Below are 57,671 nucleotides of genomic sequence, written 5' to 3'. Positions count from 1 at the left end.
TTAAACGCGTGCTACACTTGGGAAACTAATAAGAAATCTGATATGAAGTTATCTTTTACAAATCATTTCGCATCGACGCCGCGCAAAATTTGGCATAAAATATTTTATCCTTCTTCGTCATACTCAAGTATGACTCAGTCGTCTGCAATATTTTCTACTCAAATTTTGCGCGGCTTAGGATTGCGACATATTTCTAATTAGTTTCCATCTATGAAACCAAAACCCGGACACCAACACCCGATTACTCAAATGATCACAGAGATCAATGCGATCTTTGCGGAGATCGGGTTTGTGTTTGCGGAAGGTCCGGAGGCTGAGACCGAGCACTACAACTTTGACCAGCTCAATGTCCCGAAGGACCACCCGTCACGCGATATGCAGGATACGTTTTGGTTTAAGGCTAAGGACGTATCTGAACCGACGGTGCTTCGTACCCACACCAGTCCAGTGCAGGCGCGCTACATGGAAAGTCATGAGCCGCCGATCCGCATCATTGTGCCGGGCAAGGTATTCCGCAACGAAACCACCGACGCGACGCACGAAGCGCAGTTTTATCAGCTGGAAGGACTTTATGTCGACAAGGGTGTGCATCTCGGACATCTCAAAGGCACGCTTGAACATTTTTTCTCAAAGCTCTTTAGCGGTAAGACCGAAGTGCGGTTTCGTCCGAGCTTCTTTCCGTTTGTGGAACCAGGCTTTGAGGTTGATATGAAGATCGAAGGTGAAGGCAAGCTCTGTGGCAAATGGATCGAAGTGATGGGGGCAGGGATGGTGCATCCGAATGTGCTTCGTGCCAGCGGGATTGATCCAGACGTCTACTCAGGTTTTGCGTTTGGTATGGGTATCGATCGACTCGGCGTGATGAAGTATGGAGTCGAGGACGTTCGTGATTTTTATACGGGAGACCTTCGGTTCGTTAATCAATTCTAAAGTATGGAAGTAGTACACAGTTGGCTCAAAGATTATCTTGGTGATGCATTGCCTGACCCTAAGCAGGTAGAAGATTTGTTGACCTTCCATGCGTTTGAGATTGAGGGAGTCGAGGAGCGAGCAGGCGAAACGGTGATCGATGTCGACGTGTTGCCCAATCGTTCGAGCGATTGTCTTTCGCATCGGGGTATTGCGCGTGAGCTTGCGACGCTACTTGATGTATCGCTCGCACACGATCCGCTGGCAGAGAAGTCAGAACTTGTCTCGACCGATAAGATCAAGATCAATATTGCTGACAGCGCTGCGTGTCCACGCTTTTCGCTTGCGCTGATGACCGGTATCAAGGTGAAGGCGTCGCCCAAGTGGCTGGTGCAGCGTCTTGAGGCGCTTGGCCAACGCTCTATCAATAACATTGTGGACGCAACTAACTACGTGATGTTTGCGCTTGGGCAGCCAATGCACGCGTATGATGCGGATAAGTTCCCGAAGCAAGACGGCGAGTGGCAGTTTGATGTGCGCTTCGCCAAAGAAGGTGAGTCGGTGAGTCTTTTAGGCGAAAGTGGATCATCTGAGGATCGTATCGTCGAGTTGCGTGGAGACGAACTTTTGATCGTTGACGGATCGACTGATACACCGGTGGGGCTCGCTGGTATCAAAGGCGGGCGGTTTGCGGAACTGACCGCGGACTCGAAGAATATTATCCTGGAAGCAGCACACTTCAACCCAACGACTATCCGCAAAACCGCCCGCCGTCTCGGCATCCTCACAGATGCCTCAAAGCGTTTTGAAAATGAGCCAGCACGCGAGCTGCCAATGTACGCGCAGGCTGAGATCATCAAGCTTATTACTGATATTGCCGGTGGTGCTTGTGAGGGGGTGGTGGATGAGTATCTTGAAAAGTACGAACCGGTCTCGACTGAGGTGCGGGTAGAGAAGGTGAATGCATTGCTTGGACTTACACTTTCGGCAGACGAGGTGAAGAATATCATTGCGCGCACAGGGGCTGCGGTAGAAGAAAAGGAAGCTGGGGTGCTCGTGGCGACCGCACCGTGGGAGCGGACTGATCTTGCGATTGAGGCTGATTACATCGAAGAAGTCGGACGGATTCATGGACTCACCAAAGTGGAGTCGATAGTGCCAGAGGCAGTACCGCTCGCAGAAGTGAATCAGAAGCAGTACTTTAGTGATGTGCTTCGCATGCGACTGACTGAGTCTGGGTACTCAGAAGTGATCACTTCATCGTTTCTCAAGAAAGCGAAGATCCAGCTGCAGAATGCGCTGGCGAGCGATAAGAGTTATGTCCGCAATACACTGAAGAAAAACATCACGGCGGTGCTTGATGCGAATCATACGCACTGTGACTTGCTCGGTGTCGACGCGGTGCGCGTGTTTGAGATCGGTACGGTGTTTGATAAGACAGAAACGGGAGTGGGGGAGCATGTGGCCTTAACCCTTGGTGTGCGTACGAAGGGGAATGGTTACAGTCCAAATGACGATAAGGTGTTGGAGGAAGGCATGGCAGTAGTGTCGACCGTGCTCGGCAATGAGCTGGAGTGGGATATTGAAAAAGGGGTAGCTGAGCTCGACCTCAGTGCTGTACTTGAGAAGCTTACGACGCCAGATGCGTATGACGAGTTTGTAAAAAAGCCTGATGCACAGTATAAGCGAGTGTCGCCGTACCCGGCGATGTCACGCGATATCGCGTTGTGGGTGGCCGGCGGCGACCAACACGAAATGGTCGAAGCCGAGCTCACTGCCGCCGCCGGCCCACTCTTGGTCCGCTCTGATCTCTTCGACACTTTCGAAAAAGACGGCCGCACGAGTTACGCCTTTCGTCTCGTTTTCCAGTCAACCGAAAAAACCCTCACCGACGAAGAGGTGAATGGATACATGGATGTGGTGTACAAGGTGGCAGCAGAGAAGGGATGGGAAGTGAGATAACTATATTAGATAAGAAAGACCGGCCTAGAGCCGGTCTTTTGTGATTGATCACTTCTTGTTTTTGCATTCTTCGTGCATCCGTATACCCGCTTCTCGTAGGCGATACAGTCTTTGTTCAAAGTCTAGTTGGCGTCTGGATCTCTCCAGATTTGACCGTAGGTATGCTGCAATTCCAGTCAGGACACTGAAAAAAGCGAATAGGATACCGACAATGGTCCAGAGGTCCGCATATCGAGATGTTGACATAACGGTGTGTGCCAGCAGTTCCACAAACATGGCAGCAAGCAGCAAGAATATAGAGGCGGCGCCGTGCATTGGTCTACTCCCATTCAATTTACATAAGTACAGTTTCTATAATAAATAACATATATTATTAAAATATCAATACAAAATTACTCAACAAACCGCTCTAAAGGGAAGGGATTTTAGGTGGTGAAAATGATATAATTACGGCCAATTTAACCGTTTTATTTAGTACTACAGACACACATTATGGCTGCCAAAAAACCAGCGAAGAAAGAAAAAGGCTATGATGCCTCATCCATCTCTGTTCTTGAAGGACTTGAGCCAGTGCGAAAGCGCCCGGGTATGTACATCGGTACGACTGGTCCGGAAGGTCTTCATCACATGATCTGGGAGATCTTTGACAACTCTCGCGATGAGGCGATGGGTGGCTTTGCTGATCGAGTAGAAGTGGCGCTCCTCCCGGACAACTACATCCGCGTGGTGGACAACGGTCGTGGTATTCCAGTCGATATTCACAAGCAGACGAAAGTATCTGCACTCGAGACGATCATGTGTACACTTCACGCTGGTGGTAAGTTTGGTGGTGATGAATCAGGCTACAAAGTTTCTGGTGGTCTTCATGGCGTGGGTGTGTCGGTGGTGAACGCGCTGTCTACTCATACACGTGTGGATGTTCACAAAGAGGGTGGTCACTACATGCAGGAGTACAACATTGGTGTGGCGAAAGCGAAAGTAAAGAAACTCGGTAGCACTAAACACAATGGTACGATCGTGATCTTCCAAGCTGACCCGACGATCTTCCCGGAGATCAAGTTTGATTGGAAAAAGGTAGTGTCACACCTTCGTCAGCAGGCGTACTTGGTGAAAGGTATGAAGATGTCAGTGGTAGATGCTCGTGAGAGTGGTGCAAAGCTCGATCCGAAGTCGCTTCAAGATACTATCTATTTGTCTGACGAACATTTGCCGGTACCACACGAACATTTCTACTTCGAAGGAGGACTTAAGTCACTTGTAGCATTCAACAATCACTACCAAAAGCCGATCAACAAGAATATTTTCTATGTTGAAAAGACTGACGTAAGTAAGGAAGTGCTGGCGGTAGAAGTGGCGCTCCAGTATGTTGATGATATTTCACCGCGCATCACTGCGTTTGCAAACAACATCTACAACCCAGAACAAGGTACGCATGTGACTGGTTTTAAGACTGCACTCACTCGTACGCTCAACAACTACGCCAAGAAAGGAAACTTTTTCTCAGCAAAAGACAAGGACGCTGGTTTTACTGGAGATGACGTTCTTGAAGGTATCACTGCAGTGATATCGGTGAAGATGCCGGAAATTCAGTTTGAAGGACAGACCAAAGCGAAGCTTGGTTCGGTAGAAGCACGTGGTGCGACTGAGCAGGTATTTGCAGATGCGTTTGGCACCTTCCTTGAAGAAAACCCAGATGACGCTAAAGCGATCATCAATAAGGTGATCCTTGCGGTAAAGGCACGCAAAGCAGCAAAAGCAGCAAAGGACTCGGTGCTTCGAAAGGGTGCGCTTGAGGGGATGTCGCTCCCAGGAAAGTTGGCTGATTGTCAGAGTAAAAAGGCCGAAGACTCAGAACTCTTCATTGTGGAGGGAGACTCTGCTGGTGGTAGTGCCAAGATGGGACGCGACCGCAAGACGCAGGCAGTGTTGCCGCTACGCGGTAAGATCCTCAACGTGGAACGAGCACGTATCGACAAGATGCTTGCTTCAGAGCAGATCAAGAATCTCGTGATCGCGCTTGGTACTGCAATTGGTGATGTGTTTGATGTAAACAAGCTTCGCTATCACAAGATCATCATTGCGACTGACGCTGACGTTGATGGAGCGCACATTCGTACGCTCTTGCTCACACTGTTCTTCCGGTATTTCCGCACACTGATCGATGAGGGGTATATCTACATTGCGCAACCACCACTGTATAAGATCCAGAAAGGGAAGGAGACACACTATGCTTTCACCGATGAAGAGAAGTTCGAAATTCTCAAGGGAATGGGCGAGGATGTAGACATGGATACAGTTGAGGAGGAGGTAGAAGAAGGAGAGGAAGCTGAGGTGGAGACAACTGCTAAAAAAGGCAAGGCTCGCATTCAGCGCTACAAGGGTCTTGGTGAGATGAATGCTGAAGAACTCGCGGAGACCACGATGAACATTGATAACCGAATTCTCAAGCGCGTTGATATCGAAGATGCACAGCAGGCAGACAAGATCTTCGATATTCTCATGGGTACTGACGTAACGAGTCGAAAGTCATTCATCCAGAGTAATGCGAAGATGGCGAACTTGGATATTTAGCAAAAGCACGAGGAGATAAAACGGCCGGCCCCAAAGGGGCCGGCCGTTTTTACTGTAGTTAGTTTATGAATGTGACAGGTTGTGCGAATCGGTCGTTGATGGTGTTCCGGTCAGTTGATTCGTCGATAGTAACAACAAAGGTGTGACTAGAGCCGAATGCTTCAGGGAAACCGATGGTCAGTGTTGCTTCTTCATTTGGCTTCAGTGGCTGTTGCTCAGCTGAGTTGTAGGTGCCACCACCTGGAAGTGTGACTGAGAAAGTCCACTTAGCTGAGGTTTTGGTACCGTAGTTCTTTACAGCGAACTGGATTGCGCCATCGTCACCGCGCTTAATTGCTTCGGAGAAGAAAGTATTTCCGACGATCGATCCAGCTGCGATGAAGCGTGTACCAAGATCAGTGCGACCATTCGGGTCAGAAGTCGGAATGGTGTATACGTACTCTTGTTCGTAGGTTGGGGTTGTTGGTACGCTTGGTGTTGGTTGAGTTTCAACGATAGGTGCTTCAATCTCAGGTTCCGGAGTCGCCACGACTACCTGGTCTTGTGCCGGCAGTTCCGTATCGATAGTTGCAACAGTTGTTGGTACGTAAGAGCTGATATTACTATTCACGACAGTCAGTGATGAAGTTCCGCTTGCCCGTGGAGTGGTGTCGTTCGTGCCAAGGAACGAGACAGTGTAGTCAACATCAGTGTATCGATTCTTTTCTGAATCGATCGTAAGCAAAAGAGAAGTGGTTTTGCCAAGATTATAGTTTGTGCCACAGCTAATACTTTGTACGCCGTCTTCATTAACGAGGTCGATCGCTACCCCTTCAACACAATCGTAAAAGAATGCATATGATCCGGGTGTTTCGGTGTCTTCCCAAGAAAGCCCCACCGAAGTACCAGCTGCAACAAGGGTTGCGTCACTGGTTACTGTAAATGTTTGCTTTGCTCCAGTCTCCTGGATCGCTGATTCTCGTTCGTTGAGTGTACCGGCAAGGGAAGCGAGTGATGAAAACGCTCCTGGTGCGACGGCTACAAATTTTACAGACAACCACGCGATCAAAATAATTACACCAATAAAACCTACGATCGCGAGCGTCTTGAGGACTGAGTCCTTTTGTTTTTCTGACACATTGTTCATAATGCGCGAAAGCTACCACAAGGTATATGACTTGTCAATATACAATCTATCATTATTTTCGTACTGTGGCGAAGTACAACAAAGAGCCAGCAAATATATTGACATATCTTAATATAATGCTATAGTTTATACACTAAATTCAGCTATTCTAAATGAACGCACTGTTTGATCAAATCTGGGCAAAGAAGTCCGTGTTTCTTGGCACGTTCTTTTTGGTGTTCACGCTCACGTACATTTTGTTGGTGGCGGTCGACTTTATTCCTGAGCCGCCGGCCGAAACCACAATGGAAACAGAAGAAGCTACTGAGGTGGTTTCGGTTACGCCGCGTGCGCAGGCTGAAGAAACAGCAGAAGCAGAAGTCGAGGAAGTGGTAGAAGAAATAGATGAGCCTGAAGTGGCTCCAGCAGTGTCGTCTGAGTCAATCTCAGTTGAAGGTGTGTTGCCAATGCGATTGGTGATCGATCGTCTTGAGAAAGACGTGACAGTGCTTAATCCGACCTCACGTACGATCGCTGATCTTGACGCGTCTTTGCTCGAGGGTGTCGTTCGGCATCCTGATTCTGCAACGTTGGCGCAGGAAGGGACCGTCTTCATCTTGGGTCACTCGAGTTATTTGCCGCAAGTCTTCAATAAAAACTTCCAGGCTTTCAATGGTATTCAGAATCTAGAGTGGGGCGATAAGATCAAGCTCTATTCTGAAGATGGTATGTATGAGTATCGAGTTGAAAAAGTGTATCGAGCTCGAGCCCAGGATGTGACAGTGCCAATTGCAGGCACCAGTAAAACGCTGACGTTGGCCACTTGTAACAGCTTTGGAAGTGTTGACGATCGCTACATCGTAGAGGCCAAGCTCGTTGACGTACAAGCACTCTAGATTCCTTGACAAAAGGTGCTTTTTGAACTATGATTTTCCATCATTTGTTCTCCGTGAGCTAGTCGCTCAACGTTCTTAGATAGCCTTATTGTAGGCGCTGTTTCGTAACCTTCATTACTCTTGTGTCGCACAGGTGTAGACAGGAGTATAGATGTTATGAATCAAACTAAGCGTAATGTTATGAACAAGAAATTCAAGACCATCGCAAGTGTGATGGTGGTCTTTGCGTTTGTGGTGACCACGGTCTTGCCTCCAGCAAGTACTGCGATCGCGCTCACGCAGCTCGACTCAGGGATCGATTTTAGCCCTGGGACCAATTTAGATACAAATCTCGACCTGAACTCAGGTCTAAATCTTGATACAAATCTCGATCTAGGTTCGAATTTGGACCTTGGTGGAGATTTTGATCTCAATTACACGACGGACACTTCAGGTGGTGCTTACAGTAGTGATTTTATCGAGTGTGTACTTGATGCTAGCAAAACACTTGTAACTACTGGTGAGAGCTTTACCCTCAATTGGTCAACGAGTGGTTTCGACACCATTACGATCAACGGCAATACTGTCTCAGCGGATTCAGGCTCGATGGTGATCAATAACCTTCAGGAAAGTACCATCTTTACCTTGCAAGCTTTGTCAAACGGCGGATCGTCGTGTGTGCAGCAAGTACAAGTCACCTGTCTGCCCCCAGAAACTCCAAAGTACTGTGAGCTTGATGTTCAGAAATCAGTCAATAAGACCGTCGGTCTACCTGGTGACGAGCTCATCTACACTATCACCGTGAAGAACGTTGGTGATGCTGACTGTACTGGTGGAGGAGTGAAGATCGTCGATGTGGTCGACACTGATCTGAACTACGCTTGGTATCAAGTGTCATCGAATCTCAGTGCTGGATACGGCACTAGTCCTGTCTACACCGCCAGCGACCGAACTCTTCGTTTTAATGGACACGTACTCGAACCAGGTGAAGTAGGAACTATCACGTGGGGAGGTACCGTAAAGACTCCTGCACAGTGTGGTGATTTTGAAGTGACCAACCAAGCTAAGGCATCAGCCAAGGAACTCAATAACTTCCAGACCTGGGAGTACAGCCAAACTGTTCGAACTCTCATTGATACCGACTGTTATACTCCAGTCCCACGTTGCGATTCATTCACCGCGACACCAGCAGTGATCACTGTTGGTGAGACGACACTTTTGAGTTGGGAAACAACCAACGCAACTGCAGTAAGTATTAACAACGGTATCGGTGCAGTGTCTGTAGACGGTACGCGCGTTGTGTCACCGACAGTCAATACTACATACGTACTCACAGCATATGGCACTGGACAAACAGTGACCTGTTCTGTGCCAGTGACCGTAACTACTATCCCGGCACCGAGCTGTGATATGTTCACTGCTACTCCGTCTACGATCACTACCGGTGGCACAGTGACTCTGACATGGGAAACAACCAACGCAGAATCAGTAACCATCAACAACGGTGTTGGTGTTGTTGCTGCAGACGGTTCGGTGTCAGTGTCACCAACAACCAACACGACCTACGTCATGACGGTTGCAGGTCTTGCTGGTCAGTCGGTTACTTGTTCAGTACCGGTGACTGTCACACAGCCACCAGCTCCAAGTTGTGATTACTTCTCTGCTAATCCAACTGCGATCATGGTCGGCGACAGCGCAACCTTGACCTGGAATACTTCAAACGCAACTGATGTTGTTATGAACAACGGTATCGGTGCAGTTTCTGCAGATGGTTCGATCGTTGTATCGCCTACAGTAGATACAACGTACACACTTACTGTATACGGAGCGACTGGTCAGTCGGTTACTTGTTCAGTACCGGTTGACGTGTCGATCGTACCAGTGCCAAGCTGTGATCTGTTCACTGCAACTCCAAGCACCATATTGCTAGGTGAAAGCGCAACCCTTACGTGGGAGAGTTCAAACGCTGATCAGGTGTTTATCAACAACGGTATCGGTGCAGTTTCTGCAGATGGTTCGATCAGCGTGACACCGCTTGCTACTATCACATACACTCTGACCGTGATCGGTCAGAAGGACCAGGTGACAGAATGTCAGGTACCGGTAACTGTTGAAGTGCCTAAGCTCCCAAGCTGTGATCTGTTCGTGGCTAATCCATCAGGTATTACCGTTGGAGACAGCACAACTTTGACTTGGGAAACCACCAACGCGACTGAGGTCAGTCTTGATAATGGGATCGGTATTGTTGCTGTAGATGGTACACATACTGTTTCTCCAACAACTAACACTACCTACATCCTCACGGTCAAAGGTGAGAACGATCAGACTGTGAACTGTACGGCACCAGTAACTGTCTCAGAAGATCCGGTGCCAGTATGTGAATTCTTCACTGCAACACCAAACCAGCTTCCATATGGCGGTGGTCCAGTATCACTTAACTGGGAAGTAACTGGCGCAAATACAGTATCGATCACACCAACGATAGGAACTGTCGGACTTACTGGTTCACAGTCACTTAACGTAACTGAATCAACCACGTTCACTCTCACTGCGATCGACGGGAACAATGATCAGGTGAGTTGTGTGGCGCCAGTTGCGGTAGCAGATCCAGAGCCGGTATTCACGTGTGCTGATAACGTTACCTTCACTGCGGATGACTACTCGATCACGCGTGGTAGCGAAAGTACACTTAACTGGAGTACAACCAACGTTGATACGGTATCGATCAGTAACATCAATGCGACTTCACTTTCTGGAAGCCAGTCAGTAACTCCATCTGATGACACTACGTACACTCTTACTGCTACGCAGGGTGATAAGACCATTACCTGTCCACTTACTATTGATGTATCAAGCGGCGGTGGCGGTGGCGGAAGCTCATCACCACGTTGTGAACTCGATATTTCAGACACTCGTATCTCACGTGGCGATGAAGTGACTCTTACGTGGGACACTTCACGCGCAACTGAGGTAACGATCAAGGACGATCGTGGTGAGATCCTCTTCACGACTGATGATTACCTTGCAAGTGACAAGGAGGATTACTACGATGGTGAGCTTACCTTGCGTCCAACTCGTGACACGAAGTTCACATTGCTTGCTGAGCGAGGTTCACGTGAAGATGAGTGTACTGTTGCTGTTGCGATCGATGATGATGTAGTTGTGCTACAGACTCGCGATCAGCAGCCACTCGTTGCTGGTATCTCACTCTCACAGGTGCCATACACCGGTTTTGAAGCTGGTCCGATCATGACTTTCCTCTTCTATGGATTGCTTGTGGCATGGGCATTCTTCATTACCTACCTTTTGGTGATCCGAAAGCGAACCGTAACTGATTCGCCGGTAAATTTTACTAAGGCCACACCATCACCATCTTTCGATGGTGTGGCGGCAATGCAGAAGGCGGAAGGAGTGAAGCCTGACCTCTTTGTGAAGTCGGTGACCACTACTCCAGCGCCAGCTGACTTTGCAACTCCGAGTAATTTGCCAACTGGTACGCCAGCGATCGGTTATGAAAACCACAAAGAAAACGAGGTCGAAGTTCCTGCGGTAAATCCACATCAGGTGGACGATGCAGTAGTAACTGATCTTGAGAACCGTGCGCACGCCCAAAAGGCATTACTTTCAAGTGATGCGGTGCGTCACTTTGTAGGCACGACCACAGGTGAAGTTGAGCGTAACGAAGCGCTTGATACAGTGATCGCAGAAGCAAAGAAAACGTACCCGCTTGAAGACGGCTGGATCGTTATCAACGAAGCACGCATGCGTAATCTGTGTGACGTGTGTCAGGTCGGTCAAGTGTCTTCAAGTCAGGAGCCGTTCATTCCAGCGACAGTACCTGAAGGTACCGGTTCACTTGCTGAAGCGATCGTGACTGGCAACATCGTTGCTGCGTACGAGATGATCGGAAAGCGACCAATGTTTGCACTAGCTGACGCTTCTGCCGACCTTGATGCGGTCTATCGCAATCGTAAGGGTGGTTCTGAAAAGGTTTCAGACATGCTTACGCGAGAAACTACTCGGTTGTCTGATGGGCAGCTCAAAAATGCGATCTCTGCACTTACGAGTGCACTCGATGGTACATACACCTCTGAACAAGAAGCCGTGAAGATGGCTATCATGAAAGCAGTGAAGGCTGTTTCATAAGTAAAAACAAAAGGCCGCGCCCACGAATGTGGGCGCGGCCTTTGTTTTTTGGATAAGTAGCAGACTGCAATGGAGTCGGCCACTTCGTGCTATCTGTAATCTTATACGCTTGCCTCGGTAGATAATTTCGCCAGCAATGCCTCAATGTTGAGCGATTCTGAACCCTCGGCGTCACGACTTTCAAGGGTGATGGTTTTCCCTTCAACTTCTTTGTCACCAATGACGATGAAGTAGGGGAGTTTGGCTTGTTTGGCAGCGCGGATCTTCTTGCCCATACCTTCTTTTGAGTCGTCGAGCTCGACGCGGAAATTTTGCTGGCGCAAAATTTCCGCCACCTCTCGTGCATATTCATTGTGCGCATCAGCGACCGGAATCACGGCGAGCTGTACCGGCGAGAGCCAGAGTGGGAAGTTGCCGGCGAAGTGCTCGATCATCACAGCCATAAAGCGCTCGAGTGATCCTGCAATGGCACGATGGATCATTACTGGAATCTGCTTGTTGCCTTCGTTGTCAGTGTAGGTGAGGCCAAAGCGACTTGGCATCACGAAGTCGAGCTGGGCGGTGCCAAGCTGCCTCTCGCGCCCGATCGCATCATAGAACATGAAGTCGATCTTTGGTCCATAAAAGGCTGCTTCACCCTCAACTCGCTTGTACGGGAGGTTGAGTCGCTTCGCTACTTCTTCGAGGGTGCTTTCTGCTTTGTCCCACACAGCGTCATCTCCTAGCCGGCCGTCGGGATCATTTGGATCACTGACTGAGAGCGAAACCCAGAACTTACCTTCTTCGTACATACCAAGCGCAGTGTAGAACTCCTTGATCACGTTAAGAATATTTTCGACTTCCTGCTCGATCTGATCAACGGTACAGAACACGTGTCCATCGTCTTGCGTAATACTGCGCACTCGACTAAGACCAATCAGCTCGCCGGCCTGCTCGTCGCGATAGACCATCGTGGTCTCGGCGTAACGGATCGGTAGCTCTTTGTATGAACGTGGCCGGCTGTCGAATATCTGTGTGTGGTGCGGACAGTTCATTGGTTTCATCACAAACTCAGCGTCAGACTGACCTTTAACATGGAAGAGCTCATCCTTAAACTTGTCCCAGTGACCGGAGGTCTTGTAGAGATCGCTTTTGGTGATGTGCGGAATGGTTACTTTGGTGTAGCCGAACTTCGCCTGAATCTTCATGATCTTTTCTACGATGAGGTCACGCATAAGGGTGCCTTTAGGGGTGAAAAGAGGGAGGCCTGGACCAATCAGTTCAGAGAAGGTGAAGAGGTCGAGTTCTTTGCCGAGCTTGCGGTGGTCACGCGCTTTGGCTTCCTCCTGCTGCTTCTCATAGGCTTCGAGCTCTTCTTTGGTCTCAAATGCGAGACCGTAGATGCGAGTGAGCATCGGGTTCTTCTCATCACCACGCCAGTAGGCACCAGCGATCTTATCGAGCTTGAACGCGTCAGCGTTGATGTCTTTGTTTGGGTGTTCACAGTGGCCACCACGACAGAGATCGGTAAAGCCGCCACATGTGTAGAGCGTAATTGTCTCACTCTTGCCTTCGATCTCGTCGATGAGCTCGAGTTTGAACTTGTTGCCGGCAAAAGCTTCGCGTGCCTGCTCCGCCGAGACTTCCTCGTGGGTAAAGTCAGTCCACTTATTGAGGAGCTTCTTCATGTCTTTCTGGAGACCCTTGAGATCGCTATCGCCCGGTGTTTCGCCAGCTGAGAAGTCGATATCGTAGTAAAAGCCGTTGTCGATCGCTGGGCCGAGGGTGAGCTTGGCGTGCGGGTATCGCTGCAACACCGCTGCCGCGAGCAGGTGAGCAAGGGTGTGTCGTTTGTGTTCGAGTGATTGGTCCATAATTGTGAATTTTTCTTAGAGCCAGAGAATTATTACTATCAGACGAAACGGCTTCGCTCCGGGTATTGTCGCTGCAGATGTTTCGCTAGACAGCAATAATTCTCTGGCTCTCGGATGTGGTGATTGTTCCTTTCAGACTTTTGACAGACATTGCGCAGCTCGATTTGCTCGGTCGCACGAAAGTGCGAAACTCAGCGAGCATAGCGCCGAGCCCGCTGGAGGCGAGGATGCGTGTCTGGAAAAGGTCTGAAAGGAACAATCTGGTTAATAAATTGGTGCAGCTCGCTATTAGCATATTCTCCCTTGGTAGGTCGAATCTGCTGAAGCGCCTGCATAAATTCGAAATAGTCGCCGTAGGCTCCTTTTCTCATTTAAAAAACGTCCGAGTAGATACACGAAATTCGTGTGCCTACTCGGACGATCTTGATCGCGGTTCCACCGAGTTTCCGAGCTGGTATGCCGCTCGGCGCTTCATTGGTACAGGTTAGAAGGGAAGTGATTCCTCATGGGCGCTCACTTCGTTCGCGCCCCAGCGGTTGGTAGCCGCTGCAATCTCTGTACGTACAATCCTAACGCGACTAGAAATATTGTCAATTTTTCCAGAAAAGAAGTCGCCTATGCTATTATGTGAATAATAAAATTTAAGAATGTAATGCTATGAATATATTGCAAAAAGAAATTATCGCATCAGATTCTAAGGTGATTTACTTGCTAAAATTCATACTCTTGACGGTCGGTATTGCTTTCGTATTGAATTTGGTTTGGATGATGGTGTTTGGTATGTACTGGATGATCGGTGTGAGCGAAGCTTATCTTGCTCTATTTCTCTTCTGCATCGTGTTTATTTCTGGTTTGGTTTCATACATTTTGCTCAAGAAGCAAAGTTCGCCTAACTAGTTCAAGTTACAATCTCTGTTTCTACAATCCTAGCGCTAAAAAATATTGTCAAACAAAAAACCGCGGCCGAGGACGCGGTGTGCAACGAATCCCTCTCTACTCAGCCGGGTAGGTGTTGATCCAGGTTGCCAGCGATAGAGACAAGTTAAAATTTTGTTCGTAGTTACTATTGTTGTGACAGGCATTCTTCGACGCTGCAGCGACAATCCCCCAATCCGTAGTCGTTTTGTCTCGTCAAGCGAGGCGAAACGGTTTGTGTCAACCATGCTATAGAGAAGGTGCACCACGGCTGTCGTTCTAAGTTCGTTAAACTGTTGAGGTTGAGATGTCGAGGGTGAAAACCCAAATTTCTTTGCAAAAGACAAGAATTCGCGATTGAGATACTCTTCAGGATTAACTTCCATGATGTTCTCCAGTAAGACCTAGGACTAAAATACTATACATATTGTTTGTCATTTGTCAATTACTAGAAATCGGCTCTCCCACCATCTCATCACTCCCAAGTCGCTTCACTTTATCGATCAAAATCGATGGCTCGTCATTGCGGACATTGAACTTACCTTTGATGGCCACGCAGGTGCCTGGCACGAAGAGCTCACGATTGTCTTTGTAGGTTTCGGGGAAGGCGACGGTTTCGATACTGTCGGTTTGGTTGGCGATCTTGATGAAGGCCATTTTGTCACCCTTTTTGGTGAGGAGTTCTTTGACGATCTCGATGAGGCCGGTGGTCACAACGGTCGTGCCCTGGTGGCCCTTCTTTACTTGCTCAATACTTGGTCGTTTGTCGACCTCGTCCTTCACTGCGTCGAGTGGGTGGCCGGACACGTACACGCCAAGCAGTTCCTTTTCCCAAAGGAGTTTCTGGGCCATTGGTGCGTCTTCGGCCGGTTCGAGAGTGAGGCCAGAGACTTCGTCCATGCCGCCGAAGAGCGAGTCCTGACCAGTTTCCTTGCCACTAACTTGCTCGCGGTTGTAGGCGAGGAGATTGTCTAGGTTGGCAATAAGTTCGCCACGTTCACCGAACTTATCAAAGGCACCGGTCATGATAAGCGCTTCGAGGGATTTCTTGTTGAGTCCTCGGTCATGGATGCGGGTGAGGAAGTCTTGCATGGATGCAAACGGACCGTTCTTCTTTCGTTCTTCGATGATCACATCAGCGATGCCTTCACCGAAGTTTTTGATGGTGGTGAGTCCAAAGCGGATGGTATTTTTCCCCGGCACCACGGAGAAGTCGGAAAAGGATTCATTGATGTCTGGTGGAAGTACTGGTACGCCCATACGTTCACATTCGTGAATGATCTCAGAGATCTTTTCGGTGTCGCCCGAGTCAGCGGTGAGCACGGCCGACATGTACTCCACGGGGAAGTTGGCTTTCATGTAGGCGGTTTGGTAGGCGACGCGACCGTACGACGCAGCGTGCGCTTTGTTGAATCCATATGCCGCAAATGGTTCAATGAGCTGCCAGAGCTTATCTGCCTTATCCTGCGAGAGGCCGTGTTCGAGGAAGCCAGCAAACAGCTTTTTCTTTTGCTCTTCCATGAGTTCAGGGATCTTCTTACCCATCGCCTTACGCAGCATGTCAGCCTCGAGCCAAGAGTAGCCTGCGAGCTGGATGGAGATCATCATCACGTCATCCTGGTAGGTGATCACCCCGTACGATCGCTCAAGAATTGGCTCGAGGCGTGGGTCGAGATAGGTTACGAGGGAAGGATTGTATTTTCGCTCGATGTACGTCGGGATCATTTCCATCGGGCCAGGACGATAGAGCGCCACCATCGCGTTGATGTCATGAATAGTAGTCGGCTTCAGCTGCTTAAGGAACGCAGTCATACCGGAACCATTGAGCTGGAAAAGTCCCATAGTCTGACCAGAGGCGAGGATCTCGAAGGTCTTTGGGTCATCAAGTGGAATGTTTTCAATATCAATGTCAACGTTGTGGATCTTTTTCACACGCTTTACAGCGTCAGCCAAAATGGCGAGGTTTTTGATACCGAGGAAGTCGAACTTGAGGAGACCAACACCATCTTCACCCACAGACTTCATTTCGTACTGGGTGATCTGCTTGCCGGTCTTGGAGTCGATCTGGATCGGAACGTAGTTATTGAGGGGTTCAGGTGCGATCACTACACCAGCCGCGTGTACTCCGAGGTGTCGTACGCGCCCTTCGATCTGCTTCGCGAGGTCGATCACTTCGCGACTTTCTGCATCTTTCTTGTACAACTCGGCGAGTTCAGGTTCGATGTCTATCGCGCGATCAATGGTCATGGCAAATCCTTGGCTCCCCATTGGTATCATTTTGGAGATACGATCACCGGTGGAGTAGCTATGACCAAGGGCTCGCGCCACGTCGCGCACGGCCGCTTTCGCCATCATAGTTCCAAAGGTACCGATCTGCGCCACGTTGTCGTAGCCGTATTTCTCGCGGGCATAGGAAATGATCTCATCGCGACGATTATCAGCAAAGTCCATGTCGATATCAGGTGCCGATGGTCGTTCCGGGTTGAGGAAACGCTCGAAGGGGAGGCGGTACTCAAGCGGGTCCACGTTGGTGATCCCGAGCACGTAGGTGGCGAGTGATCCAGCCACCGAACCACGAATGGTGGTGTAGATGCCGCGCTCACGCGCTTCACGCAGGAGGTCGCCCACAGCGAGGAAGTAAGTTGCGTAGCCCTTCATCTTGATCACGTCGAGCTCGAAGGTGAGGCGGTCTTTTAGTTCCTCGTCTTCTGGATCCATACCGCGCCAGGTCACTCCTTCCCAGGCGCGATGGTGGAGTTCGTTGTCGGGTGTACGACCACTCTCGATGATGTACTTCGGGAACATCCAGGCATCCTGGCCAAGGGTGATTTTTACGTTGCATTCATTTGCGATCTTGACGGTATTTGAAATCGCCTCAGGAGTATCAGCAAACCATTCTTTCATCTCTGCTTGCGTCTTGAACGAAAAGTCTTCGCCGGTATCGTGATCAGCGGTGGTGTCTACGACACCACCGCTCCCAATCTTCACCATCACCTCACGCGCCAACCGATCGCCAGGCTTCATATAGTAGATGTCTTGGGCAGCTACGAGGGGAGTGTCTGTCTCTCTCGCGAGCTTCTTGATGAGTTCTTGATTTTCTTGGTGGCCGAAGATCTCTGGGTGATGGGAGATCTCAAGATAGCAGTCGTCGCCAAAGAGGCTCTTGTACCAATCGAGGCGTTCGGCGGCTTTGTCGGGATTGTTGTCTTTGAGTGCTTGAGCTATCTCCCCGGCAAAGGATGGGATGATACAGATCAGTCCCTCGTGATGTTTTTCAAGGAGCTCGTCGTCGAGGCGAGGTTTGTAGTAAAACCCGTCGACATTGGAACGAGTCACCATCTCGATAAGATTTTGGTAGCCGGAAAAAGTCTTCGAAAGGAGAACAAGACGCGAGTGGGGCCGGTCTTGCATTTCTTTATCAAAACGAGTCCGTGGCGCAAGGTAAGCGTCGAGGCCGATGATCGGCTTCACATCTTCGTAGGTGCAAGCTTTGTAGAAGTCGATCGCGCCGTAGAGTGCGCCAGCGTCGGTGATGGCAAGAGCATCCTGACCGTCTGCTTTGGCGGCTTTAACAAGCTCCTTTGGGGTCGGGACGGCATTGAGGAGGGAGTACATTGAATGTACGTGCAGGTGGACGAAGTCAGCCTTGATTGGTGGGTAGGATTGGTCGGATTCTGCCATGGTGGGGTGATTATAGCATTTCGCTCGCATTCGCGGAAAAATACAAGAATGCTCCGAACTGTTATTTTTATATTCTCTTACACAACGCAAATTACGAAACTCGCCTACGGCTCAAACAGTCGTAATTTGCTGTTCCAGATCATTAAAAATATACATTTCTCCACAATTGTATTTTTCCGCGAATGCTCGCTCTATCTGGAAACAAACCTTCGCAATGCTTTTTTGGAAGGGGTACTTCAAACAAAAAAACACGGCCCATGGGCCGTGTTCGAAGAGGTTCTGGACGCTATACGTCCATATCCTCACTTTGGAGATACCACTCGTACATTTTCTGAATCGGTTCGTTGACCCAGATTGTTCGACGGAGCGATGAGTTTGGATCTACGTCTCGGCGAATGACATACACCTTCGTGTAATCATCTTTGTCGTCAGGATGATGTAGAACGTACATCGTTGGGTCGTCTGATCGACCAGGTTCCCCGTATCCGAGGCGGAATGCGTGGATGGTGACACCTCTTGACTCAAGGGTGGTGTGCATCCACAGTCCGAACTCATCGAGCTCGGAGATCCAAGCGAAGCTGCCGAGTGTCGCCATATAGGCTGCTTGTTCGGCTGCACGTTGTTCCTCGGACATAGCATGTTGTGCCTTAGTCCAGGCTTCACGGTCAGCCTCGGTCCATAGTAGTCGCTCACATTGCTGTGCGACGTTGTCGAACCAGCGTCCGCTTCTTTCGAACAGGTGGAACAGCTCATACACCAGGTCGTCGGGCTTGGCTGTTTCGAAGGAGGGAAGGTTGGTCGTTTCGTCAGTATACATTGGTGTAACTCCCTGGCTACCAAAATAACATTTTCGCTAAAATAGTATCATATAATATTGAAAAGTCAATGTTTAGTATGCTTCCTGCATGAAAGCGAAATGACTGGTTGGTGCGAGAATGTAGATAAAAAAGCGCGCTCAACTGTGTTGAACGCGCCGTCTTTATATTAGATGGTACCAATGGGACCTGACTTCATCGGTAGGAAGATCTTAATTAGTGCTGTGTCTCTCACGGTGATGGCGATGTGTTCATTTTGGCACTCAATCTCAACCGGCGTGGTCGAAGTCCACTCTATAGTGACCTGTGGAGGATAACTTTTCCCAGTAAGGAATTGCCGGAAAACCGAGGTCTTCTGGTCTCCATCCTTGTGTATGATCTTCCAATCAAACTTTACATTCCTGTAATCTTGGAGCGGGCATACGTGGGATGATTCGATCATCTTCTCCGGGGTCCTCGATTCTTCAGCGTAACTGACAGACCAAGTAAACAAGCTGATGAACAATGTAAACAGTATTTGAGTACAGTTCATGTCAGATTCCTCAGGATGAACAACTTTTTGTAGTATGTAATAACATTAAGTACAAGTCAATTTGGTATACTTCCTGTATGAAAGCAAAATGGCTGGTTGGAGTAGATGAAGCTGGACGAGGACCACTGGCAGGACCGGTAAGTGTAGGGGTGGTTGTGGTGCCAGCCTCGTTTGATTGGGGTCTAATTGAAGGAGTGGGGGACTCGAAGCAGATCAAGCCGGAAAAGCGCGAAGCGCTTTTCCGGCGGGCGCAAGACCTGCGTCACCACCGCAAGCTTGATTTTGCGGTCGCGATGGTCGGTTCGTCGGTGATCGATGAAAAAGGAATTTCATACGCGATCAAGCTGGCAATGAATCGTTGTATCAAGCGCCTGGAGCTCGATCCGGCTACCTGCCGCATACGACTCGATGGCTCGCTCCATGCACCAACAGAATACTCTCAGGAAACCATCATAAAGGGCGACGCGACTGAGCCAGCGATCGGTCTGGCGTCGATCGTTGCGAAAGTCACTCGTGATAAATATATGACCAAAATGGCCAGGCGCTACACCCAGTATGGCTTCGAGCAGCATATGGGTTACGGCACTAAAGCGCATCGTCAAGCTATAGCCGAGCGAGGTAAGTGCCCGATCCACCGCGCCAGCTATTGCAAGAATATAAAAACGTTGTAGAATATTCTGGTTGTCAGTGTAACTGATAGTAAAGGTCTAGTTCTTTTTTTTTTTGGGCAGTTTTATCGGGGAGAGAAAATGTCCGACTGTTCTGATGGTAAGAGTTACCTTGGAGTCTGTGGCGGGTGTAAACAACGTGATACGTCGTTTTCACAAGTGTTCATGCTGATCGGGCGTCATGCGTTCACTCAGTGTAAGCCAGCGGGATTGGTGCCGGTATCGTGTGCTGTCGCGCCTGAAAAGTGCGAATTTTTCTACAGCACTGGCACCCACACTTATGGTGACCAAAGAGCCGTTTCGTCGTCGAGATGAAGCTTGGGCCGGCGAGCACGTAGTGCGAGCCGGCCTTTTTGTATTTACATCAATGAGGTATTGCTTTTCCCGTTGATTCTGCTATAGTTTCGCCACTATGGTAATTCGAATGCGTCATACGCGGGCACACACCGCGAACCGTCGTTCACATCATGCGCTCAAGGCGCCTACTTTGGCTACTTGTGCTAACTGTGGCGCACAGCACCGACCACACCACATGTGTCTCGAGTGCGGTCACTACAAGGGTCGCATGGTCGTTGATCTGGCGGCTAAGAAAAAGGCTCGCGAAGAGCGTCTTCAGGCGAAGCGCGACATGATCAACGCACAGCAGGCAGACTTTGGTGGAGCGGAAGCAACTCCAGAACCAGCCGCTGAAGCAGTAGAGTCTGAGGTGAAAGACAAGTAACAATTCACGCAAAGCCCTGCAAACGCAGGGCTTTGGTTTGTGGATTTTGTTCCTTGTGTGCTGGCGAAAATGGTACACTAAGAGCAGTTAACGTTTAGTACATTAGTATGGCAAATCGACATTTATCACGCAGCATTGTTCTTCAGTCACTCTTTGAGTGGGATTTAAATGCGCTTGAGAAAAAAGCAGTTCATGAAGTCTTGGAGCGAAACGTCGCAGAATTCGCGCCCAACAAGACCGATATGCCATTTATGGAAAAACTACTCGACGGCGTTATGGCGAAGCAGCCGGAGCTCGACCTCGTGATCGAAAAGGCTGCACCAGACTGGCCGATCGACCGCATCTCTCCAGTTGATCGAAATATTCTCCGACTCGGGCTGTACGAGCTGCTTTTTGCTGATCGAGCAGAAGTGCCAGCAAAGGTGGCGATCAACGAAGCGATCGAACTCGCCAAGCAGTTTGGTGGCGATAATAGTAGTCGGTTTGTAAACGGTGTACTCGGTGCGGTCTACAAGGAGATCGGTGAACCTGGAAAGGATGAGGTGAGTAAGCGTCGCAAGAAAGATGTGCCGTTTGATCAAATGCCAATTGAGCGTCTTTCTGGTGCGGTAGTCTACGCAGAACACGAAGGGCAGCTGTACCTTGCGCTTGTACACGATATCTTTGGTCACTGGACTTTGTCTAAGAGTAAGGTGAAGGAAGAAGAAACGGTCGAGGAGGGGGCAACTCGCGCACTCCTTGAAGAAGTTGGTCTTCCAATCACGCTTGAGCAAGAGCTTGGCAATAATGAATACGTCGCTTCACAGCCAGAAAAAGGCAAAGTGCGCAAGCAGGTACACTACTTTCTAGCTAATGCACCATATCAGGATATTGAACTGCTCAAGAAGGGCGGTCTTGACGACGCAAAATGGTTCAAAGTAGCTGATATTCTCGAGCTCAACTTCTACGAAGACATTCTTCCGATCGTTACCAAGGCAGTTACGGTTTTGGTTGGCAGGGGCTCAAAATAGTGCTACTGTCAGCAGTGAAACTTATCGTTTCTTTACAAGAAGCCTCTCTAGGGTCTGATCGTATTTGTGATGAGCCTCTAGAAAGGGTTCGTAGCTAATACTTACACATGGAAGTTACAAAACTTGATACCGACTTAGAGAAGCTGCAAGAGCTGCTCGGAGTTACTTTTGCTGATATTCAGATACTGTTATCAGCTATTACACATCGTTCATACTTGAATGAACACCGCGACGCGACCTGGGACCACAATGAACGTCTAGAGTTTTTGGGTGATGCGGTGTTGGAGCTCGTGGTGACTGATTACCTCTTTCATAAATATCCAGAGAAGCCTGAAGGAGAACTTACTGCAGTGCGGGCAGCTTTGGTGAATACAGTTTCACTGGCGGGCGCGTCCGAGCAGCTCGGTGTAAACGACTATTTGCTGATGAGTAAGGGCGAGGCGAAAGACGTCGGACGCGCCCGCCAGTACATTCTCGCCAACGCGTTTGAAGCCTGCATCGGTGCTATTTACATGGATAGGGGCTACGATGCGGCGAAAAACTTTATTGCTGATCGCCTCTTTGGGAAGACTGATGAGATCGTCCGTAAGCGCCTGTGGCAAGATGCTAAGAGCCGCTTCCAAGAGATGGCTCAGGAGCATGTTTCGGTGACCCCAACCTACGAGACAGTTAGTCAGGAAGGCCCAGATCATGACCGGGTGTTTACGGTTGGAGTCTTTTTGCGTAAGGAGAAGGTAGCTGAAGGCAAAGGACGCTCAAAACAAGAAGCTGAGCAACAAGCAGCAGAGAAAGCAATCGAAGCAAAAGGTTGGCAAACTGAGTAGCAGATTATTTCTACATGCTACACTAGTAGCATGAATCGCTCTTCACTAGGTTTTACTCTTCCAGAGATGCTTGTTGTGGTGGCTGTTATCACAATTCTTTCTAGTCTGTTGTATTACAACTTCAATGACGCCTCAGTTCAGTCTCGAAATGCGCAGCGACAGGCTGATCTTAGAGCGCTGCAGAGTGCGATCGAGCAGTACAAACTAGATAAAGGAATGTACCCTCCAGGCTGCAACGGAGCGCTGGTGTGGTCTGGTGAGATCGGCACGATATATGATTGTCCAAGTGCAGATGATGGTCAGTATATCGTTGGCTTGGCTCCTGAGTACATTCGCGCATTGCCGACCGACCCGAAGCGTAATGGGAATAATTCTGGCTACATCTACGTGACTAACGCAGCTCGCTCGGCGTACAAGATCATGGCTGCTCGTACAGCAGAACTTACGCCGCCAGGTATCCAAAAACCGAATGCTTTTTACCCTGATCCTCATCCATTCATGAGCTGTGATGTGAGTGATAACAATCCTGATGCTGTTTGTAACGCAGTGTCACCATTTGGTGGACTGGGCGTTATCAAATGCGATAATACTGACAGTGAGTTTCGGTACTCATACGGGTTGTGGGGTGGTTATCCTGATGAGCCTAGGCCATTGAATGCAGTTCGCTACGAAGAAGAGCTCGAAAAGGTGATCTGCCGAATGCCGTAAGTGGTAGTAAGTAGCCTAGACTCTAGAAGGGCTACGTTATAATGATTCTATGAAAAAAAGCTATCTTGCACGAAAAGGTTTCACCTTAGTTGAGATCATGGTCGTAGTGGCGATCATCAGTATCTTGTCCGCTATCTTGTACGCCAATTTTGGACATGCTCGTACTGAAGCACGTAACAAAGAGGTGTTTTCGGAGTTAAAAGAGTTGCAGTTAGCAATTGAATTGTATCGAGCACAACATGGACATTATCCAGATATTCCTGCCTGCGGAACAACCGCCGCAGCAACCTCAACAGCAGACTCTGATACCGGAGGAGCTGGGCATTGTGCCATCAATCCATTCGTTGATGATCTGATCCCCGATTTCATTTCAAGTCTTCCGAGTCCTGACGACTCAGCAAACTCAGCGTGTACGTACATATACAATGTTGGATCAGCTAGTCAAAACTGGTTTAAGCTAACGGCTGAAAATTGTCTAGGAGGATTTGATACTGCTGCAGATGGGATTCAGCCTGACGACACGTTTGCTCGTTGTCCGACGAGCTGTGGTGAGTGTGATGGTAATACTCATGACGCTGCATATAAGGCTTCAACAGATTTCTATGAAACCGTAGCAGTTTATAGCGCTGGTGGCCAGTGTGAATAGCTATGTATTTGAAAGAGCTCACCATCAATGGCTTCAAGTCATTCGCTAAAAAAAGCGAGCTCGAATTTTCTGCGCCGATCACCGCGATCGTTGGTCCGAACGGTTCAGGGAAAAGTAATACTGCTGAGTCGTTTCGTTTTGTACTCGGAGAGCAGTCGGTGAAGTCAATGCGTGGCAAGCGTGGTGAGGACCTCATCTGGGGTGGTTCAGAGAAGGTCTCGCGTGGTAATCGAGCGAGTGTGCAGGTAGTGTTCGATAATAAGAGTCGGTCGCTTGCGCTCGATTTTGACGAAGTCAAAATCGAGCGTATCGTCCATCGTGATGGTCAAAACGAATACAAGCTCAACGACTCTTCGGTTCGACTCAAAGATATCCATGAGCTTTTAGCTGGCGCGAATATAGGTTCGACCGGACATCACATCATTTCCCAGGGGGAAGCTGATCGAGTGCTTGCTGCTGGTCCGAAAGAGCGTCGTGAAATGATCGAAGATGCCCTTGGTCTCAAGGTGTACCAACTCAAAAAACAAGAAACTGAGCGCAAACTAGAAAAGACCCATGAAAACATCGCGCAGGTTGAGTCCCTCCGTCGTGAGGCTGCGCCACATTTAAAATATTTAAAGAAGCAGGTAGAAAAAGCTGAACGTTCGCTTGAGGTGCAAAAAGAGCTGCGAACGAAGTATGCTGAGTACCTGAAACGCGAAGATGTGTATGTCGCACATCACTTTGATCGCCTTACCAAAGAACGATCGAATCCAGCTAAACAGCTGGAAGAAGTGAAGGAAAAGTTGGTGGAGGTAAAAGCACTCTTGGCTAAAACCGAAACCGCAGAAGTACCAGCTGAGTTAACTGAAGCTGAGGCGGAGTTGCGCAAGGCTGCACAAGCTCGTCAGGAGGCTGAACGAGAATACAGCAAGCTTGAAGGGCAGGTCTCATTCATTGAGCGTCGCCTAACAACGCCACCTAAGAAAACAGCGGTGAGTACTGTCGTCTCACGAGCTCAGCTTGAAGAGTTGGTTGAATCGCTCGAGAAGCACGCTGAAAAGGCGCTCGATGTAGATGATGTAAAGGAAGTAAAGCGCGCTCTAAAAGACTTGTTAGAGAAGTTGCGCGGTTTTCTAAAGACTGAACAAGGTGAGGTGATCGACACAAGTGCGGCTGATCAAGAAGAACTGGAAGCGCTCTCAAAGATGTTGCACGCTGCAGAGAAGATGGTTGCCAAAGCGGTTGGTGTTGAAGAAGAGGCGGCAACGAAGCTGAAGGGATTGCAGTCAGCACAGCTAGCCGATACGGAAAAGAATCGCGAAGCAGAACGAGAGATGTTTGAACTCATGAATGAGCAGCGAGACAGTGAAGGGAAATTGGCGGCGATCGATCGGGAGTTGGCAGTATTGGAGCGTGACCGCGCAGATTTTAAAGTACAACTACAAGAAGCGGTCACGCTCCTTGGTCGTGGTGCCTCAGACTACTACCAGCAAGAGATCATCAATGAATCTGGTTCTACTCTTACTGAACAAATGATCATCAGTGAAGATCGTGGTGTGCAGCGCAAGCGACAGCACGATCTTGAAAAGCTCAAGATCCGACTTGAGGAGCTTGGTGTTGGTGCAACCGAGGACCTGCTTAAGGAATACAACACTGTCAAAGAACGTGATGAATTTTTGGCTCGTGAGCTCTCAGACTTGGAAGAGTCGGTACAGAATCTCAAAGAGCTGATCGTCGATATGCAAGGGAAGCTACAAGAGCAATTTACCATTGGTCTAGAGAAGATCACGAAAGAATTTCATACATTTTTCACCCTTATGTTTGGTGGTGGAGCGGCTAGTCTTAAGCGGGTTGAGCTCAAAAAGCGTGGTGATGAAGAAGAGGGCGAGGAAGATTCACAGATCGAGGACGGAGTCGAGTTGCATGTCTCGCTACCAAACAAACGGGTCAAGGGTCTTGAGATGCTTTCAGGCGGTGAGCGAGCGCTTACTTCCATCGCACTTATCTTTGCAATGAGTCAGGTCAATCCACCACCGTTCATTATTCTCGACGAGACCGACGCAGCGCTTGATGAGGCTAATAGTCGCCGATACGGAGACATGATCGAGGCCCTTGCAAAGAAGTCGCAGCTCGTGCTTATCACACATAATCGAGAGACTATGAGTCGTGCTGGTATTCTCTATGGTATTACCATGGGTGCCGACGGTGTCTCGAAAGTACTCTCAGTGAAGTTTGATGAAGCGGCTGCTGTGGCAAAGTAAACGAGCTCGCAGTGCATGTAACCTTTTGTTTCTCCCAGTCGTTACAGCCATCGGACCTGACGGAGGACATGTACATGAATGAAACAAACAGAGACACTTTGTCGACAGGTAAGCGCGGGTATCGTGCGCAGCGCTTGCTGCAACAAAAATGGTGGTACAAAACGTATCACAGAATGTCATTGTTGCTGCTTACGATCAAAGCGCGAGTAAGGCCACATCACGAGCCCTGGGCTGGATTATGACCACCTGTCGAAAAGCGGAGTTACTCTCCGCTTTTTTTGTTATCATCAATACATGGAAAAAATACGCCCGAGTTTAAACCCTCCAGAAAAGTATAGTGATGGAAGTTATAGTTTGACTGATGGATATGAGTTTGTTGATGATGAAATAGATCCAGTAGAGGAGTTTGGTGCTCACACGCCAGAGCAAAAGCGTGATCTGCGTAAAGTTTTGGCGTTGGTAGCAGGTTTGACATTTACTCCGGTGAAGGATTCTGGGCAGGCACCCGACGCCGAACCGTTGGTGCTAGATGCACAGCATAATACGACAGAGACCTATGCTGCAGATAGTGGTTTTGATTCTGAACGCTACGCCAACTGGGCTGAAGTTGATGGCGGGTCGGTTGCTGGTGTGTTGGAGCAGAAAGTGCTTGAGGGAGTGGAGAAGCTGTCTCCGGTTGATGTCGAGCAGACGCTCCGAAATGCGACTGAGCTAGAGATTGATGGCGTGCCGCTTATTGATTATCTAAGAGATAAGGTGACCTTTGCATGGAATGAAGAGACGCAAGAAGGGATCCCGCCGCGGGCACAGGCGAAGCTTCGTGAGCTATTAATCGGTATGTGTGCCAAAGAGTCTCGGTTTGATCCATCACGTCGTAATGGTGAGTATGCTGGCTTACTGCAGGTATCCGAGAAGCTACTGGAATCATACGGCAGTGATCCAAAAAAGTATCAAGATCCTGCAGAACAGATCAGGGTAGCAGCGTTGCATCTAGAAGAAAAATACGATCAGCTTATTAGTCATCTTGAGTCCCAGGGAACAATGGACTTGCTGCGTCAGCATGGGGTTGAAGAACAGACGTTGCAGGACGAAATATTGCCTCGATTAGCAGCTGATTCTCATCATGCTGGAGCAGGGAGGTTGGCTGAGGCCGTAAAATACTACTTTAAACAAGTTCCGGCTGATCAGATCCCGCGCGGTCGCGATCTTGTGCCAGCGATCATTGATTTCGCTAGAGCGTCTGATGCAGGAGATTATTTATCTGGCTATGGCGCTGTTTCAGCAAAGTATCTTGTAGAGGGTGAAGCTTGGACATTGGCTTTAGAGCAATTGCGGTCACAGAGAGGGTAGAAAATAAAACAGCCGGGCCCCTTCGGGGCCCGGCTGTTTTATTTTCTCTACTTACTCTTCTCCTCAATCATCTCAAAATCAAGTTGCCGTTCGTCTTTGTCAGCCCGGACGAGCTTCACGCGGACGGGGTCACCGAGGTGGTAGACCTTACCGGTGCGCTGCCCGCGGACACGGTACTTGTTTGCTTCATGTTCATAGAAGTCGCTCTTAAGACTGGAGAGTTTCACCATACCTTCAGCCATTGCGCCGGTTTCTTGGACGTAGATACCCCAGTCAGTTACGCCGGTGATCACCCCATCGAATTCTTCGCCGACATGATTCATCATGTATTCAACTTGCTTGAACTTGATCGAATCACGTTCGGCAGACACGGCTTCCATTTCTCGTTCTGAAGATTGGACTGAGATACGCTCGTACTTGGCGGTCTCTTTTTCACCAATATTTGAACCATCAAGATGGCGTCGCAACATACGGTGCACCATCAGGTCGGGGTAGCGACGGATCGGTGAGGTGAAGTGCGTGTAGTATTTGAAGGCGAGTCCGAAGTGTCCAATGTTCTTGGTGGAGTAGACTGCCTTGGCCATGGACCTGATACTCGCGGTCTTGATGAGGTTTTCTTCAGGGGTGCCTTCGACAGCTTCCATAAGCTTGTTGATCTCGGTCGCTTTCACAATACCTTTCTTGGTCTCAAACTCGTGTCCGAGGGCGTGTACAAACGTAGCAAGTTCTTCGATCTTGTCTGGATTTGGAACGTCGTGGATTCGATACACAAAGGCAAGTTCACGATTCTGACTTTTTGCTTTTGTGTTGATGTAGGTTGCGACTTCGCGGTTGGCGAGGAGCATGAAGTCCTCGATCATCATCATTGTTTCAGTCCGCTCTTTCTTGTAGGCGCGAATCGGCGCACCTCGTTCATCGAGTTCAAATTTCACTTCTGGCTGCTCAAAAGCGATCGCGCCGCTTTGGTAGCGCTTTTTGCGCAAGAGGCGAGAAAGGTTCATCATGATGTTGAGTTCGTCGAGGTAGTCGCCAGCTTGATCGTCGAGGACTTTCTGTGCGTCTTCGTACGCAAAGCGCTTGTCTGAGTGAATGATTGTTTGGCCATACCACGCATTTTCAATGCGAGCTTCTGGTGTGAGTTCAAAGATGGCTGAGAACGCGAGTCGATCTTCGTTTGGGCGTAGGGAACAGAGGTCGTTTGAGAGAACTTCCGGGAGCATCGGGATCACGCGGTCGACGAGATACACTGAAGTACCGCGCTCTTGCGCTTCTTGGTCGAGAGGTTCGCCTTCAACCACGTAGTGCGACACGTCGGCAATATGAATACCAACTTCGATATTGCCGTTTTCAAGGGTGCGGACCGAGAGTGCGTCGTCGAAGTCCTTGGCATCGGCTGGGTCGATAGTCATGGTGGTGACACCACGGACATCGCGGCGCTTTGGGTCGGCAATTGCGTCAGCAAAGATCTGCTCTTTGCGTTCGTAGAGATCGTGGGCTGCTTGCTGGACTGATTCCGGGAAGGCTTTTGAAAAACCACCAGAGCGGATGATCGCCTGCATTTCGGTCTCATGATCACCAGCACGGCCGATAATCTCAACGATCTTGGCAAATGGATCAAGATTTGGCTGTGACCACTTGGTGATCTCTACGACTACCTTCATATCAAGATCGTTGGCAGTTGCTTCATTTAAAACCGGTCGTATGTGAATACGGCGATTGTCGGGCGAGAGATACAAAAATTTCTTGCCGTTTTCTTCCTTTTCTTTAACAGTACCGATCAACTCGCGATGAGCAGGCTTAACTACACGTATAACCTTGCCTTCTTGGCGCTTGCCAGGGACTTTTTTCTTGAGCTCGATTTCAACAATATCGCCATCGAGCGCGAAGCCTAAGGCTTCGCGCTCTACCACAATATCCTCCTCAAGGTCTGGGTGAGCCACAAATCCGGTCCCTTTTCCGCGGATCATGATAGCTCCTTCATGGGTTTTATTCATTGGCGCAGTGTATCATTGACAGTCATATATGGCTACTATATGGTTTCCTCTAGGAGTAGCTGCTTAATTTTTTTGATGGGAGGAATAAGTAATGTCTGAGAAGATTTTTGCACCATGGACAGAGGAGCAAGTTCTGCAATTGCAGGAACATCAAAACCGAGTAGGCGCACATCCGTATACCTGCGGTGAATGCGGCGAAGTTCTGGTTCCTTCTGCAGAAGGATGGAAATGCTCGAACTGTACGTATACGCAAAATTGGGCTCATGATCCGAATTAGCCGGAATCTGGTTTGACCTCAGTCATGAACGACACCGCTATTTATAGCGGTGTCTTTTGATTTAGAGCTATTGACGGATTTAAACAATCTGCTATGCTAGCGCCACTATGTTAATGATGCGTTTACAACGAGTCGGCCGCCGCAACGATCCTTCATATCGTATTGTGGTTACCGATAAGCGAACTGGCCCAAAGAGCGACAAGCATGTCGATCGTCTTGGTTCGTACAATCCTAAGATGAATCACATTCAGCTTGATAAGGACAAGGCTAAGGAATGGCTTGCAAAGGGTGTGCAGCCTTCTGAGACCATGCACAACCTGCTTGTGTCAGAAAAGGTGATTGAGGGCAAGAAGATTAACGTGTTGCCAAAGAAGTCACCAATTATCGACGAAGAGGCGATCAAGCGAGCTGAGGAGGAAGCAGCAGCCAAGGCAGAGGCCGAAAAAGCAGCCGCCGAAGCTGAGGCTGCTCCTGAAGCAGCAGCAGAATCTACTGAAGTTTCAGAGGAAGCGGCTCCAGCAGAAGCTGAAGCCTCAAAAGAAGAAGCGCCTGCTCCAGAAGCAGAAGCTGAAGAAACCAAGTAATGAAACGGCCGCTGGCCGTTTTTTACTACTTTGTTAGAAAACGCTGCGTTTTTACTCCCATGCAAGTATTGACGACTGAGCTCCTGTCTCATATGATTTTAATAGCACGTTGCATTCCTGTGACGGTCGCTTACCAGTATAGCCACAATTGATGTATGGAACAGTACGAAGATAAGCAGTTTCTCGAGAATCTCGTGAAGGCACTCGTGGATCATCCTGATGCGGTTGGGATTAACCGTACAGTAGATGAAATGGGAGTCCTCCTCACTCTCGATGTGCACGCAGATGATATGGGTAAGATCATTGGTCGATCTGGAAACACCGCTAAGGCCATCCGCACCCTTCTTCGTGTCGTAGGAATGAAGCACGACGCTCGCGTTAATCTTAAGATCAACGAGCCAGAAGGTGGTAAGGGTATGAGTCGCGAAATGTCAGAGGCAATGCAGGAAGATAACCCTGCTGCAGAGCCAAAGTCACTTGATCAAGCAATTGACGACCTAAAGATATAAATTGGCGAATAGCGTCGTTGTTACAGAATTTTACTCGGTCACGTACATCAAGGTACGCCTCTCTCGTAAAATTCTTAGACTCCTCGCTCTTCATCCAATTTTTATCTCTAGGAAACCTAAAGATCTAACAGATCACTCCAACAGAAACAGCGCGGCGCCCACTTTGTGGGCGCCGCGCTGTTTCTGTGCTACGCTACGAGCAATGAAGAAAGGGTTTGATTTCATTGGTGTAGCGGTGACGACCATGTGTCACGATGGGCGAGGAAAGTATCTTCTTGAGCATCGGAGCGACAAGTGTCGTGATGAGCACTTTACCTGGAGTCCGGTTGGGAGCGGTGGAATTAAGTTTGGCGAGACGATCGAAGAGGCAATCCATCGAGAGGTGAAGGAAGAATGCAATGCGTCTGTAGTCGCGATCGAAAAACTGGGTATCCGTGAAGTGTTTCGTGAGATTGACGGGAAGATTACACACTGGATCCAGCATGATTTTAAAGTAGAGATTGATCCGACTGAAGTGCAGATAAATGAACCTGAGAAATGCCTTGAGCTCAAATGGTTTGCATTAGAAGATTTTCCAGAACCACAACACTCACAATTTCCGTATTTTTTGAAGAAATATAAAGATAAACTGTAGTTAGTGTATGAAAAAAACTATTGTAATTATTGGTCTGTGTCTTTCTGCGGTAGTTGTATATGGGTTGCTTTTAGATAAAGATAGTTGTGATGGTTTTGAAAGTTACTGTATCGGAGAAGCGTTGCAGCAAAAGCTGACTAATATTCGATCACAAATGGAATTGTACCGGAATCAAAATCAGTATAGTTACAAGGGTGGCTGTGATTCAGAATCAGTCACGATTTATCTAGAGTCAGCGAGTGAAGACCTGAAGCTTATGCAGGATTCTTATGGGGGTGATGACTCAAATGTTACGTGTGTTGATTCGTCAGACGAATGGAGAGCGAGTGTGTTTCAGTATAATGAGGGGAATTACTATTGTGTTGACGAGTCTAATAATGGTGTAGAGTTAGTCGACGAACCCGAAAGTTTAAGTTGTAAGTAAAATGCAATTCCATGTTGTTACATTATTCCCTGAAGTCTGTGAAGCGTACACGAGCGCGAGTGTGCTTGGGCGTGCGCAAAAGACCGAGAAGGGGAAGGGGGCGAAGCATCGCGGCAAGAAGATAGAAGTGAAATACTACAATCCACGCGACTTCACTAAGGATAAACATCGCAAGGTCGACGACAAGCCATATGGTGGCGGGCCGGGTATGGTCATGAAAGCCGAGCCAATCATAAAGGCTTGGGAGAAGGCGGTTGGTCGCAAGAAGGATCATAAGAAAGTGAAAACCTTGATCATGTCGCCGCGCGGGCAGGCTTTCAGCCAGGCCCGCGCGAAATACTACGCCAAAAAATACGACCACCTCGTGCTTATTAGTGGTCGCTACGAAGGGATCGATGCGCGGGTAAAAACGGCACTGAATGCTGAAGAGGTGAGTGTGGGTGACTACATTCTCACCGGCGGCGAATTGCCGGCGCTTGCGATCATCGATGCGACTTCACGGCACATACCAGGCGTGCTGGGTGAGATAGATTCGCTCGAAGACGATCGTGCGACAACGGGGGAGACATATACTCGCCCGGAGGTGATCGAGTATAAGAAAAAGAAACTCAAAGTACCCGAGGTCTTTCTGAGCGGAGATCATAAGGAGATAGAAAAAAGACGACAACAAAAATAGCATCTTGTGATACTATTTTAAGTAACAAGGGTAATACATATCATTATGGAACCACAAAATAACAATGAGCAAATGCCACAAGGTACAGAACCTCAGACTGAACCGACCAATCCAACAACAGAACCGACCGCAGAATCAACCCAGGCACAGACGGAAGAGAAGGTGATGAGTGATGTCTCTGAGTACCGCACATTTGCAATACTTGGCTACATTCTGCCATTTCTCTTTTTCCTACCACTTCTAGATGATAAAACAAAAAATGTGCCGTACGTGCGCTTCCATGCCAATCAGCAACTGATCTTGCTCATTGCCGGGGTAGCGGTGACGTTTGTGCATAGTATGTTTCTGGTCATGTTGAGTGACATTGGTCTTTTTGTGTACCAATTACTCGGCTTGGCTCTATTAGCGCTTGTGATTTACGGCGCGTACAACGCGTATCAAGGACAAGAGAAAGAGTTGCCATACATTGGTCATTTCCGGATTTTGAAGTAACACCCAGTACTTGATGTACAGAGCCCCCAAAATATGCTTGCATATTTTGGGGGCTACTGTATAATCTTGTCCACAAACGCAGTATTGCGATCTCGGGTGAGTTGTGGAAGAGAGATTACTTTGCGCGGGGGTAAATTAGGTACCTTGTAGCGTTTTTTGTTGTTCAGAGGATGTTTCAACAAAAAACTCCACACAGTGACCATCAATCACAATTGTGATGTTTTTATTCATCGGGTAGAGAATGTACGAGAAAGAAAAAGCGCGCGAGCGTGATTTTTTGCTGCACATTTCTCAAAACCTATTTTTATAACCGTAACGATTAGTTATGAGTAAAACTGATGTAAAGGATCAGTCAATCGGACACTGGCCACAGCGACGCTTCGAAAAAGCGGCTGCGCCACGTATCCCGTTACCTGACCTCATTGAGCCACAGCGTGAGTCATACACCTGGTTTGTAGAGACTGCACTCAAGGAGATCTTTAAGGAGTTTTCTCCGATCGCTGACTACTCAGAGAAGAAGTTTGAATTACAGTTTAAGAAGTACGAAGTGGGTGCGCCAAAGTACTCACCAGAGTTTGCGAAGGAAAATAAGCGCACCTACGAGGCGCCGCTTCGTGCAACAGTTGTACTAAAGAACAAGACGTTTGATTCTGAAAAGGACCAAGAGATCTTCATGACGGACATCCCAGTGATGACCGACAACGGTACCTTCATCATCAATGGTGTGGAGCGAGTGATCGTGCCACAGCTTGCGCGTAGTTACGGTATTTTCTTCACTACTAATGAATCTAAGGGAAAGACCTACTTCGGTGCGAAGATCATCCCAGCGCGTGGTGCGTGGGTGGAGATCGAATCTGAAGCTGATGGTGTGATCTATGTAAAGATCGACCGCAAGAAGAAGTTCCCGATCACTTCACTGCTTCGTGTGCTTGGACTCGAAAAGGATGCTGAAATGATCAAGCTCATGAGCAAGGTCGAGCGTGGTGAAGAATACATCAAGGCAACTCTTGAAAAAGATCCAGCGAAGACTACTGACGAAGCGTATATCGAGATCTACAAGCGTCTTCGTGACGGTGACCTCGCAACAGTAGAAAACGCTCGTGAGTTCGTGGATTCTATTTTCTCAACTGAGCGATACGACCTGTCAGAGATCGGTCGTCATCACTTCAATGGTCGTTTTGGTCTTCCAACTGACGCCAAGGCAACTGCACAGCGTTCAGTCACGATCGATGACATGCAGCTTATCTTGAAGCAGATCATCGAATCTAATCACGATGCGTCAGCACTACCAGATGACATCGACCACCTCGGTTTCCGTCGTGTGCGATACTTCGGTGAAATGCTCCAGCAGCGCGTGCGTGTCGGTATGACTCGCATGAAGCGAAACATCCAAGACCGTATGTCTACCATCGAAGCAGAGACATCTTTGCCGATGCAGATCATCAACCCACGTCCACTCCAGGCTGCGATCAAGGAATTCTTCACAACCAACCAGTTGTCACAATTCTCACAGCAGCAGAACATCCTCGCTGAGGTAGAACACCTCCGCACCCTTTCAGCGCTTGGTCCAGGCGGTCTCACTCGTGAGCGCGCTGGCTTTGAAGTACGTGACGTACACCCGAGTCACTACGGACGTCTCTGTCCGATCCACACCCCGGAAGGTCCAAACATTGGTCTTATTCTTCGTCTCTCAATGTACTCTCGCGTTAACCGCTTTGGTATCATCGAGACACCATACATGGCGGTGAAGAAGGGTAAGCTCACTGATGAGATCACCTACATGAACGCGCATGAAGAAGAAGGTCACACCATTGCACACGCAGCGGTGGAAGTAGATGATAAGGGCAAGATCAAGAATGAATTTGTGGAAGCTCGCTACAAGGGAGAGCCACGTATCGTCTCACGCGATGACATCGACTACATCGATATCGCAACCAACCAGCCATTCTCCGTGGCGACCTCAATGATTCCATTCCTCAACCACGACGACGCGAACCGTACGCTCATGGGATCAAACATGCAGAAGCAGTCAACTCCGTGTGTGGTGCAAGAAGCACCGATCGTCGCGACTGGTGTAGAAGGTGTAGCAGCACGAGACATTGGTCGTGTGCTCTATGCTCGTGAACCAGGTGAAGTGATCGAAGTTGACGCTCGTATGATCGTGGTGAAGAATAACAAGGGTAAGAAGGATGAATATCCACTCACTCAGTTGCAGCGGACCAACGACTTCTCAGCGTTTGCACATCGTCCAGCGGTATCGCTTGGACAGAAGGTGAAGCGTGGTGATCTCCTCGCCGACACCACCGCGACTGACAACGGTCAGATCGCCGTAGGTCAGAACGCACGTATTGCGTTTATGAGTTGGAACGGAGCAAACTACGAAGACGCGATCATCATTTCTGAGCGTCTTGTAAAGCAGGCAAAATTCTCAACCATCCACCTCGACGAACTTGAAGTGGCGGTACGAGACACCAAGCTTGGCCCAGAAGTAACCACTCCAGATATTCCAAACGTATCTGAAATGAAGCTCCGCAACCTCGACGAAACCGGTGTGATCCGCATTGGTGCAGAGGTGCGCCCAGGCGACATTCTCGTTGGTAAGGTGACCCCGAAGGGCGAAACCCAACTCACTCCAGAAGAGCGACTCCTTCGTTCGATCTTCGGTGAAAAGGCGAAGGATGTGAAGGATACTTCACTCCGACTCGAAGCCGGGAAGCGTGGTCGTGTGATCGGCGTAAAGATTTTCTCACGTGAAAATGGTGATCAGCTCGAAAGTGGTGTGATCAAGAAGATCCTTATTACGGTAGCCCAGGTACGTAACGTTTCAGTGGGTGACAAGCTTGCTGGTCGTCACGGTAACAAGGGTGTTATCTCACGTATTCTTCCAGAAGAAGATATGCCGTACGATGAAAACGGTGATCCAGTAGATATTCTCCTGACACCACTTGGTGTGCCGTCACGTATGAACCTTGGTCAGATCCTTGAGATTCACCTCGGTATGGCAGCCAATACCCTCGGCTTCCAGGCGATCGTGCCACCGTTTGCAGGAGCAAACGAAGACGACGTGAAGAAGCAGCTTGTAGAGGCTGGCCTTCCAGAAGACGGAAAGATCCAACTCCGCGATGGTCTCACTGGTGAGGAATTCGCACAGAAGACTGCGGTTGGATACATGTACATCTTGAAGCTGCACCACATGGTGGAAGACAAGATCCACATGCGTTCGATTGGTCCATACTCTCTTATTACCCAGCAGCCGCTTGGTGGTAAGGCACAGATCGGTGGACAGCGCTTTGGAGAAATGGAAGTGTGGGCGCTCCTTGGGTATGGTGCAGCCTACACACTCCGAGAGATGCTTACGATCAAGTCTGACGACATTGTTGGTCGCTCTGCAGCCTTCGATGCGATCGTACGAGGCGAGCAGATCTCACACCCACACACCCCAGCAGCCTTCAACGTCCTTCTCAATCAGCTGCGTGGTCTCGCACTCGATGTGCATCTTGAGAAAGAAGATACCCGACGTAATTATGAGAACGCTTAATGCTTGCGCCTATGTCTAACGAATCAACATTCCAGAAAACTGATTTCAAGAAGCCTGCACCCGTGCCAACCAACTACACAGGCGTGAGCCTGAAGCTGGCGTCACCTGAACAGATCCTCGACTGGTCTTGGGGTGAGGTGACCAAGCCAGAAACCATCAACTACCGAACTCAGCGTCCAGAGAAGCACGGTCTTTTCGATGAACGTATCTTCGGTCCAGTTGAAGACTACGAATGTAGTTGTAAGAAGTACCGTGGTATCCGCTACAAGGGTATTACTTGTGAAAAGTGTGGAGTAGAGGTTACTCGCGCAATTGTACGTCGTGAACGCATGGGCCACATCGACCTTTGTGTGCCAGTGTCTCACATATGGTTCCTTCGTGGTGTGCCAAGTCGCATCGCGATGATCCTTGGTATCACTGCCTCATCAGTAGAGAAAGTGATCTACTTTGCAGGTTATATCGTGACCAAGGTGAGCGAAGCTGATCGGGCACGTATCCTGTCTGAGCTCGATACTGAATTCAAGACCAAGCTCAAGTCGCTCACCAACGATGAAGCACGTGAAGCACTCAAGTCACGCATGGATGAAGTGAAAAAGGAGGTCGACAGTATTCAGCAGGGTGTGGTACTTGATGAAGCAAGTTTCCACAAGTTCTCGATCAAGTACTCAACCCTCTTTGAAGCACGTATTGGTGCGGAAGCGATCTACGACCTTTTCAAGGAGATCGATCTTGCGAAGCTGGTTGACGAACTCGAAGATCGCTACACTAAGGCTGGTGCAATGGAACGAGCAAAGCTCGATAAGCGTCTCGCACTCATTCGCGGTATGCTCCACGCCGGAGTACGTCCTGAATGGCTCTTCCTGACTCGTATCCCAGTGGTACCACCGGCAATCCGTCCGATGGTGGCACTTGAAGGTGGACGTCACGCGTCTTCAGACCTCAACGACCTATACCGTCGCGTGATCAACCGTAACAACCGTCTCAAGAAGCTGATCGACATCCAGGCTCCAGACGTGATCCTTCGCAACGAAAAGCGAATCATGCAGGAGGCAGTCGACGCACTCATCGACAACTCAATCCGTCATGGAGGTGGTGCGTACTCAGTCATGAGTGCCGCACAGCGTCGTCCACTGAAGTCTCTCTCTGACTACCTTAAGTCAAAGCAGGGCTACTTCCGTCAGAACTTGCTCGGTAAGCGAGTGGACTACTCAGGACGTTCAGTGATTGTGATCGGTCCTGAGCTCGCGCTCGACCAGTGTGGTCTGCCGAAGCATATGGCACTCGAGCTTTTCCGTCCGTTTGTGATCGCAGAGCTTTTGAAGCAAGAACTTGCCTACAACATTCGTGGTGCTGGTCGTCTCATTGAAGACGGGGTGCCAGAAGTATGGGCAATTCTCGAAGATATTATTAAAGGTAAGCACGTGATGTTGAACCGTGCGCCAACACTCCATCGTCAGGGTATTCAGGCATTCCGTCCGGTACTGATCGAGGGTAACGCGATTCAGGTACACCCACTCGTTTGTCGCGCGTTTAACGCGGACTTCGACGGTGACCAGATGGCGGTTCACGTACCACTCTCAGAAGAGGCACAGATGGAAGCAAAAGAGATCATTTCTGCAAACCACAACATCCTCAAGCCAGGATCTTCAGAACCAGTGGTGTCTGAAAAGCTGCTTGATATGGCGCTTGGTGCGTACTGGATGACTAAGGTAGTTGAAGGTGCACAAGGAGAAGGTAAGTACTTCTCGTCACCAAACGACGCGATCAACGCGTACGACTACGGAGTGATCGACTTCCGCGCGAAGGTAAAGGTGCTTGCAACCGACACTCCAAAGTACGCTCAGTTTGATGGACAGCTGTTTGAAACTACTGTCGGACGACTTCTCTTCAACTCAGTACTGCCAAGTGATCATGACTTCATCAACGATGTGATCGTACAGAAGACACTCTTCCAGATCATCATCGATATTATTGATGATCGTGGTGCTGAAGCAGTGCCACCGATCGTTGACCGTCTTAAGAAGTTTGGTTTCCGCTACGCGACTGTCTCAGGAACTACCTGGGGTATCGACGAAGTGGTCGTACCAGAAGCGAAGGCAGCGATCGTTGCTGGAGCGCGAGACGAGGAGCGTGAAGTTATCGAGCACTACGAAGAAGGTTTGCTTTCACGCGACGAGCGCCGTCGTATGATCGTCGAGATCTGGCACCGCGCGAAGACCGAGATCGAAAAGGCGCTACCAGAGACACTTTCTGAAGACGGTTCTGCTTACGAAATGTGGAAGTCTGGTGCTCGAGGTTCACTCGGCCAGATCGCACAGATGGCGGGTATGAAGGGTCTGATCGTGAACACTCGTGGTGAGACACTCGAAACTCCGGTTATCTCATCTATGAAGGAAGGACTGTCACCGATCGAGTACTTCAACACGACTCACGGTTCACGTAAGGGTCTCGCCGACACGGCGCTCCAGACTGCAAAGGCTGGATACCTGACTCGTCGTCTCTTCGTTGTAGCACAAGATGCGATCGTGACTGAGGCAAATTGTAAGACTAAGGCTGGTACCACTATCAACCGTATCTCAGCGTCTGGTATCGAGATTTCATTCGCGAAGGCGATCAAGGGACGTATCCTCGCTGAAGACGCGGTCGACACGAAGGGTAATGTGATCTTTAAGAAGGGTCATTTGCTCTCACGTCGCGATGCGATCGCGGTGGAAGAATCAACTTGTGAATCAGTGGTGGTGCGTTCACCAATGACCTGTAAGACACTCCGCGGAGTTTGTCAGCAGTGTTACGGTATCGACCTCACTACCAACGATCTCGTTGATATTGGTGAAGCAGTCGGTACAGTGGCAGCGCAAGCGATCGGTGAGCCAGGTACACAGCTTACTATGAACACCAAGCACGCCGGAGGTGCTGCGTCAGCTGGTGGAGACGTGACCCAAGGTCTCCCTCGTGTGGAGGAAGTCTTTGAAAAGCGTCAGCCAAAGATCCCAGCGGTGATCTGTAAGTACTCTGGTGTCGTGAAGGAGATCCGTACCGAAGGTCGCGAGAAGGTGATCGTCGTAGCGCCAGATATGACTGCACCAGGTGCGCCAAAGAAGAAGGATAACAACGAATACGAAGTTCACTTCCGTCGTGTGGTAGCTGTCTCTAAGGGTGACGATGTCGTCGCTGGACAGCTCCTCACTGATGGTTCTGCACTTCTCCCTGAACTCTTCAAGTTTGGTGGACAGGAAGTAACTCAGGACTACATCATTTCTGAAGTAAACAAGATCTACGAACTCCAGGGTGTAACCATCGCACGTAAGCACATCGAGCTTATTGTGAAGCAGATGATGTCACGCATGAAGGTGACAAGCCGCGGCGAAAGCCGATTCACTAATGGTGAAGTGGTAGAGGAGTGGATCATGCAGGAAGAAAACGAGAAGCTGAAGGCAGAAGGTAAAGAGATCGCGAAGGGTGATCGACTCATCCTCGGTATCACCGAAACCTCACTCTCACGTAAGAGTTTCCTCTCAGCTGCATCATTCCAGAACACGACTCGCGTTCTCATCAACGCAGCTGTGAAGGGAAGTAGTGACAATCTCGCTGGTCTCATGGAAAACGTGATCATCGGTAAACTTATCCCAGCGGGATCAGGCTTCGAAGGATCAAAGAAGCATGAGATGATCAAAGAACTACAAGCAGGTCGCGACTAAGTGATCTAGCAAAAAGAAAAGGCCGGGCGCTTCGCGCCCGGCCTTTTCTTTCGCATTTAAAAACACCCCACACACGTCCATGTGTGTAGGGTGGGGGAGCTTGCCAACTAGCTCTAGGATTGATTTTGTCTGTTCAGATAGCGCACCAGCAGTGGTTGGAGTACAACCAGTACCACAGCGTGCCAGATGCAGAGGTTGATCGTGTACGTATCGTAGTCGAAATATGGGTCTTTGACCGACAGCCAGTAAAACCCATAGATCGTTGCGCCGAAGAGGATCGCAACCTCAATGGTGCGGATCGGAACCGTCGCCTTGGGTAGATGATAGATGGCTGCTGCTCCGGTGATCAGGATGAGGAGCGAGAGGGTGAACAATACACCCGTTACTCCGATCGTAAGACTCTGAATCGTATCCACTGCTTGAATCTCCTGTAATGTGCAGTTGTTTATATAATAACACAAAAAATTGTAAAAATCAAGTTTCGCCGGCGGAAGCGAAGCTTCCGCCGGCCAAACCCGCAAAATCAACACCTGTGTAAAACTTTGTTTTTTCGGTCATGCTAGAATCAGTGGTAATGACGGAGATGTTTATTGAACTTTCCAAGTACTTTGTACCGGTGCTCGTAGCTGCGCTTGTGGGTGGGCTTATTGGTATCGAACGAGAGTATCGTGATAAGAGTGCTGGGTTTCGCACGATGATCCTTATCGCAGTTGGTTCTGCACTCTTTATGATCATGGCGCAGATCATTGGTGATCCACAAAAAGAAACCGGCCGAATCGCTGCTGCAATTGTGACCGGTGTTGGTTTCCTTGGTGCGGGTGTGATCATCAAAGACGGTGCAACTATTGGCGGTATCACTACAGCTGCTACCATCTGGCTCGTTGCGTCGCTCGGTATGGCGGCGGGAGCTGGTGAGTATCCATTGGTGACTGCTGTGACGCTACTAGCGATGGCGGTGCTGTGGCTTTTGCCGCCATTTGAGCGCTGGCTCGATCGTTTGCATGAATTCCTTGAGGTGCGCGTAACGATCAAAAATACCGATGCTGCAGAAGATGATATTCTCGACATCTTCGATGAATGTGGTGTGCAGGTGGTACATATTCGACGATCTCGAACATCTGCAAGTGAGCGGACTGTCTATATCAAGGCCAAGATGACACCAGCCAAGCGGCAAGCTCTCAGCGAGATCTTGGTTTCAGAGAAGGGAGTCCTTGCATTTGATGCGTAAGTAAAAAGATAAAGCCCGCTGGAGCGGGTTTTTCTAACGATGCTTCTCTAGCATCAAAGATTATCTGGAGAGAGATTATTATGAGACTCCAGTGTGATCTCTGTCTCCAGGAAGTATAAAACGAACTGCTCGTACTATAGCGTCTTCAAAGGGCTTGTCAACAAAAAAGTCCCGACTCTTGTCGGGACTGGGGTATGCTACGAAATATGCCGAGCCAAGCGTTTGCCGTGTGTCCAGGCATACACAGCATTCTCGCTTGTCAGCTCGTGTGGCCATGATTTTGGATCGCTGTCGTGGGCGATGAAGCTACCGCGCTCACCGCCGGTGGCGTACCTGATTTCGAGTCCGCCGGGGATTACGGTGGTGCCTGCGATCGAAACCAAGATGAAGCCATGGACTATGTCATCGGTCCTTAAGTAGCGGATCCACACCTTATCACCTGGTCGTAGGTCTTGGACCTGAGAGAAGTCGAGAGGGTTGGTCCAGTGTTGATCTAGTGGTTTTTGCCAGCCGCGAACATTAAAAGTGAGAAGCATATCCCCGGGTTTGAAATGCGTGTACTGTGTTGTGAATGGTTTTACAAGAACAGGGTCTGGATTCATGAGAAGAAACTCCAGTTGAATTTTTAAAACTGTAGCACTATTGTGTCATAAGTCAATGTAGTCGCGATCAGTCATGAACTCCGGTATACTACAGCCACTATGAGCGATGCGGTGCAGCAGATCAAAGACAAACTCAGTATTCTGGACGTTATCACGCCGTACGTTGAGCTACACAAAGCAGGAAAGAACTTTAAAGGTAAGTCACCGTTTTCTTCTGAGAAGACGCCGTCGTTTTACGTCTCACCTGACCGTGGGATGTACTACTGTTTTTCTACCTCGCAGGGCGGCGATATGTTCAGCTTTGTGCAGGCGATGGAAGGAGTTGATTTCAAAGAAGCGCTGAAGATCTTGGCCGACAAGGCAGGAGTAGAGCTGGTGCCTGAAGATCCAAAAAAGCGCAGTGAGCGAGAGCGGTTGTACGCGGCGCTTGAGGCGGCGACAGTGTTTTATGCGGAGTGGCTTGATCAAGAATCAGAAGCAGCAGCATATCTCAAGCGCCGCGGAGTGACTCCGCAGACCATTGCAAAGTGGCGGATCGGCTACGCGCCCGGCCCGCCTAAGCACGGCTGGCGACACGTGAAAGAGCAGCTCGAAGCAAAAGGCTTTACGAAAGACGAGATTCTCAAGGCTGGACTCATCAAGACTACCGAAGGCGGGAAAGAACCATTTGACGTCTTTCGTGATCGGGTGATGTTTCCGATGGCAGAGCCAAGTGGTAAAATCGTTGCCTTTTCAGGACGCATTCTGCATCCTGATGATAAAGCACCGAAGTACGTAAACTCACCAGAGACACTACTCTATAAAAAGTCTGATCTACTATTTGGCTACGACAAAGCAAAGGAGAGTATCCGCAAGCTCAATTTCTCACTGATCGTTGAAGGGCAGTTTGATGTGGTGATGTGCCATCAGGCCGGCTACGGTAATACAGTAGCGGTGTCTGGTACAGCACTCACGCTCCATCATGTACAGCTCCTGGAGCGACTCTCTGATCGAGTCGTGCTTGCGCTCGATGCTGATCGCGCCGGCATTAATGCCATGAAAAAAAGTGCATCGGTTATGCTCGGTCGCGGACTTGATGTAAAAGTAGCAGAGTTACCACTCGGCGAAGATCCGGCTGATATGATTCAAAAGGATCCGGCGCAGTTTAAGCAGGTGATCGGGAAGTCAGTGCATGTGATCGAATTTTTACTGCATGTACTACGACGGGAGATCGAGGATGATCGATCATTCAAGCTAAAGGCACGCGATGAGGTGTTGCCATTTATCTTGCTGCTACCTAATCGGATCGATCAGGAGCACTTTGTCGGTAAGGTAGCCGAAGCGATCGGTACGACAGCTGACGCGATCCGGTTTGAGCTTGATCGACTTCGTGAGCAGTCGAGTTCGAGAGAACAGACGTCAGTAGAGTCCGAGCAAAGGGAACGAACTGCTCGGCCTGAGGTGGTGGTGCAGGTGGACACGGCGCAGAAGTCGTTCGTGTATCTGTCGGCCGCACTGCAGGTTATTGACGCAGCTATTTCTAGTAAAGTTGAACCAGAAATGAAGTTGATCAGTGAGCTGACCACTCTGGCTGACCCGACTGACGCCGATATTGCGGGGGTGATCTTTATGATCGAGCAGCATTTTGCTAGCTTACCTGAGCATGCCGTCCTTGAAGAGATAGTCGCAAAGCTTAATCAGTTTAAAACGTATGCGATCAAGAAACGATTGGCTGAATTGCGACAGGAACTGCAAGCTGCAGAAGATGCACAGAATGACAATCGTGTGGCGGAGCTACTTAATGAGATAAAAGTTTGTGAAACAAAACGACGGGAGCCGGCGTATGAATCAGACAGTTTCCTTAAGATTAGGGACTAGACTTTTTTAACTATTTCTGTATAGTGAGGAACATTATGGCTGCCAAAAAAGCCACAAAAAAAGTTGCGAAAAAAGCGGTGAAAAAAACCGTGACAAAACCAAAAAAATCGGCCCCGAAAAAAGCTACAAAGAAAACAGCTGTGGCCAAAAAAACCGTTGCAAAGAAAGTTGCAGCAAAGAAGGTAGTAAAGAAAGTTGTGAAAAAAGTCGCCAAGAAAGCGGCTGCTTCTGCTGCGAAAAAAGCGCCAGCAAAGAAAGTGGTAAAGAAGGTTGTTAAAAAGGCCGTAAAGAAGGTTGTTAAAAAGGCCGTAAAGAAGGTTGCACCAAAGAAGCTGACTAAGAGTGAAAAGTTGCTCGAGGCGAAATCTGCAGAACTAATGCAGCTTGGAAAAGAACGTGGGTATGTAACCTACGATGAGCTTTTGCGCGCGTTTCCGGAGATCGAGAAGGATGTAGATTTTCTAGATACGCTCTACGAACGTTTTAGTATCGCTGGTATTGATGTGCTCCAGAGCGGCGGCATGCTTGGTGAAGATCCAAGTACTGAAGTCTTGGCGCAAAAGAATGCTTTCAAGCGTAGCGATAGTGGATACGATTCAATCCAGATGTATCTGCGGGAGATCGGTCAGTACCCACTGCTTAATGCGCACGAAGAGCGCGTGCTCGCAAAGCGTATTGTGGAAGGTGACGATGAGGCACGTAACCTCCTTGCACGAGCAAACCTTCGTCTCGTGGTATCGATCGCGAAGAAGTATGTTGGTCGTTCACCTGACCTTACCTTGCTTGACTTGATCCAGGAAGGAAACCTCGGTCTCTTCAAGGCGGTAGACAAGTTCGATTTCACGAAGGGATTTAAGTTCTCTACCTATGCGACCTGGTGGATTCGCCAGGCGATCACACGTGCACTCGCTGACCAGTCACGTACGATTCGTATTCCGGTTCATATGGTGGAAACCATGGCGAAGTACAAGCAGGTGTCTCGCCGCTTGGCACAAGACCTTGGTCGCGACCCGATGCCCGAAGAAATTGCAACTGAAATGCAGGTAGAGGTAGAAAAGGTGTATCAGATCGAAAAGATCTCACAGGATACTATTTCACTCGAACTGCCGGTGGGTGATGATGATGATCGCTCACGTCTCTCAGACTTTATTTCTGATGATAAGATCACGTCACCAGATCAGGAAGTGGCGCATAGCATTCTCACTGACCAGATCACTGAGATCCTCGATACACTTTCAGAGAAAGAACGAAAGATTCTTGAGATGCGACATGGACTCCTCGATGGGACGTATCATACGCTTGAAGAGGTTGGTAAAGAGTTTGGGGTGACTCGTGAGCGTATCCGACAGATCGAAGCGAAAGCGCTCGAGAAAATCCGCCAGCACGAGAAGGCGCGACGACTGAAGTCGTATTAGGATTTGAAATAGATGACGTAAAACCGGCCGGCCCCGAAGGCCGCCGGCCGGTTTTACTAAAGAGTATCAAGGCTCCAATCACCATCCAGTAGAATGCAATGCGGAGCAAGACACGGTTGTGGTATCCGGCTTTTTGTTGTCCGTGAATCAACTCGCTCGTGAAGAAGCCGACGACGAAATAAAATGGAATCACTTGCCAGCAAGATAGGTGCGAAAGCGGCCCCATGTTGGCGGGGAGATAGTAAAAGATGTATTCATCAAAAAGAAGAAGGAATAAGCCGTTGTAGACGAGTTCGAGAAGAATCGCCTCGGCACCCATGATCACAGCTGGCTTGAGGTGCTGATCGGGCGGGAAGCGGTGAAACGCAGTGTCATTGATGTATTTGTAAAAACCGAGCATGCCCCAGATAAGTGGAAAGAAGTAACTGATATCACCGCCGTGAGCAGGGAACAGTCGGTACTCCCATAGAGGCCAGCCAAAGATGTGTTCCCATATATTGTTTACAAAGACTTCTCCCGCGATCCCGAAGAGACAAAAGAGTGTGATATAGAAAAAAGCTGTACGAAAGTGAATTCGTACGAGCTGCTTTTTGATTGCAGAGACTACTAGGTAGTAGACAGTACACAGCGCTAGGCCGTATACAACACTAGAAAACACAGTTATCTCGAACATGACTGGGTTGTTTGGCACTACTCATCCATGAACTTCGCAAGGATCTGCTTGAGTCCCTGTCGAGAGATAATACCGATCGGGTGGTTTTCGTCATCAACAACAGGAATGCGAGCACGCTCGTGCGCGATCGCGGTGGCAACGATAGACATGAGATTGTCTTTGAGGGTGAGCGGCGAGTAGTCGAGTGACATGAATTCTGATACAGGGAGATCACGCGCTACATCAATTGAAGCGATGAATGCGTCATCGGTTGAAAAATGATCCATGACCGCACTGCCGTCGAGTGTGTCCGGAACGACTGCGTCGAGGAGGTCGGCAACGGTTACTTCACCAACGAGCTCACCGTTTTCGTCAGTGACCAAAAGCGTGTTTGTATGTTGGGTGTTCATTGCTTTGAGGGCATCTTCAAACGTGTCTGTCTCAGCAATGATCACCGCAGGTTTTACGATATCTTTTACCTGCATATACAAATATCATACACCCAAAAAACGGGGGTGTACACTACTTGCTCGCTTCACGTAGTTCTTCCTTAAGAAGGATGTACAGCTTTGGAGTGATCAGCTCTTTGCGGTAAATATCGTCAAGTACCGTCTCTTCAATGGTATGGACCCCGTGTTTGGCGAGCGATTCGGCGAGGGTGCGTGCAGTGTTTGCGTTTTGTGCGCTTAGTTCTTGCAGCTTACGTTGTGAATTTTCTTTGAATGAAGTGTAAAGATCGTTTACGTGCGTCACTGCTTCGGAAGTAAAGATGGTATCGGAGACCTTTTCTAGTTGGGTCAGTTCCTTCAGTACCTTGCGAGAAATGATCGCTTGCGCGCGGTAATACATGTAGCGATGCTCAAATGAGCGGATATTCTCTTCGCGGTGGAGCATCTTTTTAATGGTGTGGAAGAGACGTTCAAATACATCGCGTTCGTCGGCGTGAATGGTCACGTCTGGCGATAGATTGCCGTTCTCGATCGCCTCCAGCTGCAAGCGGAGCTTGCCTTGAATACGACGGAAGACAGACTCGGTCACTTCGTTATGGTCGTAGAGCAACTTGAGGTGTCGCTTTTCGATACCGATGGCGTAAATGCGTAGTACGCGGAAAGCGAGGTCGTTACGACGTTCTTGAGAGAGTGCACACGCTTGTTCACAGGCGCGATGGAAGGCTGCTTGATGCTTCTCGCGAAGTTCGTGAGCGATGGCCTCGTCGATGTATCCGCGCTTTTCATACATTGCTAACCGATCGTTCACCTGGTGATGGATGATCGCTTGTGCTTCCTGGTACTCGATCTCTTCGACGGCAGTGAGCTTGTCTAGCTTAAAGCGACGCACCAAAGTCTTGATCGTAGTAGCCTTTATAAAGAGGGTGGCTGCAATACAGCCAATAGTGATCGCGAGGAGGAAATCGCGTGGTGAGAGTTCTAGATTCCAGCCTGGTACCGAGAGGTCTTCAGGGATAAGCAATACCATAGTGACTGCAAGTGCACCACGGAGTGAGCCCCAAGCCATGAGATGTTGCCAGTTCTTGGGGATTGTGCGCGCTTTGCTCTGGAAGAGGTTGTAGAAAGACATCACTGGGTAGATCGATAGTGCGCGAGCAACTGCGACGACTAAGATGGTGATGAGAATTGCCCAGAATACTTGTGGTTCAAAGAGCGGCACTTCTACCATGAGGAGACCGATCAAGATAAAGACAAGGGAGTTCGCCATGAAGGCAAATTGCTCCCAGAGACCAGTGACGAATGACTCGGCGTGTGGGTTGAGCTTGGTGCGAGCATAATTACCCATGATGAGTGAGGCGATCGTGGTACTGATGATCGGTGAAATGTGAAGTGAAAATGTACCGAACCATTCAATGTGTGATATGACTTCAGCCAAAATGAAGGTGATGTGGGCAAGCACGATGGTAAGGGTGATGCTGGCGGTCTCACTTTCACGCGCTGCTCCCACCAGGTAGGTGAAAAGTCCTCCGATCAAGAGACCAAAGATGACTCCAAACACCAGCATAGAACTGAAAGTCAGAAAGCCGGTGATCGAAGTAACGACTGAGAGCCCACCGTGATTGAGAGCTTCAAGGGTGATGAGGAAGACTGCTACTGCTGTTGCGTCATTGAAAAGACTTTCGCCTTCAAAAATAAGTGAGAGCCTGCGTGGTACTCCGTATTCTTTGAATAGGGCAAGCACGGCAACTGGGTCGGTAGCAGAAATCAGGGCGCCAAAGAGTAAGGTGATGCTGAGTGGGATATCGATGCCGATAAGGAGGAGTAACACATGAAGAAGTCCGGTGATGATCGCCGTCGATATAAGGAAACTGCCGATAGCAAGAGAGAATACTGCAGCACCGTCTGCGACGAGCTTACGGATACTCATGTTGTAGGCTGACTCGAAGATGAGAGTAGGAAGAAGCAGGAAGAAGAGGAGCTCGGGAGTGAGTTGGAATTCACCTAAAAATGAAAAAGTGTCGGTCATGGCTAAAAAGCCGAGTCCGATACCAATGAGTACCAGTAGTACAGTGTGTGGTAGGTTGAGTCGTTTTGCGAGAAAAAGTCCGAGGCTTGAGATACCAAGCATCAGGAAGATGGCGAGTGTGGTGCCAATAGTTAACATAAAATCGTTTCTTCTTAATTTTGAAACAGAGCGCTACTATACGACCGAAAGTGCTATTTTGCAAGGGTTTTTATAAAGAGTCAACAATGGTTGATTTGATATACTGTGAGGCATGAGTACAGATAAGGAGAGAGTTGGGGAGGCGGCGTTTAAGGAAGCGTACGCTTCCTTAAACGCCGCACAGAAAGAAGCGGTAGATTCGATCGAAGGGCCAGTCATGGTCGTGGCGGGTCCTGGTACAGGCAAGACACAGATCCTTACCTTGCGAATCGCAAACATCTTGCGCCTGACTGATGTGCATGCTGACGGTGTCTTGGCACTTACATTCACCGAATCGGGTGCGAAGGCAATGCGACAGCGGTTGCGGAAATATATCGGGGCCACCGCCTATCAAGTGCCGATCTTTACCTTCCATGGCTTCGCGCAGCGCCTGATCTCTGAGTACCCCGATGCCTACGACCGTGTGATAGGCGGCTGCCCTGCCACTGACCTCGAAAAGATCGATCTTATTGAGTCGATTGTTAATGACGGCAACGTAAAGCAACTGCGTCCAGCTGGCAATCCTGCGTACTATGTGACGCATCTGCAGCGCATCATTGGTCAGCTTAAGCAGGAGTATATTACCCCAGACGCGTTGGTAGTGATCGTCGATCAGCAAGAGCAAGCACTTGGGGAAGTGGAGCGATATCACACCAAAGGGGCGCACAAAGGTAAGGTGCGTGGTGAGTACACCAAGCTAGAAAAGAATGTCGCAAAGAATCGCGAGCTCATTTATGTGTATCGGCAGTATGAAGCACTCTTGAACGATCGGAATCTCTACGACTTCGAAGACATGATCGTGGAGACAGTCCAAGCGCTCGAGCAGAATGAAGACATGCTTCGTGATCTTCAAGAGCGTTACTTGTACATTTTGGCTGATGAACACCAAGACGTGAATGGTTCTCAGAACAAGATCCTCGAACTGCTCGCATCGTTTCATGATGCACCGAACATTTTTGCGGTGGGAGATGAGAAGCAGGCGATCTATCGTTTTCAGGGTGCATCACTCGAAAACTTTTTATACTTCACTGAGAAGTTCAAGGGGACCAAAGTGATATCTCTTACTGAGAACTACCGGTCTGGACAGACGATCCTCGATGCTGCACACAGTTTGGTGCGAGTAGATGAAGGTCCGCTCAAGGATCTGCGTGTGCCGCTTGAGGCAAAGGCTGTCGATCAAGCAGTGCTGACCAGGCGCTCATTCTCACATCAGGCAGTAGAAGACGCGTGGGTGGTATCAAAGGTACAGTCACTGCTCATAGATGGTATTGCAGCGAGCGAGATCGCGATCATTGTTCGTTCCAACCGAGAAGTAGAACAGTTTGCAGCCTTGCTGCGTAAGGCTGCAATTCCGGTAACTGCCTCAGCTGACGGTGATGTCCTTCGGCATCCGGTAACACAAGCAGTGCGTTCGCTGATTAATGTGGTGGTGACTGATAAAAGCGAAGTTGCCCTTTTTACTGTACTCCACGGAGCGTACTGGGGGATTGACGTAAATGATCTGCTGAAGGTATTGAATGCAAGATCATACGATAAAACACTCTGGAGTCTCATAAGTAGTGAAGCTGAGCTCGAGCGACTCAAAGTGAGTGATCCAGCTTCGTTTCTACGAGTAGCTGAGGTGGTGAGTGAAGCTCGTGCGCGCGAGGTGCATGAGGCGCCGCATCGGGTGCTGGAGTATTTACTACAAGCAAGTGGGTTCCTTGATCACCTCATTGCACATGATCCATTTGAAGGAACCCGCGTGGTGCGTCGTCTGTATGATGAGATTGAAGAGCAGGTATTACGTGATGGTATTGGAGACTTACGAGCAGTCGGAGACATTTTTACGACTCGTGAAGCATACGGCTTGCCGCTTAATGCTCCGTACATTTCGACAGCTACTGAGTCCGTGCAAGTGATGACAGCACATAAGTCTAAGGGACTTGAGTTTGAAGTGGTCTTGGTGCCGCATTTGATCGACTCTAGTTGGAGTGGCACCGGGAAGAAAACATACTTTGACCTACCGCTTATGGCGCATGAAGTTGAAAAGCACGAGTTTATTGAAGATGAACGTCGGCTTCTATACGTAGCGATGACTCGTGCGAAGCGACAGCTGCATGTGTCTACTTCAGAGGTGAACGCTGACGGTCGCGAACTCATTCCGGCTCGACTGCTTGATGACGTGGATGAGCAGTTTGTGGTTAGTGAGTCAACTAAGATTGAGGAGGAGAAGTTTGATCCAATTGCCTCGTTGACTGCAGCGACCAAAGCCATTGCGATCGATCCAGCACTTTTAAAACAGGTGCTCGTCGAGCGTGGTTTTTCTGCGACGTCACTTAACAACTATCTGCGTAGTCCGTGGGATTATCTGTACCGCAATGTCTTACGTATTCCTGAAACACAGCCGGCGCACATGCAGTATGGTACGGCAGTCCATAATACGCTGGAGTATATGACTCGTGTGCATACGAGCGAGGAGAAATTGCCGACCACAACCTGGATCAAGAAAAAACTGGAGCAGGAGCTTGGCCGGCTGCCCTTGAGTACTGAAGAATTCTCGCGGCTATTGGAGCAAGGTATCGAAGAGATAACGCTCTATAGTGAACACCTGGCAGCCGGCCTACCAAAATCCACCAAGGAAGAATTTTCGATCAAGGTGGTGCTTGAGACTGGTGACGCTGATCTGCCAGAAATACCACTAACTGGTAAGCTCGACCGACTTGATCTGAATGAAGATGGTTCAGTGGCGCGCGTGGTCGACTACAAGACCGGTAAGCCAAAGACACGTAATGATATTGAAGGGAAGACAAAGTCATCTGATGGCGGATATAAGCGCCAGCTGGTATTTTATGCGCTGCTCCTTGAACTCTATGATGATGAGCGATATCGCTGTCGGGAGGGAGCGTTATCGTTTGTGCGAGCTGACGCAAAAGGGCAGATCCATGAAGAATCGTTTGTGATCACGGATGAAGAAGTGGAAGCGTTGAAGCAAGAGATTATTACAGCTGCCAAAGAAATCGCGAGTGGTGCATTTCTGACTACGCCATGCGATGAGAAAGAGAGTGAGTATTGCCATTTGGTGCAGTTGCTATAGTAAGGAAAGAAAAACAGACGGCGCCCAAAGGGGCGCCGTCTGTTTTTTGTTGTAGCCTACTCCAAGATCGGAACGCCATTTGCAGTAGTTGGCACTTCTCCAGATTGTTGTGCTGTGCTTGGGTCGAATGTACCTTCGAGTTGGTCGATCAGGTTCTGTACTACTCCCTTAAGGGTATCGTACGGCTGTGCGCCACTGATCACGGCTTGTTGATTGCCAGCGATCAGTACTGTGTACGGTGTGCCACGAGCTCCGGAGTTGTATCCGTCCTCAATGCTCTGAAGTACCTTCTCTTCCATGCGGCCACTTTGGACACACTCAATATACTTGGTCCGATCGACGCCTGCTGCTTCTGCGTATTCAGGAAGCTTTGTTACGTTAGTTGGTGCGTCGATATCGCGCTCTTCGAATACTAGATCAGAGAACTTCCAGAAAGCTGCGTTTCCACCAAGGTCGCCAACACAAAGTGCAGCCTCTGAGATCTTAGGAGAGTTTGGGTGTAGGTCGCCCAGCGGGAACTGGCGATATACCCATGCTACTTGACCGGTTACACCATACTCGTCCATGATCTGACCCATGGTGTAGTGGTACTGCTTACAAAACGGACAGTCATAGTCAGAGTACTCAACCATGAGGATCGGTGCGTTCGGATTACCAAAAATGTAATCAGTCTTATCAACTGGGCGCGCCTCACCGACGCCGGCTTGTCGCTCAGCAGTTTGTTGGTTTGTAACAGGGGCTTGGTCGTTTTTGTTAGTGAAGAAGATGGCGATTGCGATCATGGCAAAGCCGCAAATGATCGCGATCGGCACTGCCGGTGATGTTTGATCGGTTGATGGTTCCATACGTACTCAACTAGTCTTTATAATTACTATGAAAAAAGTATAGCACACGAATATACGTGCTATACTTCTGGCTGTATGGAATGGGTGGATGCGATCGTGCTTGGATTGGTACAAGGAATTACTGAGTTTTTACCTGTCTCTTCAAGTGGTCACTTGGTGCTGTTCCAAGATTGGCTTGCGGTCGATCATGCTCATGATCTCGCATTTACAGCTATTTTGCATTTTGCTACTACTGCCGCGGTGATCACCTATTTTAAAAATGACATTTGGAATTTGATCCAGGTTGCTTTGCGAAAGTTGGGTCGATTGCCAGTGAACGAAAAGGATATAACATTTCTATATGCCTTAGTGATCGGCACTATACCGGCAGTTATTATTGGCTTGTTACTTGAATCTATCGTTGAGACCTACTTGCAGACCCCGCTTGTGGTAGCGACGGTACTCTTCTTGGCTTCCGTTTTCTTTATGTATGCTGAATGGCGATACTATCTGAATCCAAGTCATGGGGAAGTTACGGTGAAAAATGGTCTGCTAGTCGGTTTGTTTCAGGCTTTAGCGCTATTGCCGGGCATGTCGCGGTCTGGATCGACCATTGCTGGTGGTATGTTGCTTGGATTGTCTCGATACGAAGCTACTCGTTTTTCTTTTTTACTGGCGATCCCGATCACACTTGGGGTGGGGCTTAAGAAGTCTATCGACCTTCTTAAAGAAGGAGGGGCGGTTGATTGGGCTATGATGTTTGTTGGTGCGGTCATTGCCTATGTAACAGCACTGATCGTGATACATTTCTTTTTGCAGTTCATTCGTCGCTACACACTGTGGCCGTTTGTATGGTATGGGGTGATCTTGTCGGGACTAGTTTGGTACGTGCATTTTTTCACCTAAAAGTCATTGCTTGACAGTAATATTTTCTGATGTATTAATTTAAACACACATCATTCCAAATAGGGAGACATGTTGTGCGTACACTTTTGTTGTTTTTTCTACTGCTTGCTTCGACGTCTAGTGCCTTCGCGAAAGTGCAAACAGGGTCGGTACCAGATGCTCGTCTGGTAGAGACTTTCTACTGTTCCAGTCTCGACGGGGCGCCAAATAGTACCATCCGGGTCTATGCAGCGATGGTGGATGGTCAAGAGGTAACTCGTTGGATCGCGGCGGTTGGTAAGCTGATCGTGGTTCGAGCGGAGACTATTCCAGATTCAGTGATCTTTTACCGATACGAAACCTGGGATGAGAATGGTCACCAACTTACCCGACTGGTTGCGTCGAAGCAGTTCAATACGTGGCTGCAGCGTGACCTCGATAGGTACGGTGGTGGACACGTCGACTGTCAGGTTGTCGTCGAACCGACTGGAGAATAATAAGATAGCGCCCGTCAGGATGACGGGCGCTTTTTAAAATAGTAGTGAGTGAGTCATAGCGACTTCTTCGCATTCTTCCCAGTGTGCAGTGTCGAGTGGTATCTCTCGCTTGCGAGCGCCGTCCTTAAAGAGGACATGACCGTTCTTGCGGGCGTATTCAAACACTTCTTTGGTTACTCTTACGTCTTGCTCACAGTACTTTTTGATATCTTTGATGTTTCCTTCTTTCCACCAGCGCACTGCTTGTAGTCCATCCGCGCTTTTCTTGGCGCCGACCGTCGCCTGCGCGACGCTGTCGAGTCGCAGGCGACGACCAAGTGAAAGCTTGATGTCTTCTAGGAGATCAATACTCTTGATCTGGGTGAGGTCACCCGGATAGTATTTGTTTAAAAGTGGAATGTCGAAGTGGTTGGAGTTGTAGCCTACGAGCGCGTCGGCTTTTTCGATGATCGGCCAGAGTTGTTCGATCTCATCGATGGTGACGGTGGTGTACTTGTCTTCCTCGCTGTCGTAGACCGTTGCGACCGAGATGTCGAGCGCAGTTGGGTCGTTTGAGTTTACTTCCTGGAAAATATTCTGGGTTTCAAGGTCAAAGACGATGTATCGCATGAATACTATCTTACCACAAGCCATACTCTTGCACTGTCATGAAAAATAAGTAGTATTCAGAACGTAATCCGTTTTTCTTGTTCTATAAAAGGGGTCTACTGTGGACGAAAAGACAAAAGCAGTCATTGAGCGCTTTGAGAACGACATGGTCTATGACTGTCATAACTACACATCTCGGTATGGTCGCTCGCAAGGTAGAGTGTGGATTATGAGACGTGGTCAATCGGTCCTTCCAGCGTTGGTTGAGCATCTGAAAGCGCACCCGCCCGGCAAATTCATGAACTTGAATACTGCCTGGGGGAATCTACTTTCTGATCTGACGGTCGGATGCGAGTGGGGTGCTTCGATTCAGTTCACAGACATTCCTACTTGGATCGAGGCTATTGAGCAGAATCTGCTTCATCGGCCATCCGTTTGAGTCTTAGATAAAAAGCCGCCCGTGGGCGGCTTTTTAGCATTTTACTTCGTGTCTAAGAAATTCATGAGCTTACCAATTCGTCCAGACTGTTCTTCACCGGTGAGGAGATTTTTTACAGTTAAATTGCCGTTCTGCATTTCCTCATCTCCGATCACGATTACAAACTGTACGCCGCGGTCACTTGCACTACCGATCTTCTTGCCGACCTTGCGGGTACCGATGTCAGTTGCTACTTTGTGTCCGGCCTGGCGGATCTTCATTGCTACACCTTCAGCATAGAGATTTTGTTCAGTTTCCATTGGTATCACCATCACTTGAGGTGCCGTCGTGCGGATGTATTCAGGGATCAACTTATGCGTTTCAAGGAAGTCACGCATGGTTACGTCACCCATGCCAAAGCCAATACCTGGGATCGCTTCGCCTCCAAACATGCCGGTGAGGTTGTCGTATCGACCACCGCCAAGGAGAGCACGATTGTTTTCGTCTGAGGTGTCGAAGATCTCAAAGATCGTGCCAGTATAATAGTCAAAACCTCGCGCAAGAGTTGGTTCGAGTGACACGTTTTTAATTCCAAGTTCACTCAGTCCTTCAGCGACTGAGATGAGTTTGTCACGAGACGGAATAGGTAGATCAGAAATACCTTGGTTGTGTATAAAATCTACGATTGCTGAAGCGACTTTTTCTCCAACTATATCGACCAGCCCTTGGGTAAATTCTTCTGGTGAAATTTTACCTATTCTATCCGAATGTCTAATCACTGCATTAATTTGAACATTGGTAATTTCTTCGTCATTTGATTTTGCTAAATGCAGAAGAGTTTCGCTGTAGACTTGTCTATTATTGAGTTTGATTTCAAACATGTCTGGCGTTGCTCCAAAGTCAGTTAAGACTTTGTGAGCCAATGCGATCATTTCTACGTCAGCTGCTGCATGCTCAGCGCCAAACATATCGCAGTTGAGTTGCCAGTGTTCACGCAAGCGGCCACGCTGGGGGCGTTCGTAACGGAAGAGATTGGGGATCGAGTACCAGCGGAGCGGGAAGGTGAGTTCGTGTCGCTGTCCAGCCACCATGCGAGCCACGGTCGGTGTCATCTCTGGGCGAAGGGTTACCTCGCGATCACCGCGGTCGATGAAGGTGTAGGTTTGCTCGTTTACCATCTCTTCATTTTCCGCGCCCTTGGCTTTGTAGAGTGCTGATGGCTCGAGGATGGAGGCGTCATAGCGCTCGAATCCGAAGCTTTCGGCGGTCTTGCTCCAGGTCTGGAAGATGTAGCGCTGAATAGCCATGTCTTCGGGGTAGAAGTCACGGACGCCCTTATAAGAATCGGTAGATAGTTTGTTGTCGCTCATGGAAAAGATTGTAGGGGAGATAGTGGTTATGTGCAATAGGAAAAGAAAACTCGCCGTGAAGGGCGAGTGATTTCATGTGGGATCAGTATCCTGCAACGTCTGGTCGAATGTGGAGCTCTGCAATTCGGTTGTCCATTGCTTTTTGGATAGTAGCTTGCAGTTCCCGAGGGTTCGGCAACCCCTTGGTCTCAAAGTTACTTTCATGTGCGCCTGCAGTCTGAGCTTTGAGTGTGCCGAAGTTGAGTAGAGTTGGAATGATCCCGGTGACTTTGAATTCAATATCCTGCATGCGTTCAAGGCGAAAGATACTGACATTTCGATTGAAGAAGCCGATCTGGTCGACCAAGATAATTCGCCGGTCCGTGATGATCCAGAGGTCTAGGTAGTAATGGGTCCAGGTGGTGAATGCTGCGATAAGAGTGATGACGGACCAGGCTGCGATACCGAAAGAGATGATGGCAGTGTAGTGCTCAATACTGAGATCAAAGGTCACTAGCTCATCTGGAAAGAGAGCAATGATGACCAGTACCATGAAAGGAAACAGTAGCATGAGGAATGTGCCGAAGAGTTCCGTCACGATCACAAACCAGTGCTTTCGTACTACCTTGAGCACCTCTTCATGCTTCTCGAGTTCAATGCGTTCAAACAACATACTATCAATTGCTAATGATGAGAGTGAGAACTCCCATGATGATAATGAGCGGAATGGTGGTGGCGAAAAAAGCTGTCAAAGTGTATGTGGTTACTTTGATGTCGGTGCCGTACTCGCGCCAGTGGTAGTACAAAATGGCACTGAAAATAATGTATACAAGGGTGATCAAGTAGAATGCAAGCTCAACAATGCTGCCAATAGACATGGTCATACCGCTAAACTGACTAAGATCAGGATTCATCATGATTATTGTAACACCAAGATAGAGTAGCGCTCCGTACCAAACTGATCCTTGTGGGTAGTGCAGTTGAAGCCGTGTTTCTCTGCTAAGTCTTTGATTGCTTGTGATTGTTCCGGTTCGTGTTCGATCCAGAGTTGACCGCCGCGGCGTAGATGCTTGGGTGCTTCTGTGATGATCATAATGATGATCTCAAGTCCTTTTTCGCCGCCATAGAGCGCGTGGTACGGTTCGTATTGTTTAACTGATGGTTCGGTACGATCGAGGGTTGGGTCGATGTAGGGTGGATTGCTGAGGATGAAGTCGTAAGTGTCTGGTACTGTTGAGAACAGACTTGAGTGGTAGATGTGGTAGCGG

Annotated in this window: 46 protein-coding genes (2 of these 46 cut by a window edge); 30 read left to right on the top strand and 16 right to left on the bottom strand. The window is 49.0% G+C overall.

From position 1 onward, the window contains the following. The 4 genes from H6786_02520 to H6786_02505 form a co-directional block, all read left to right on the top strand. On the top strand, positions 1 to 4 hold the final stretch of the coding sequence (locus tag H6786_02520) for a hypothetical protein (GenBank protein ID MCB9816249.1). Its footprint begins 1,151 nt before the window's first position; the window shows 4 of its 1,155 coding nt (coding positions 1,152–1,155); its start codon lies off the left edge, out of view; the stop codon is at positions 2 to 4. A 206-nt stretch (positions 5 to 210) separates the two neighbouring features. Continuing rightward, on the top strand, positions 211 to 930 hold the full coding sequence (pheS, locus tag H6786_02515; protein MCB9816248.1) for a phenylalanine--tRNA ligase subunit alpha: 720 nt from the start codon (positions 211 to 213) through the stop codon (positions 928 to 930). 3 nt (positions 931 to 933) lie between these two features. Then, entirely contained in the window at positions 934 to 2,871 is a 1,938-nt protein-coding gene (locus H6786_02510; protein MCB9816247.1) for a phenylalanine--tRNA ligase subunit beta, read from the top strand. 492 nt (positions 2,872 to 3,363) lie between these two features. Then, entirely contained in the window at positions 3,364 to 5,442 is a 2,079-nt protein-coding gene (locus H6786_02505) for a type IIA DNA topoisomerase subunit B (GenBank protein MCB9816246.1), read from the top strand. Positions 5,443 to 5,500: 58 nt separating this feature from the next. Here H6786_02505 and H6786_02500 read toward each other — a convergent pair whose 3' ends face one another. Further along, entirely contained in the window at positions 5,501 to 6,568 is a 1,068-nt protein-coding gene (locus tag H6786_02500; GenBank protein MCB9816245.1) for a hypothetical protein, read from the bottom strand. Positions 6,569 to 6,720: 152 nt separating this feature from the next. Here H6786_02500 and H6786_02495 point away from each other — a divergent pair, with 152 nt between their 5' ends. Then, positions 6,721 to 7,443, top strand: coding sequence for a sortase (locus tag H6786_02495; GenBank protein ID MCB9816244.1), 723 nt, complete (start codon positions 6,721 to 6,723; stop codon positions 7,441 to 7,443). A 156-nt stretch (positions 7,444 to 7,599) separates the two neighbouring features. Further along, positions 7,600 to 11,568 carry a DUF11 domain-containing protein gene (locus H6786_02490; protein MCB9816243.1) on the top strand — a complete coding sequence of 1,323 codons (3,969 nt, stop codon included), beginning with the start codon at positions 7,600 to 7,602 and terminating at the stop codon, positions 11,566 to 11,568. Positions 11,569 to 11,669: 101 nt separating this feature from the next. On the opposite strand, the gene H6786_02485 is transcribed toward H6786_02490, so the two are convergent. After that, positions 11,670 to 13,421 (bottom strand): threonine--tRNA ligase, encoded by a 1,752-nt coding sequence (locus H6786_02485; protein MCB9816242.1) that lies wholly within the window; start codon positions 13,419 to 13,421, stop codon positions 11,670 to 11,672. A 657-nt stretch (positions 13,422 to 14,078) separates the two neighbouring features. Between H6786_02485 and H6786_02480 the strand changes: the two genes are divergently transcribed. Next, positions 14,079 to 14,318, top strand: a complete 240-nt coding sequence (locus tag H6786_02480) for a hypothetical protein (protein ID MCB9816241.1) — start codon at positions 14,079 to 14,081, stop codon at positions 14,316 to 14,318. Positions 14,319 to 14,777: 459 nt separating this feature from the next. Here the strand turns inward: H6786_02480 and dnaE are convergent, their stop codons facing one another. The 3 genes from dnaE to H6786_02465 form a co-directional block, all read right to left on the bottom strand. Next, positions 14,778 to 17,987, bottom strand: coding sequence for a DNA polymerase III subunit alpha (gene dnaE / locus H6786_02475; protein ID MCB9816240.1), 3,210 nt, complete (start codon positions 17,985 to 17,987; stop codon positions 14,778 to 14,780). A 316-nt stretch (positions 17,988 to 18,303) separates the two neighbouring features. Next, positions 18,304 to 18,834, bottom strand: coding sequence for a hypothetical protein (locus H6786_02470; GenBank protein MCB9816239.1), 531 nt, complete (start codon positions 18,832 to 18,834; stop codon positions 18,304 to 18,306). A 167-nt stretch (positions 18,835 to 19,001) separates the two neighbouring features. After that, positions 19,002 to 19,364 carry a hypothetical protein gene (locus H6786_02465; protein ID MCB9816238.1) on the bottom strand — a complete coding sequence of 121 codons (363 nt, stop codon included), beginning with the start codon at positions 19,362 to 19,364 and terminating at the stop codon, positions 19,002 to 19,004. 77 nt (positions 19,365 to 19,441) lie between these two features. Between H6786_02465 and H6786_02460 the strand changes: the two genes are divergently transcribed. The 8 genes from H6786_02460 to H6786_02425 all read left to right on the top strand — a co-directional run bounded on the left by H6786_02460 (position 19,442) and on the right by H6786_02425 (position 27,534). Next, complete coding sequence (locus H6786_02460) at positions 19,442 to 20,035, top strand: ribonuclease HII (GenBank protein MCB9816237.1); 594 nt, start codon at positions 19,442 to 19,444, stop codon at positions 20,033 to 20,035. Positions 20,036 to 20,444: 409 nt separating this feature from the next. Then, the gene (gene rpmF / locus H6786_02455; GenBank protein MCB9816236.1) at positions 20,445 to 20,753 is read left to right on the top strand and encodes a 50S ribosomal protein L32; all 309 of its coding nucleotides are present in this window, start codon (positions 20,445 to 20,447) and stop codon (positions 20,751 to 20,753) included. A 107-nt stretch (positions 20,754 to 20,860) separates the two neighbouring features. Further along, positions 20,861 to 21,763 (top strand): transcription antitermination factor NusB, encoded by a 903-nt coding sequence (gene nusB, locus H6786_02450; protein ID MCB9816235.1) that lies wholly within the window; start codon positions 20,861 to 20,863, stop codon positions 21,761 to 21,763. Between the two features lie 107 nt (positions 21,764 to 21,870). After that, a complete protein-coding gene (rnc, locus tag H6786_02445; GenBank protein ID MCB9816234.1) occupies positions 21,871 to 22,587 on the top strand; it encodes a ribonuclease III in 717 nt (238 codons plus the stop codon). 30 nt (positions 22,588 to 22,617) lie between these two features. Further along, positions 22,618 to 23,295, top strand: a complete 678-nt coding sequence (locus tag H6786_02440; protein ID MCB9816233.1) for a prepilin-type N-terminal cleavage/methylation domain-containing protein — start codon at positions 22,618 to 22,620, stop codon at positions 23,293 to 23,295. Positions 23,296 to 23,344: 49 nt separating this feature from the next. Further along, the gene (locus H6786_02435; GenBank protein ID MCB9816232.1) at positions 23,345 to 23,941 is read left to right on the top strand and encodes a prepilin-type N-terminal cleavage/methylation domain-containing protein; all 597 of its coding nucleotides are present in this window, start codon (positions 23,345 to 23,347) and stop codon (positions 23,939 to 23,941) included. 2 nt (positions 23,942 to 23,943) lie between these two features. Further along, positions 23,944 to 26,184: an AAA family ATPase gene (locus H6786_02430; GenBank protein ID MCB9816231.1), complete on the top strand. Its 2,241-nt coding sequence runs from the start codon at positions 23,944 to 23,946 to the stop codon at positions 26,182 to 26,184. Between the two features lie 294 nt (positions 26,185 to 26,478). Further along, positions 26,479 to 27,534, top strand: a complete 1,056-nt coding sequence (locus tag H6786_02425; GenBank protein ID MCB9816230.1) for a hypothetical protein — start codon at positions 26,479 to 26,481, stop codon at positions 27,532 to 27,534. Between the two features lie 47 nt (positions 27,535 to 27,581). On the opposite strand, the gene rnr is transcribed toward H6786_02425, so the two are convergent. Continuing rightward, positions 27,582 to 29,528 (bottom strand): ribonuclease R, encoded by a 1,947-nt coding sequence (gene rnr / locus H6786_02420; protein MCB9816229.1) that lies wholly within the window; start codon positions 29,526 to 29,528, stop codon positions 27,582 to 27,584. Between the two features lie 384 nt (positions 29,529 to 29,912). On the opposite strand from rnr, the gene rpsP reads away from it, so the two are divergent. The 8 genes from rpsP (at position 29,913) to rpoC (ending at position 40,360) form a co-directional block, all read left to right on the top strand. Next, entirely contained in the window at positions 29,913 to 30,389 is a 477-nt protein-coding gene (gene rpsP / locus H6786_02415) for a 30S ribosomal protein S16 (GenBank protein MCB9816228.1), read from the top strand. Between the two features lie 155 nt (positions 30,390 to 30,544). Continuing rightward, positions 30,545 to 30,898 carry a KH domain-containing protein gene (locus tag H6786_02410; protein MCB9816227.1) on the top strand — a complete coding sequence of 118 codons (354 nt, stop codon included), beginning with the start codon at positions 30,545 to 30,547 and terminating at the stop codon, positions 30,896 to 30,898. Positions 30,899 to 31,100: 202 nt separating this feature from the next. After that, positions 31,101 to 31,532, top strand: a complete 432-nt coding sequence (locus H6786_02405) for an NUDIX hydrolase (GenBank protein MCB9816226.1) — start codon at positions 31,101 to 31,103, stop codon at positions 31,530 to 31,532. A gap of 7 nt (positions 31,533 to 31,539) precedes the next feature. Next, complete coding sequence (locus H6786_02400) at positions 31,540 to 31,956, top strand: hypothetical protein (GenBank protein ID MCB9816225.1); 417 nt, start codon at positions 31,540 to 31,542, stop codon at positions 31,954 to 31,956. A 1-nt stretch (position 31,957) separates the two neighbouring features. Beyond that, a complete protein-coding gene (gene trmD, locus H6786_02395) occupies positions 31,958 to 32,632 on the top strand; it encodes a tRNA (guanosine(37)-N1)-methyltransferase TrmD (GenBank protein ID MCB9816224.1) in 675 nt (224 codons plus the stop codon). 45 nt (positions 32,633 to 32,677) lie between these two features. Further along, on the top strand, positions 32,678 to 33,124 hold the full coding sequence (locus H6786_02390) for a DUF4870 domain-containing protein (protein ID MCB9816223.1): 447 nt from the start codon (positions 32,678 to 32,680) through the stop codon (positions 33,122 to 33,124). 325 nt (positions 33,125 to 33,449) lie between these two features. Further along, complete coding sequence (locus tag H6786_02385; GenBank protein MCB9816222.1) at positions 33,450 to 36,662, top strand: DNA-directed RNA polymerase subunit beta; 3,213 nt, start codon at positions 33,450 to 33,452, stop codon at positions 36,660 to 36,662. Positions 36,663 to 36,673: 11 nt separating this feature from the next. Then, positions 36,674 to 40,360, top strand: coding sequence for a DNA-directed RNA polymerase subunit beta' (gene rpoC / locus H6786_02380; GenBank protein ID MCB9816221.1), 3,687 nt, complete (start codon positions 36,674 to 36,676; stop codon positions 40,358 to 40,360). A 113-nt stretch (positions 40,361 to 40,473) separates the two neighbouring features. Here the strand turns inward: rpoC and H6786_02375 are convergent, their stop codons facing one another. Beyond that, entirely contained in the window at positions 40,474 to 40,776 is a 303-nt protein-coding gene (locus H6786_02375) for a hypothetical protein (protein ID MCB9816220.1), read from the bottom strand. 167 nt (positions 40,777 to 40,943) lie between these two features. On the opposite strand from H6786_02375, the gene H6786_02370 reads away from it, so the two are divergent. Next, a complete protein-coding gene (locus H6786_02370; protein ID MCB9816219.1) occupies positions 40,944 to 41,588 on the top strand; it encodes an MgtC/SapB family protein in 645 nt (214 codons plus the stop codon). 197 nt (positions 41,589 to 41,785) lie between these two features. On the opposite strand, the gene H6786_02365 is transcribed toward H6786_02370, so the two are convergent. Next, the gene (locus H6786_02365; GenBank protein MCB9816218.1) at positions 41,786 to 42,190 is read right to left on the bottom strand and encodes a hypothetical protein; all 405 of its coding nucleotides are present in this window, start codon (positions 42,188 to 42,190) and stop codon (positions 41,786 to 41,788) included. Positions 42,191 to 42,289: 99 nt separating this feature from the next. Between H6786_02365 and dnaG the strand changes: the two genes are divergently transcribed. Both dnaG and H6786_02355 read left to right on the top strand, forming a co-directional pair. Then, positions 42,290 to 44,047, top strand: a complete 1,758-nt coding sequence (gene dnaG, locus H6786_02360) for a DNA primase (protein MCB9816217.1) — start codon at positions 42,290 to 42,292, stop codon at positions 44,045 to 44,047. A gap of 35 nt (positions 44,048 to 44,082) precedes the next feature. After that, positions 44,083 to 45,462, top strand: coding sequence for a sigma-70 family RNA polymerase sigma factor (locus H6786_02355; GenBank protein ID MCB9816216.1), 1,380 nt, complete (start codon positions 44,083 to 44,085; stop codon positions 45,460 to 45,462). Positions 45,463 to 46,152: 690 nt separating this feature from the next. On the opposite strand, the gene H6786_02350 is transcribed toward H6786_02355, so the two are convergent. Together H6786_02350 and H6786_02345 are read right to left on the bottom strand one after the other, a co-directional pair. Continuing rightward, the gene (locus tag H6786_02350; GenBank protein ID MCB9816215.1) at positions 46,153 to 46,599 is read right to left on the bottom strand and encodes a CBS domain-containing protein; all 447 of its coding nucleotides are present in this window, start codon (positions 46,597 to 46,599) and stop codon (positions 46,153 to 46,155) included. Between the two features lie 37 nt (positions 46,600 to 46,636). Beyond that, positions 46,637 to 48,727, bottom strand: a complete 2,091-nt coding sequence (locus tag H6786_02345; GenBank protein ID MCB9816214.1) for a sodium:proton antiporter — start codon at positions 48,725 to 48,727, stop codon at positions 46,637 to 46,639. A gap of 112 nt (positions 48,728 to 48,839) precedes the next feature. Between H6786_02345 and H6786_02340 the strand changes: the two genes are divergently transcribed. Next, a complete protein-coding gene (locus tag H6786_02340) occupies positions 48,840 to 51,842 on the top strand; it encodes an ATP-dependent helicase (GenBank protein MCB9816213.1) in 3,003 nt (1,000 codons plus the stop codon). A gap of 56 nt (positions 51,843 to 51,898) precedes the next feature. On the opposite strand, the gene H6786_02335 is transcribed toward H6786_02340, so the two are convergent. Then, the gene (locus tag H6786_02335; GenBank protein MCB9816212.1) at positions 51,899 to 52,687 is read right to left on the bottom strand and encodes a thioredoxin domain-containing protein; all 789 of its coding nucleotides are present in this window, start codon (positions 52,685 to 52,687) and stop codon (positions 51,899 to 51,901) included. A 75-nt stretch (positions 52,688 to 52,762) separates the two neighbouring features. Between H6786_02335 and uppP the strand changes: the two genes are divergently transcribed. Beyond that, positions 52,763 to 53,572: an undecaprenyl-diphosphatase UppP gene (uppP, locus tag H6786_02330; protein MCB9816211.1), complete on the top strand. Its 810-nt coding sequence runs from the start codon at positions 52,763 to 52,765 to the stop codon at positions 53,570 to 53,572. A 74-nt stretch (positions 53,573 to 53,646) separates the two neighbouring features. Beyond that, positions 53,647 to 54,048, top strand: coding sequence for a hypothetical protein (locus tag H6786_02325; protein ID MCB9816210.1), 402 nt, complete (start codon positions 53,647 to 53,649; stop codon positions 54,046 to 54,048). Positions 54,049 to 54,081: 33 nt separating this feature from the next. On the opposite strand, the gene H6786_02320 is transcribed toward H6786_02325, so the two are convergent. Further along, positions 54,082 to 54,657 (bottom strand): ribonuclease H-like domain-containing protein, encoded by a 576-nt coding sequence (locus H6786_02320; GenBank protein ID MCB9816209.1) that lies wholly within the window; start codon positions 54,655 to 54,657, stop codon positions 54,082 to 54,084. 208 nt (positions 54,658 to 54,865) lie between these two features. On the opposite strand from H6786_02320, the gene H6786_02315 reads away from it, so the two are divergent. Next, positions 54,866 to 55,075 carry a hypothetical protein gene (locus tag H6786_02315; GenBank protein MCB9816208.1) on the top strand — a complete coding sequence of 70 codons (210 nt, stop codon included), beginning with the start codon at positions 54,866 to 54,868 and terminating at the stop codon, positions 55,073 to 55,075. A gap of 41 nt (positions 55,076 to 55,116) precedes the next feature. On the opposite strand, the gene H6786_02310 is transcribed toward H6786_02315, so the two are convergent. From H6786_02310 to H6786_02295, 4 genes are all read right to left on the bottom strand, one after another. Beyond that, positions 55,117 to 56,424 (bottom strand): histidine--tRNA ligase, encoded by a 1,308-nt coding sequence (locus tag H6786_02310; protein ID MCB9816207.1) that lies wholly within the window; start codon positions 56,422 to 56,424, stop codon positions 55,117 to 55,119. 82 nt (positions 56,425 to 56,506) lie between these two features. Next, on the bottom strand, positions 56,507 to 57,076 hold the full coding sequence (locus tag H6786_02305) for a PH domain-containing protein (protein MCB9816206.1): 570 nt from the start codon (positions 57,074 to 57,076) through the stop codon (positions 56,507 to 56,509). 4 nt (positions 57,077 to 57,080) lie between these two features. Next, positions 57,081 to 57,320 (bottom strand): hypothetical protein, encoded by a 240-nt coding sequence (locus H6786_02300; GenBank protein MCB9816205.1) that lies wholly within the window; start codon positions 57,318 to 57,320, stop codon positions 57,081 to 57,083. A gap of 2 nt (positions 57,321 to 57,322) precedes the next feature. Continuing rightward, a protein-coding gene (locus H6786_02295; protein MCB9816204.1) for a peptide chain release factor N(5)-glutamine methyltransferase crosses the window boundary here: on the bottom strand, positions 57,323 to 57,671 show its 3' portion. 413 nt of this gene lie beyond the right edge of the window; only the last 349 of its 762 coding nucleotides appear in the window; the start codon falls outside the window, past its right edge; the stop codon is at positions 57,323 to 57,325.

Source organism: Candidatus Nomurabacteria bacterium (assembly GCA_020632075.1).
Classification (GTDB): domain Bacteria; phylum Patescibacteriota; class Minisyncoccia; order Phycocordibacterales; family UBA918; genus OLB19.
This window is presented reverse-complemented; position numbering and strand designations above follow the sequence as displayed.

Bases quoted from the DNA above. Each gene is read 5' to 3' on its own strand.
- dnaG (MCB9816217.1), top strand. From the start codon at position 42,290: ATGAGCGATGCGGTGCAGCAGATCAAAGACAAACTCAGTATTCTGGAC.
- H6786_02310 (MCB9816207.1), bottom strand. From the start codon at position 56,424: ATGAGCGACAACAAACTATCTACCGATTCTTATAAGGGCGTCCGTGAC.
- rnr (MCB9816229.1), bottom strand. From the start codon at position 29,528: ATGAATAAAACCCATGAAGGAGCTATCATGATCCGCGGAAAAGGGACC.
- rnc (MCB9816234.1), top strand. From the start codon at position 21,871: ATGGAAGTTACAAAACTTGATACCGACTTAGAGAAGCTGCAAGAGCTG.
- H6786_02500 (MCB9816245.1), bottom strand. From the start codon at position 6,568: ATGAACAATGTGTCAGAAAAACAAAAGGACTCAGTCCTCAAGACGCTC.
- H6786_02435 (MCB9816232.1), top strand. From the start codon at position 23,345: ATGAAAAAAAGCTATCTTGCACGAAAAGGTTTCACCTTAGTTGAGATC.
- rpoC (MCB9816221.1), top strand. From the start codon at position 36,674: ATGTCTAACGAATCAACATTCCAGAAAACTGATTTCAAGAAGCCTGCA.
- H6786_02460 (MCB9816237.1), top strand. From the start codon at position 19,442: ATGAAAGCAAAATGGCTGGTTGGAGTAGATGAAGCTGGACGAGGACCA.
- H6786_02305 (MCB9816206.1), bottom strand. From the start codon at position 57,076: ATGTTGTTTGAACGCATTGAACTCGAGAAGCATGAAGAGGTGCTCAAG.
- H6786_02495 (MCB9816244.1), top strand. From the start codon at position 6,721: ATGAACGCACTGTTTGATCAAATCTGGGCAAAGAAGTCCGTGTTTCTT.
- nusB (MCB9816235.1), top strand. From the start codon at position 20,861: ATGGCAAATCGACATTTATCACGCAGCATTGTTCTTCAGTCACTCTTT.
- H6786_02490 (MCB9816243.1), top strand. From the start codon at position 7,600: ATGAATCAAACTAAGCGTAATGTTATGAACAAGAAATTCAAGACCATC.
- H6786_02440 (MCB9816233.1), top strand. From the start codon at position 22,618: ATGAATCGCTCTTCACTAGGTTTTACTCTTCCAGAGATGCTTGTTGTG.
- H6786_02470 (MCB9816239.1), bottom strand. From the start codon at position 18,834: ATGTATACTGACGAAACGACCAACCTTCCCTCCTTCGAAACAGCCAAG.
- uppP (MCB9816211.1), top strand. From the start codon at position 52,763: ATGGAATGGGTGGATGCGATCGTGCTTGGATTGGTACAAGGAATTACT.
- H6786_02430 (MCB9816231.1), top strand. From the start codon at position 23,944: ATGTATTTGAAAGAGCTCACCATCAATGGCTTCAAGTCATTCGCTAAA.
- H6786_02485 (MCB9816242.1), bottom strand. From the start codon at position 13,421: ATGGACCAATCACTCGAACACAAACGACACACCCTTGCTCACCTGCTC.
- H6786_02300 (MCB9816205.1), bottom strand. From the start codon at position 57,320: ATGATGAATCCTGATCTTAGTCAGTTTAGCGGTATGACCATGTCTATT.
- H6786_02365 (MCB9816218.1), bottom strand. From the start codon at position 42,190: ATGAATCCAGACCCTGTTCTTGTAAAACCATTCACAACACAGTACACG.
- H6786_02480 (MCB9816241.1), top strand. From the start codon at position 14,079: ATGAATATATTGCAAAAAGAAATTATCGCATCAGATTCTAAGGTGATT.
- H6786_02390 (MCB9816223.1), top strand. From the start codon at position 32,678: ATGGAACCACAAAATAACAATGAGCAAATGCCACAAGGTACAGAACCT.
- H6786_02385 (MCB9816222.1), top strand. From the start codon at position 33,450: ATGAGTAAAACTGATGTAAAGGATCAGTCAATCGGACACTGGCCACAG.
- H6786_02355 (MCB9816216.1), top strand. From the start codon at position 44,083: ATGGCTGCCAAAAAAGCCACAAAAAAAGTTGCGAAAAAAGCGGTGAAA.
- rpsP (MCB9816228.1), top strand. From the start codon at position 29,913: ATGTTAATGATGCGTTTACAACGAGTCGGCCGCCGCAACGATCCTTCA.
- H6786_02320 (MCB9816209.1), bottom strand. From the start codon at position 54,657: ATGCGATACATCGTCTTTGACCTTGAAACCCAGAATATTTTCCAGGAA.
- H6786_02405 (MCB9816226.1), top strand. From the start codon at position 31,101: ATGAAGAAAGGGTTTGATTTCATTGGTGTAGCGGTGACGACCATGTGT.
- H6786_02350 (MCB9816215.1), bottom strand. From the start codon at position 46,599: ATGCAGGTAAAAGATATCGTAAAACCTGCGGTGATCATTGCTGAGACA.
- H6786_02340 (MCB9816213.1), top strand. From the start codon at position 48,840: ATGAGTACAGATAAGGAGAGAGTTGGGGAGGCGGCGTTTAAGGAAGCG.
- H6786_02425 (MCB9816230.1), top strand. From the start codon at position 26,479: ATGGAAAAAATACGCCCGAGTTTAAACCCTCCAGAAAAGTATAGTGAT.
- H6786_02410 (MCB9816227.1), top strand. From the start codon at position 30,545: ATGGAACAGTACGAAGATAAGCAGTTTCTCGAGAATCTCGTGAAGGCA.
- H6786_02335 (MCB9816212.1), bottom strand. From the start codon at position 52,687: ATGGAACCATCAACCGATCAAACATCACCGGCAGTGCCGATCGCGATC.
- rpmF (MCB9816236.1), top strand. From the start codon at position 20,445: ATGGTAATTCGAATGCGTCATACGCGGGCACACACCGCGAACCGTCGT.
- H6786_02510 (MCB9816247.1), top strand. From the start codon at position 934: ATGGAAGTAGTACACAGTTGGCTCAAAGATTATCTTGGTGATGCATTG.
- H6786_02345 (MCB9816214.1), bottom strand. From the start codon at position 48,727: ATGTTAACTATTGGCACCACACTCGCCATCTTCCTGATGCTTGGTATC.
- H6786_02465 (MCB9816238.1), bottom strand. From the start codon at position 19,364: ATGAACTGTACTCAAATACTGTTTACATTGTTCATCAGCTTGTTTACT.
- pheS (MCB9816248.1), top strand. From the start codon at position 211: ATGAAACCAAAACCCGGACACCAACACCCGATTACTCAAATGATCACA.
- H6786_02370 (MCB9816219.1), top strand. From the start codon at position 40,944: ATGTTTATTGAACTTTCCAAGTACTTTGTACCGGTGCTCGTAGCTGCG.
- H6786_02315 (MCB9816208.1), top strand. From the start codon at position 54,866: ATGAGACGTGGTCAATCGGTCCTTCCAGCGTTGGTTGAGCATCTGAAA.
- H6786_02400 (MCB9816225.1), top strand. From the start codon at position 31,540: ATGAAAAAAACTATTGTAATTATTGGTCTGTGTCTTTCTGCGGTAGTT.
- trmD (MCB9816224.1), top strand. From the start codon at position 31,958: ATGCAATTCCATGTTGTTACATTATTCCCTGAAGTCTGTGAAGCGTAC.
- H6786_02505 (MCB9816246.1), top strand. From the start codon at position 3,364: ATGGCTGCCAAAAAACCAGCGAAGAAAGAAAAAGGCTATGATGCCTCA.